Annotated in this window: 46 protein-coding genes (1 of these 46 running past the window's edge); 37 read left to right on the top strand and 9 right to left on the bottom strand. The window is 38.8% G+C overall.

Features of this window, described 5'->3' with window-relative positions:
- Window positions 1-111: the 3' portion of a helix-turn-helix domain-containing protein gene (locus B2107_RS12795; protein WP_293956048.1), read on the top strand. The gene continues 570 nt to the left of window position 1, outside the view; 111 of the gene's 681 nt are visible here — the last part of the coding sequence; its start codon lies beyond the left edge, outside the window; it ends in the stop codon at window positions 109-111.
- Between the two features lie 10 nt (window positions 112-121).
- On the opposite strand, the gene B2107_RS12790 is transcribed toward B2107_RS12795, so the two are convergent.
- The gene (locus tag B2107_RS12790) at window positions 122-736 is read right to left on the bottom strand and encodes a hypothetical protein (RefSeq protein WP_293956047.1); all 615 of its coding nucleotides are present in this window, start codon (window positions 734-736) and stop codon (window positions 122-124) included.
- 138 nt (window positions 737-874) lie between these two features.
- On the opposite strand from B2107_RS12790, the gene B2107_RS12785 reads away from it, so the two are divergent.
- The 23 genes from B2107_RS12785 (at window position 875) to B2107_RS12675 (ending at window position 27,906) form a co-directional block, all read left to right on the top strand.
- Entirely contained in the window at window positions 875-1,354 is a 480-nt protein-coding gene (locus B2107_RS12785; protein WP_293956046.1) for a hypothetical protein, read from the top strand.
- A gap of 362 nt (window positions 1,355-1,716) precedes the next feature.
- Entirely contained in the window at window positions 1,717-2,547 is an 831-nt protein-coding gene (locus B2107_RS12780; protein ID WP_293956045.1) for a helix-turn-helix domain-containing protein, read from the top strand.
- A 247-nt stretch (window positions 2,548-2,794) separates the two neighbouring features.
- Window positions 2,795-5,035 (top strand): LruC domain-containing protein, encoded by a 2,241-nt coding sequence (locus tag B2107_RS12775; protein WP_293956044.1) that lies wholly within the window; start codon window positions 2,795-2,797, stop codon window positions 5,033-5,035.
- A 137-nt stretch (window positions 5,036-5,172) separates the two neighbouring features.
- Entirely contained in the window at window positions 5,173-5,538 is a 366-nt protein-coding gene (locus B2107_RS12770) for a response regulator (protein WP_293956043.1), read from the top strand.
- The gene (locus tag B2107_RS12765; protein WP_293956041.1) at window positions 5,538-6,731 is read left to right on the top strand and encodes a sugar transferase; all 1,194 of its coding nucleotides are present in this window, start codon (window positions 5,538-5,540) and stop codon (window positions 6,729-6,731) included. The genes B2107_RS12770 and B2107_RS12765 overlap by 1 nt, the downstream gene beginning before the upstream one ends.
- A 129-nt stretch (window positions 6,732-6,860) precedes the next feature.
- Complete coding sequence (locus B2107_RS12760) at window positions 6,861-7,592, top strand: TolC family protein (RefSeq protein ID WP_293956039.1); 732 nt, start codon at window positions 6,861-6,863, stop codon at window positions 7,590-7,592.
- Between the two features lie 2 nt (window positions 7,593-7,594).
- Complete coding sequence (locus tag B2107_RS12755) at window positions 7,595-9,754, top strand: GumC family protein (protein ID WP_293956037.1); 2,160 nt, start codon at window positions 7,595-7,597, stop codon at window positions 9,752-9,754.
- A 225-nt stretch (window positions 9,755-9,979) separates the two neighbouring features.
- A complete protein-coding gene (locus B2107_RS12750; protein WP_293956035.1) occupies window positions 9,980-11,197 on the top strand; it encodes an O-antigen ligase family protein in 1,218 nt (405 codons plus the stop codon).
- Window positions 11,175-12,089: a glycosyltransferase family 2 protein gene (locus B2107_RS12745; RefSeq protein WP_293956034.1), complete on the top strand. Its 915-nt coding sequence runs from the start codon at window positions 11,175-11,177 to the stop codon at window positions 12,087-12,089. Before B2107_RS12750 ends, B2107_RS12745 begins: the two co-directional genes overlap by 23 nt.
- A gap of 9 nt (window positions 12,090-12,098) precedes the next feature.
- Window positions 12,099-13,286 (top strand): glycosyltransferase family 2 protein, encoded by a 1,188-nt coding sequence (locus B2107_RS12740; RefSeq protein WP_293956033.1) that lies wholly within the window; start codon window positions 12,099-12,101, stop codon window positions 13,284-13,286.
- Between the two features lie 56 nt (window positions 13,287-13,342).
- Window positions 13,343-13,939, top strand: a complete 597-nt coding sequence (locus tag B2107_RS12735) for an acyltransferase (protein WP_293956031.1) — start codon at window positions 13,343-13,345, stop codon at window positions 13,937-13,939.
- A complete protein-coding gene (locus B2107_RS12730) occupies window positions 13,932-14,873 on the top strand; it encodes a glycosyltransferase (RefSeq protein WP_293956029.1) in 942 nt (313 codons plus the stop codon). The genes B2107_RS12735 and B2107_RS12730 overlap by 8 nt, the downstream gene beginning before the upstream one ends.
- Window positions 14,873-16,315, top strand: a complete 1,443-nt coding sequence (locus B2107_RS12725) for a lipopolysaccharide biosynthesis protein (protein WP_293956028.1) — start codon at window positions 14,873-14,875, stop codon at window positions 16,313-16,315. The genes B2107_RS12730 and B2107_RS12725 overlap by 1 nt, the downstream gene beginning before the upstream one ends.
- Window positions 16,316-16,356: 41 nt before the next feature.
- Window positions 16,357-17,499, top strand: a complete 1,143-nt coding sequence (locus B2107_RS12720) for a hypothetical protein (RefSeq protein WP_293956027.1) — start codon at window positions 16,357-16,359, stop codon at window positions 17,497-17,499.
- Window positions 17,500-17,549: 50 nt separating this feature from the next.
- Window positions 17,550-18,389 (top strand): SP_1767 family glycosyltransferase, encoded by an 840-nt coding sequence (locus B2107_RS12715; protein WP_293956026.1) that lies wholly within the window; start codon window positions 17,550-17,552, stop codon window positions 18,387-18,389.
- A 4-nt stretch (window positions 18,390-18,393) separates the two neighbouring features.
- A complete protein-coding gene (locus B2107_RS12710) occupies window positions 18,394-19,539 on the top strand; it encodes a glycosyltransferase family 4 protein (RefSeq protein ID WP_293956025.1) in 1,146 nt (381 codons plus the stop codon).
- A 4-nt stretch (window positions 19,540-19,543) separates the two neighbouring features.
- Window positions 19,544-20,701, top strand: coding sequence for a glycosyltransferase family 4 protein (locus tag B2107_RS12705; protein WP_293956024.1), 1,158 nt, complete (start codon window positions 19,544-19,546; stop codon window positions 20,699-20,701).
- 7 nt (window positions 20,702-20,708) lie between these two features.
- Complete coding sequence (locus B2107_RS12700) at window positions 20,709-21,578, top strand: glycosyltransferase family 2 protein (protein ID WP_293956023.1); 870 nt, start codon at window positions 20,709-20,711, stop codon at window positions 21,576-21,578.
- An 18-nt stretch (window positions 21,579-21,596) separates the two neighbouring features.
- A complete protein-coding gene (locus B2107_RS12695) occupies window positions 21,597-22,784 on the top strand; it encodes a glycosyltransferase family 2 protein (protein ID WP_293956022.1) in 1,188 nt (395 codons plus the stop codon).
- Between the two features lie 13 nt (window positions 22,785-22,797).
- Window positions 22,798-24,615 (top strand): PAS domain-containing sensor histidine kinase, encoded by a 1,818-nt coding sequence (locus B2107_RS12690; RefSeq protein ID WP_293956021.1) that lies wholly within the window; start codon window positions 22,798-22,800, stop codon window positions 24,613-24,615.
- A 10-nt stretch (window positions 24,616-24,625) separates the two neighbouring features.
- On the top strand, window positions 24,626-25,684 hold the full coding sequence (locus B2107_RS12685) for an endonuclease/exonuclease/phosphatase family protein (protein ID WP_293956020.1): 1,059 nt from the start codon (window positions 24,626-24,628) through the stop codon (window positions 25,682-25,684).
- A 120-nt stretch (window positions 25,685-25,804) separates the two neighbouring features.
- A complete protein-coding gene (locus B2107_RS12680; RefSeq protein WP_293956019.1) occupies window positions 25,805-26,935 on the top strand; it encodes a hybrid sensor histidine kinase/response regulator in 1,131 nt (376 codons plus the stop codon).
- A gap of 26 nt (window positions 26,936-26,961) precedes the next feature.
- Window positions 26,962-27,906: a UDP-glucuronic acid decarboxylase family protein gene (locus tag B2107_RS12675; protein ID WP_293956018.1), complete on the top strand. Its 945-nt coding sequence runs from the start codon at window positions 26,962-26,964 to the stop codon at window positions 27,904-27,906.
- Between the two features lie 27 nt (window positions 27,907-27,933).
- Here the strand turns inward: B2107_RS12675 and B2107_RS12670 are convergent, their stop codons facing one another.
- On the bottom strand, window positions 27,934-28,728 hold the full coding sequence (locus B2107_RS12670) for a tyrosine-protein phosphatase (protein WP_293956017.1): 795 nt from the start codon (window positions 28,726-28,728) through the stop codon (window positions 27,934-27,936).
- Between the two features lie 489 nt (window positions 28,729-29,217).
- Between B2107_RS12670 and B2107_RS12665 the strand changes: the two genes are divergently transcribed.
- The 5 genes from B2107_RS12665 (at window position 29,218) to rfbA (ending at window position 34,806) form a co-directional block, all read left to right on the top strand.
- Window positions 29,218-31,218: a polysaccharide biosynthesis protein gene (locus tag B2107_RS12665; RefSeq protein WP_293956016.1), complete on the top strand. Its 2,001-nt coding sequence runs from the start codon at window positions 29,218-29,220 to the stop codon at window positions 31,216-31,218.
- Window positions 31,219-31,393: 175 nt separating this feature from the next.
- On the top strand, window positions 31,394-32,449 hold the full coding sequence (gene rfbB / locus B2107_RS12660) for a dTDP-glucose 4,6-dehydratase (protein ID WP_293956015.1): 1,056 nt from the start codon (window positions 31,394-31,396) through the stop codon (window positions 32,447-32,449).
- 2 nt (window positions 32,450-32,451) lie between these two features.
- The gene (gene rfbC / locus B2107_RS12655) at window positions 32,452-33,006 is read left to right on the top strand and encodes a dTDP-4-dehydrorhamnose 3,5-epimerase (protein ID WP_293956013.1); all 555 of its coding nucleotides are present in this window, start codon (window positions 32,452-32,454) and stop codon (window positions 33,004-33,006) included.
- 5 nt (window positions 33,007-33,011) lie between these two features.
- Window positions 33,012-33,872 (top strand): dTDP-4-dehydrorhamnose reductase, encoded by an 861-nt coding sequence (rfbD, locus tag B2107_RS12650; protein WP_293956011.1) that lies wholly within the window; start codon window positions 33,012-33,014, stop codon window positions 33,870-33,872.
- 67 nt (window positions 33,873-33,939) lie between these two features.
- Window positions 33,940-34,806: a glucose-1-phosphate thymidylyltransferase RfbA gene (gene rfbA, locus B2107_RS12645; protein WP_293956010.1), complete on the top strand. Its 867-nt coding sequence runs from the start codon at window positions 33,940-33,942 to the stop codon at window positions 34,804-34,806.
- A gap of 32 nt (window positions 34,807-34,838) precedes the next feature.
- Here rfbA and B2107_RS12640 read toward each other — a convergent pair whose 3' ends face one another.
- Window positions 34,839-36,773, bottom strand: coding sequence for a tetratricopeptide repeat-containing sensor histidine kinase (locus B2107_RS12640; protein WP_293956009.1), 1,935 nt, complete (start codon window positions 36,771-36,773; stop codon window positions 34,839-34,841).
- 236 nt (window positions 36,774-37,009) lie between these two features.
- Between B2107_RS12640 and B2107_RS12635 the strand changes: the two genes are divergently transcribed.
- Window positions 37,010-38,044, top strand: coding sequence for an acyltransferase family protein (locus B2107_RS12635; protein WP_293956008.1), 1,035 nt, complete (start codon window positions 37,010-37,012; stop codon window positions 38,042-38,044).
- A gap of 46 nt (window positions 38,045-38,090) precedes the next feature.
- Here B2107_RS12635 and B2107_RS12630 read toward each other — a convergent pair whose 3' ends face one another.
- Complete coding sequence (locus B2107_RS12630; protein WP_293956006.1) at window positions 38,091-39,440, bottom strand: amidohydrolase; 1,350 nt, start codon at window positions 39,438-39,440, stop codon at window positions 38,091-38,093.
- 115 nt (window positions 39,441-39,555) lie between these two features.
- Complete coding sequence (locus B2107_RS12625; RefSeq protein WP_293956005.1) at window positions 39,556-40,452, bottom strand: helix-turn-helix domain-containing protein; 897 nt, start codon at window positions 40,450-40,452, stop codon at window positions 39,556-39,558.
- 282 nt (window positions 40,453-40,734) lie between these two features.
- On the opposite strand from B2107_RS12625, the gene B2107_RS12620 reads away from it, so the two are divergent.
- Complete coding sequence (locus B2107_RS12620; protein ID WP_293956004.1) at window positions 40,735-43,797, top strand: beta-L-arabinofuranosidase domain-containing protein; 3,063 nt, start codon at window positions 40,735-40,737, stop codon at window positions 43,795-43,797.
- Between the two features lie 52 nt (window positions 43,798-43,849).
- On the opposite strand, the gene B2107_RS12615 is transcribed toward B2107_RS12620, so the two are convergent.
- The 3 genes from B2107_RS12615 to B2107_RS12605 form a co-directional block, all read right to left on the bottom strand.
- Window positions 43,850-44,863 (bottom strand): DUF4625 domain-containing protein, encoded by a 1,014-nt coding sequence (locus B2107_RS12615; protein WP_293956002.1) that lies wholly within the window; start codon window positions 44,861-44,863, stop codon window positions 43,850-43,852.
- Between the two features lie 44 nt (window positions 44,864-44,907).
- Window positions 44,908-45,384: a DUF4625 domain-containing protein gene (locus B2107_RS12610; RefSeq protein ID WP_293956000.1), complete on the bottom strand. Its 477-nt coding sequence runs from the start codon at window positions 45,382-45,384 to the stop codon at window positions 44,908-44,910.
- A gap of 215 nt (window positions 45,385-45,599) precedes the next feature.
- Window positions 45,600-47,768, bottom strand: a complete 2,169-nt coding sequence (locus tag B2107_RS12605; protein WP_293955998.1) for a TonB-dependent receptor — start codon at window positions 47,766-47,768, stop codon at window positions 45,600-45,602.
- A 227-nt stretch (window positions 47,769-47,995) separates the two neighbouring features.
- Here B2107_RS12605 and B2107_RS12600 point away from each other — a divergent pair, with 227 nt between their 5' ends.
- From B2107_RS12600 to lepB, 6 genes are all read left to right on the top strand, one after another.
- A complete protein-coding gene (locus B2107_RS12600; protein ID WP_293955997.1) occupies window positions 47,996-50,473 on the top strand; it encodes a tetratricopeptide repeat protein in 2,478 nt (825 codons plus the stop codon).
- Between the two features lie 7 nt (window positions 50,474-50,480).
- Window positions 50,481-52,271, top strand: a complete 1,791-nt coding sequence (locus tag B2107_RS12595; RefSeq protein WP_293955996.1) for an HSP90 family protein — start codon at window positions 50,481-50,483, stop codon at window positions 52,269-52,271.
- Between the two features lie 87 nt (window positions 52,272-52,358).
- Window positions 52,359-53,420, top strand: a complete 1,062-nt coding sequence (locus tag B2107_RS12590; RefSeq protein WP_293955995.1) for a hypothetical protein — start codon at window positions 52,359-52,361, stop codon at window positions 53,418-53,420.
- A 113-nt stretch (window positions 53,421-53,533) separates the two neighbouring features.
- Entirely contained in the window at window positions 53,534-54,007 is a 474-nt protein-coding gene (locus B2107_RS12585; protein WP_293955994.1) for an LIC11966 family surface protein, read from the top strand.
- 292 nt (window positions 54,008-54,299) lie between these two features.
- Entirely contained in the window at window positions 54,300-55,034 is a 735-nt protein-coding gene (locus B2107_RS12580) for a hypothetical protein (RefSeq protein WP_293955992.1), read from the top strand.
- 40 nt (window positions 55,035-55,074) lie between these two features.
- Window positions 55,075-56,652 carry a signal peptidase I gene (lepB, locus tag B2107_RS12575; protein WP_293955991.1) on the top strand — a complete coding sequence of 526 codons (1,578 nt, stop codon included), beginning with the start codon at window positions 55,075-55,077 and terminating at the stop codon, window positions 56,650-56,652.
- 791 nt (window positions 56,653-57,443) lie between these two features.
- On the opposite strand, the gene B2107_RS12570 is transcribed toward lepB, so the two are convergent.
- A partial coding sequence (locus B2107_RS12570) for a hypothetical protein (RefSeq protein ID WP_293955990.1) occupies window positions 57,444-57,671 on the bottom strand: 228 nt, incomplete at its 5' end.

Here is a 57,671-nt window from a genome sequence, read left to right as displayed (position 1 = left end):
CTGTCGATATCTCAGATTTCCTATGAAATGGGATTCTCGGATGAATCTAATTTTCGCAATTTTTTTAAACGACAGACAGGCAACAATCCGCTTTCCTTTCGTCTGATTTAATTAGGGGAGTCTATCCTTGCTTTTTCGACTCTTTTTTAAAGTAGAGGTAAGGGCGTCTACTGGCTGGCATTCTTTGAGCTAATTTCGGTAAAGCCCTTTTGTTGAGCAGCCCACTGCCTAAATGCTTTAAAAGTAAGGCGTATAATCTCTCGGGAGTGAAATTTATATGATACTCTTTTTTAAAATCACGGATCATCGTATCGATTGTTCTTGGGGTCTCAAAGTAATTGGATTGGAGGATAATATTGGCAATGAGTGCTCGCTGTCTCCTGTGATGCTCGCTCCGATTGATTCTTTCATCTATAGGTAATTTGGAGTTTTTTAATTCTCCATTTACAATAAGGCGTTTTTTCAAGTACATCAAATGGGGCAGGTTTTCTACTTCAATTTTTAACGATAAAGCTGTATCAAAAAAGTCTGAAAGCTTTATAGTAAAAGGTAAGCATATTTTTGATAGACTGTCTACAGATAGTGAACTGTTTTTACGGTAAGCACTCCGGATAGTTGATGTGGAAACATTAGCCAGACTGGCAAGGCTCTCGATGGTCAGCCCGGTTAAATTTATGATTTCCAGTATTCTTTTTGAAATTATCTCTGCTAATTGCTGATCTGATATTTTTCCCATACTTAATCTTTTCACTGCAATTTTATCTAAAGAGCGTTTTACAATACGATTTAGTCAATACCTTTGAATAGGTACACTAGGGTCTAATGCGGCGTTTTTTGAAAACTGATGATCAAAGCTAGTTGAATAAAATGAATAATGGGGTGTAAAAACTGTGGATTATCGTGTGCAAAATCTCTATTTTGCGCAATTCTATTTTCTGTAACTGGCATTAGACTTGATGCTGTTATTGCTCTTCGGGGGGGAGCTGTCGAGTTGGCTGAAGTCAACGGCAGTCTCGAGCAATACCGGCAGCAATGGCTCACACTATTAAATAAACCCTATTTGCCTTCATTGCTCCAAGGAATACATCCTCAGTTTAAACCTTCTTTTTTGGAAGATTTTCCAGCGAATGGAAAAACAACACTGAATGATGGCTTATCGGGAACAACGGATTATAGTTACAATTGGCTATTATTTGATAGTAAGGATGTAGAGATTACTTTTCCTTTTTCGAATGAAAGAATGGCTTCGCAAATTCAGCTTAATTTTCTATTGGATCCGGCACATTATCTATTTTTTGGAAGTTTGATTACTTTTTCTGTTCATATTACAATTTTTTATCTTTTCAAGTTATAATGTATATAGATCTATAATCTGGTTAACATAATTTGTTCAAAATGAGGGTGGATGGTGATAATGGTTTGCCTGATAGATTAGTTGGTTAGGAAACAATTTGCATGCACATCTGTAGTTCAAACTTATTTTAAATAATTTCTTGTTTGTTGTTGTCCCTGCACCTTTTATAGTTTTTTACATGTAGTTGGTGATTGCCTGCTTGGGAATATGTTTAAGGGTTCATGTTATATCAGGGTTATACTTGAAGTGCATTTCAAGGTTTGAAAATGCATTTTTTTGTGTTCGGGATTTATTTGCTAAATTGCTCCCTATTTCAGCATTACGAAATGGTTGTCAGGCCTTATATGCAGTAAATAATAATTATGGAATTTGGAGTTCAGCGGGTCATTGGTGTAGCGCAGGAGCCTTCGGAAGTAACGGATGCAACAGCAAAAGAAAATTATGTGGTTCTTTTTGTATCAAAGGGCGGTTGTAGTATACGGATCAATAATCAGATTAAAGAAATTGAAGAATACTGTCTGGTGTTGATTCCGAAGGGGATAAAAATTGAAGCTAACCCAGATGAGTCCCGACCTTTTCTAATTATTTATTTTTCGGAAAGTTTTTTTGCCCGTACGGCGGTTGATACTGCTTTTCTGCGAAACTTCAAATCTTTTAATACAAACGAATATAACTACCATGTGTTGCGTGTGCCTATGGAGTATGCAACCTACTATGAATTTGTGGGTATGCAGCTTAAACTATCTAAGCAGAATTATAATCAGGTGATATATCGCGATTTGGCTCACAATATTGTTAAACAAATTGTACTCTTAGCTGCGATATATGCTGAAGATAGACAGTCGGATGAACTGGTGGGGCAGAGTGCAGATATAAAGCTCGTAAGACGTTTCCAGGAGTTGGTAGAGCAGTATGTAAAAAAAGAAAAACGTGTAGCTTTCTATGCTCAAGAGCTAAATATCGCAACTAAAAAACTAACTAACTTAACGAAAGATGTGCTAAGGGCCACGCCAAAAGAGCTGATCACCGAAGAGTTGCTTCGAGTGAGTAAAAAGCTGATTACTGAATCATCACTCAGCATTAAGCAGATTGCTTGGGAGCTCGGTTATGCAGACGTTAATAACTTTAGTACATTTTTTTTAAAAGAAACGGCCTTGACGCCAACTGAGTACCGTAAACGTTGGCAAGGATAATATTCCTAAAATATCTTTATTTAACTATAACCTAGTTTTGTAGTTTTCTATGCGACAGTGTAGTTGAACCACTACAAGATTTGCAATTTATACTGGACTTGCGCATTTTGTCATTTACTCACTAAAATTAGTTATATCTTTGCTTCAAGCAGTTCGACATTAATAGTATTGTATAAAAGCCAAATATTAAAGTCCTGTCTCGGTCGACTGATAGAATTGTTTAACATTGATCTATTATTATTTAATTATGTGTAACATAAAAAGCTTTAATCTCTTCTTGGTGGGTCTTGCGGGGATTACGCTCTTCGGGGCAAGTTGTTCGAAAGTAAAGGATTTGTACAACGATACTACTGCAGGCTCCGATTCTTCATCCTTATTTCCTGCTGGCGTTAATGTCCCAACTGATTTTATGTGGAATTCGACACGCGCTGTCGATGTGCGCGTTGCAGTTGACGATAAATTCAGCGGTAAATACTTTTATCGGGTGGAGTTTTTTGATAATGATCCGACGTTGGGTAGTGGGGCGAATGTGTTGGCTGCGGGTCAGGCAAAATCCGGGCAGGATTTTGTTGGTAAGCTCATGATTCCAACACTCGCAAAATATATTTATTTAAGAGAGACTTCTCCACTTGGTGTTGCCGCAATCAGTATGATTGAAGTGGGGCAGCAAAATGCGATCAATGTGGGTGGCATCAGCGCGGGTTCGGCTAGTAAAGCGAGTGTTTTGCGCGGCGCTAAGACGAGTACGACGTTGGCAAGTGGCAGCTTAAGAGCGGCAGCGGTGGAAGCTACACCGGTTGTAGTTCCTTCCGATGCAATAGCGCTATCGGGCAATTCAACTATTTCTGTCGAGTCTAATAAATCGTATGTAGTTAAATCTGGTGTAACCTTTACAGGTAGAATCGATGCGAACAATGGTACTAGCAATGTAAAAATTTACGTGCAGGGGTCATGGAAAAATACAAGTTTTGAATTGAACCTTGGAAGCAATAACGGACTTTATATTACGCAGGCGGGTTCCATTGACCTCGTTAATGTAACGCAGAATACGGTGGGTGGCTTTGTCAACTATGGATCGGCTTCACTTTCCAAAATGGAGACAAAAAATAATACGCTGTATGTCAATTATGGTACGCTTACTGCGGATAAAGCAGATATCACTAATGGTAATTTTACCAACTATGGGGTGGCTACAATCCAAAATCTGAGCAGTACTACAAACGGTACGGTGGTGCGTAATGAGGGAACGCTTACTGTACAGAACGCTACCTTGACGAATGCAACGTTGGAGGCTGTTTGTCATACAGTAATCAATTCATTGACGACCAATGGTGCGACAATTTCGGTGGCTCAAGGCGCTCTATTAAGTTTAGATAAATTAGATGCCGGTGGTACGAAAATCAATTTAGCAGCAGCTTCTATTTTGGATGTGAAGACTTTGGCTAAATTTAACAGCCAGGCGAGCACCATGACTGGACCGACTTCGGGTCAGGCATTGGCCCGTCTCAAAAAGGTTGATGTAAGCAACCAGTGGATGGCCATTACGTATGGTGGTAACTTAGAGGTAGCTTGCTCAGATCATACAGCTAACGCACAATGGAGTACATATTATGTGGTCAATAGTCCAGCGAAATTGGTCCCTTACGATAAGTCGACCGTAGTGATTCAGGGGACTTCTTGTAACGCCGGTGGTAATAACGCTTCTGGTGGCAATCCGACAGACCAAACTGTTACTGAGGTTAATTTAGGTACTTATTCGTATGCATTTGAAGATAATTGGCCGTCGATTGGGGATTATGATATGAATGACTTTGTGGTGGATGTAGCAATTACGAAAGTGCAGAATGCAGCTAATAAAGTTACTAAGGTTAAATTGATAAATAAAATTAGATCTGTTGGGGCTAAAAATAGATTAGCTGCAGCTATTCAGTTGGATGGAGTATTAGCGACTAACGTAAAATCCGTAAAATATTCAAATACAAACTTGGTTGGACAGAACTTACCTTTAGGTTCAAATGGTGTCGAGTCTAATCAGAAGTACGCCGTGATTACAATTTGTGATGATGCGCACCGTGCCTTTGGTATTTCAGATACGCAATTTATTTCTACGGTAAATGGTAGTTATCAGCCTGTTGAATCCGAGGTTGTCATAGAGTTTACTACACCTTTGGATAATTTTACATATGCTGATTTGAACTCATTTATTGTCACAAATGGATATAAAGTGAATTCTCGAAGTGAAATTCATTTGGTTGGATACAAAGGTACAGATAAAATGAACAAAGCCTTGGTTGAGAATCAAACTTCAAAAGGACGACTTTCTGCTAATGATCCATTCAAATCATCTAAAGGGGAGCCTTGGGGATTATGTGTTCCAGTATCTTTCATTTATCCAAATGAGTATAAGAAAATAACTGGAGTTTATCCGAAATTTGAAGGATGGGCGTTGAGTGGCGGTTCTCAGAATCTCGATTGGTATTTGAAGTAGAAAGAGGTCGATGCTAGGGGAATAAAGGAAACCCATTCGATAAAGAGCCTCGCTTTTTGAGGTACTTTATCGAATGGATTTTGATATAGCATCCACAATTTGTCTGGTTACTTATAGTTAAAAAACGTAGCAAATTCATGAAAAAGAAGATTGTAATAATTGATGATAAGCCGGCAATAGGTCAGTTAATTACGCTATACCTAAATGCGGATTATGACTTTCGCTTCTTTAATAATGCACTAGATGCTTACAATTGGTTAAAGGCGGGAAATGGAGTAGACCTTATTCTATCCGATTACACAATGCCTGAAATGAATGGCTACGATTTATTGTTGATGATCAAGCAAAACGAGTTTTTGAAAGATATCCCTGTTATCTTCTTGTCCGGTGAGGATAACTCAAATACGCGGATCAATTTGCTCGAGGCGGGAGCTGATGATTTTATTTTGAAACCTTTTAATCCACTTGAGTTAAAGTTACGGATTAAAAAAGCTTTAAAATAATGCCTCAATATAGTGATTATATATATTTTGGTGATAATATCGAAACTTTTGATTATTTTCATAAACAACTCCAAGATATTTTGGGTGTTGATTTGAAGTTTTTTAGCTCGTTCGAGGCCATGGATATATATTTTCAGGAGCAAAAAGATCAAATTTTTTCCGTTGTGTTTTATGAGAAGGGCAAAAGCCTTGTCAAAGACTTAGGGCAATTAACGAAACTGCTCCTACACAATAAGGATACTTTGCTTGTTTTGGTTGGCAATGATCTTTCCCGTTTTGAGAAACAGTCTTATTTTGATGCTGGAATTACGAATACGATTAGCCCCTCCGCACAACCGGATGTCTTTCAATCTGTGAAAAAATACATCCATTTATTTTTTGAAGCTACCGCTCAGCGTGAAAAATTTGAAATTGTAACACCTTCTTTTCCTCAAATTGGTATTCCTTTTGGTAAGAGGATATTCGATATTGTTGTATCATCTGTCTTAATCGTATTCCTTTCTCCACTTCTTTTGTTCGTTTTTTTTGCAATCAAGTTAGAGAGCAAGGGATCAGCAGTTTATAAGTCCAAAAGGGTTGGTTCGGGTTATTTTATGTTTGATTTCTATAAATTCAGATCAATGTATCCGGATGCGGATAAGCGACTGAAAGAGTATATGGCTCTAAATCAATATGCGGATGCTACACAGCATGTTGATTCATTTCCCCTCACTATACAGAATGATGAAAATACCTTGGATTTTACGTTAGATGATCTTCGTGATGTTCTAATTGACGATGAAGTGATTGTTAAAGGGTTTGATACTGGAAGTAAGCAAAAAAAGGCTGCTTTCTTTAAGTTGGAAAAGGATCCAAGGGTAACTAAGGTCGGCCGTATTCTTCGCAAATATAGTCTAGATGAACTTCCGCAGTTATTTAATGTTCTCAAAGGAGATATGTCCATTGTTGGTAATAGGCCTTTGCCTTTGTATGAGGCGGAGATGTTGACAACAGATGATAGTGTTGAGCGTTTTATGGCTCCCGCCGGAATTACGGGATTATGGCAAGTGGAAAAGCGAGGAGATAACGGAAGCATGTCCGATCAGGAAAGGATTCAGCTTGATATAGATTATGCAAAGCATTATTCGATCTGGATGGATTTGAAAATTCTGTATAAAACATTTTCTGCATTTATCCAAAAAGCTGATGTTTAGTTTATCGATGATTTTACTTTAAATTGAACTGATGTTTTGGGGCGGTACAAGCCTTTTATTTAAGAACTAGGGAAGAATAATAAAATAGAAATATAATGGGGCCATGCCCTCATAAAGTTTTGTATGAATATGAAGAAAATTATCCCAATATTTTTGTTCTTTATCACTTGTGGTTTACTCAGCCATGCGCAAAATGTACTACAAACAGCCGGAAGTTTAGATTACACTAAACTTTTACTTCCCTCACTTGAAGAACTTTTTGAAAATGCTAAACGGAGCCCAAGTGTAGAAATGTTTGAATCTAAGATGATGGAGCAAGATAATCTATTGAAATCTGAGAAAAGAAGCTGGTTAAAATACTTTAAGGTGGGGGGATCATGGCAGTATGGAAATATAGGTGTTAATTCCATGTTTACAGATCAAAATACGCCTTTGTTTTATCAGTATTCTGGAGCTAAGCAGAATGCTCTTTTTGTAAGTAGTACTGTTTCAGTGCCTTTTGATGACGTTTTTGATCGGTCGAATCGTGTCAAAAGGCAAAAGATGCAGCGTCGTTCAACAGAATTAGAAATGGAAAAATGGTTTGACGAACAGAAGGTTCGCATCATTGATTCTTATGTTAAATTGACCAATGCAATGTCGATATTGAAAAAGAAGACAGAAAATTTAACATTAACGGAAGCACAGCTTAAAACTGTGGAGGCTGATTTTGCTAATGGGCATGCAGGAATTTCGGATTTAAACGCAGCAAAGAAAATGGAAGTGGAAGCATATGAGGCTTATAAGTTGACTGAAAGCACGATAACCGCTGAACTTTTGCATTTAGAAATTTTAAGTAGAACAAAAATTATCAGCAAGTAAAGATGGGTATAGTAATTTACATTATAAAGTCCTTGTATAGGTTTAAATGGTGGCTGATCGTATTGCCATTGCTGGTCATGGGAATTGTTATCTATTTCACGAGGAATATGAATAGACAATATGAATCCGATATGACCATTTATACAGGTATCATTTCCGCTAACGGGACTGAGCTTAGTCAAGATGGTAAGCAAGACTGGAATATCCTTAAAAATTCATTGTTAAATGTCATTAACACCATTGGTTCAAAAGAGACTATGCGCGTTGTGTCGTTAAAGCTGTTCGCCCGAACCATGATCAATGGCGACCCTGAACGAGACAATGTTTATATTTCAAGTGCTCATTTTCGTCAATTGTTGGATATTACACCTTCGGCAGTCAAAAAATTAATTGATAAAACGTCGGAAGAACGTACTGTCGAAAATTTAAAAAGGTACGAAAAAATGGATGCCAAAAACTTTGTTTATGGCTTATTTAATTGGAATCATCCGTATTTTAGTTATGGTGCACTTAGCAAAATTGATATTAAACAGATTGACAACAGCGATATTCTTCATGTTTACTATGAGAATAATGATGCTGGGATCACCTATCAAACATTAAATATATTGAGTGAAGTTTTCGCAGATGAATATAAAACCCTTCAATATAGCAATACCAATAATGTAATAAAATATTTTGAAGCGGAATTGGCAAGAATTGGAAAGGATTTATTCATGAAAGAAGATTCTCTTACCAAATTCAATGTTCAAAATCGCGTTATCCATTATGATAAGCAGACTGAAGCTGTTACAATTTTGGACAAGGACTATGAGATCCGGAAACAAGATGCGCTATCTGCACGTAACAGAGCGCAGGTGAGTATCGCTCAATTAGAATCAGGCATTGATGCAAATATTAAAAGTATTAAAAATAATGCGCAATTTTTGGCTAAAATGAATGATATATCGGACTTAAACTATTCTATTTCTCAAATTGAGTCCTATCGTCCTGATTCATTGAAAACTACAGTCACCAATTCGGCGTCAACACTTGAGGGACTTAAATCGAAATTGAGAAATCAAGAACGGGATTTCCGCAATTTTATCCAGGAATATTCTAGTCAAAAATATACGAAAAATGGCTATCCGAACGCAAACTATGTTGCACAATGGGTAGACGAATTATTAAAATTGGATCAGGCGCAGGCGGATATTAAAGTGGTGGATGATTTTAAAATTGAATTGGATAAAATGTATTCGCATTACTCTCCAATAGGTTCATTACTTAAACGTCAAGAACGGGGTATTAATTTTACTGAACAGAGTTATCTTTCGGTTTTGGGAGGATTGAACGCTGCTCGCCTTCGGCTTAAGAGTCTGGAAATGAGCGCTGCCACATTAAAAGTAATTAATCCTGCAACCTATCCACTTAATTCCAAACCTACCAAGCGTAAGATGCTGGTTATGGGAACCTATTTTGCTACTTTGGTGTTTTTATTGGGCTGTATCTTGGTTTTGGAATTGCTCGATCGAACTTTACGTGATAAGCAAAGGACTGATCGTGTCACAAAAGGGAATGTGATAGGTGCATTTCCGTATAAAAAAATGGGGCGCTATAGTGAACAAATTAAAAAGATGGCATCAAAATCATTAGCAAATCAGTTGTTCGGCTATTTTAAACGTGGAAATGCAGTCAATTTTATCAATGTATTGAAGCTAGATGAAGCGATTGATAGTGGGAATGTGATGCGCTACATCAAAGAGGAATGGGAAACGATTGGTCTTAAAGTGGGGATACTGGAAGAAGCCAAAGACTTTAATGCTAAATCACGAGAATTTTTGATTGAAAATACACTATTAGAACGCATCAAACAAGGGGGAAATGATTTTACGCTTGTAGGCCATACAAGTTCGTTTAATATTCCAGTACCTCCATTCTATCTTGCTCAGGCAGCAGTAAATCTATTGCTACTGGATGCAGAGTCTGCTTGGAAGGAAGAAGATGATGAACTCTTCAAGGAGCTTGCTTTACGCAGTGGAACAGTACCTGTATTAATCTGTCTAGTGAATGCAGATCGATTCGCTACAGAGACATTTACGGGGATGTTGCCGCCGTACAGCTTTTTAAGAAAATTGGAATATAGATTTTCTCAATTGGGAATTACCGCATCTAAAGCTTAGGCATTACGGTAGAAGGAAATGACAAAGGAAGTTTTATTTGATAAAATTGGCTTAAAATTGTTAGCTGTCCTTGGATGTGCGCTGATTACTTTTTTGGCCATATCAGGGGGGCTACTGCCTAGTGTTGGGATTGCGCTGGCTCCTTTTCTTCTATGTTTTCTAATAATTTGTATCCGGAATCCGTTTATCAGCTTTCTTTTCTTATTTGCTGTGTGCTTTTTTATTATGGGATTATTACGTTATGTACGTATTCCTGTACCACCCAGTATTATGGTAGATTTGGTGATTTTATTTAATTTTATAGTAATCGCATTAAATCATCTTTATCGAAATTATAATGCTAAGTTGAAAATACCGCTCTATCTCTTTATTTGTCTAGCTTGGGTAGGATATTGCATGGTTGAAGTATTTAATCCAGCGAGTATATTTGGTAATTGGCTGGCTTCGATCCGTAGCCTAGCGCTCTATCTTTGTTTATTTCAATTTTTAGTATATTATATATTTAAAGATAAATCTCAGCTTAGGTCATTTTTTATTTTTTGGGCGATTTTAGTGCTTTTAGCCGCACTAAAAGCTATTGGACAAAAGTTTATCGGCTTTGATACGGATGAGAGAATTTGGCTTTACACGCTGGGGGCTCACACCCACCTCATCTATAGTGGCATCCGCTATTTTTCTTTTTTTACCGATGCCGCTAATTTTGGTTGTCACATGGGGCTCGGTATGGTTGTTTTTTCCATTTTGTTTATCTATGAGAAAAGTAGAAGTATTCGGGTTTTATACAGTGTAGTTGCTGTCCTAGCGATGTATGGCATGTTGATATCGGGGACCCGATCTGCCATGGCCATACCAATTGCTGGCTATGCATTTTATATTCTGTTATTAAAACGGTGGCGTCTGGTCATTTGGGGATCTCTATTATTTACATTAGTCTTTGGCTTCCTATCTTTAACCAATATTGGAAACAGTAATGCTGATATTCGAAGGATGAGAACAGCTTTTCAATTTAAAGAGGATGCATCTTTCAATTTGCGGAAGGAGAACCAGGCTAAAATGAAAACGTTTATGCGTAATTATCCAATTGGTCTGGGTTTGGGGTCTGCCAAGAATGCTAGTGAGGGGGACCTTTTGGATGGGCTGCCAACAGATACTTCTTTTGTCTTTATTTGGGTAGAAACTGGAGTGATAGGATTGATCCTCTATGTGTTGATTTGGATTTCATGTCTAACGATTTGCTTTTATTTTGTTTGGTTTAAACTGAAGGATCCAATGCTCCGCGGGTTTTGTAGTGCGTCAGCAGCAGGAATTGCAGGCATGATGTTAGCGGGGTATGGAAACGAAGTTTTGCATCAATTCCCAACTGGGGAGACTATATATATATTGATGGCTATGGCAATGTTATGCCCATATTTGCAGCAGAATGAACAAAAAGTCGCATCCTAGAATTTCCTTTATTACTGTTAATTATAATGGTGTAAACGATACATTGAATCTGTTGCAAACGATCTTTGATAACGTCAGCAGCTTTTGTTTTGAAGTAATCGTCATTGATAATGCTTCAGATAGCAATGAATTTGAGTTAATCTTGCAGCGGTATCCATTTGTAAAGGGTAAGTATTTGTCTAAAAATCTGGGATTTGCGGGAGGAAATAATATTGGGCTTGAACTTGCGTGTGGTGATTATTTATATTTGATTAATAATGATACATTGTTACCTAGAAATGCCGACTTACAAATTCAAGCCATGATTTCATTTTGTGAATCAAACCCGAATGTAGGGGGGCTATCTCCTAAAATAATGTATCACAATCCTAGTAATTTGATACAGTTTGCAGGAAGTACACCATTGACACCTATCACTATCAGAAACAAACAAATTGGATACAAGGAAATAGATTATGGTCAATATGATAAAATTGCTCAAATTCCTTATTTTCATGGTGCCGCAATGTTTATTCCTCAGCGTGTAATCGAATATGTTGGCTGCATGCCTACGTGCTACTTTTTGTATTATGAAGAGCTTGATTGGTCCACCAGTATAACCAAATATTTTCCATTGTATTATTTCCCTAGTGCTCAGATTTTTCACTTGGAAAGTGCTTCCACTGGAATCGATAGTCCACTTAAAACCTATTATATTACACGAAATAGAATAATATTTGCCTATAGGCAAAGAAAATATATTTTGCGGGTGATAGCACTGAGTTATTTGATTTTAATTGCTTTTCCAATGCATTTGTCTTTACTTTTGTTTAAATTGAAGTTTAAACAATCTGGTGCGATGATTAAAGGAGTTTTGTCTGCCTGTCGCTGGATTGTTGCGGGACATCGTTAATTAATCTATATGTGTATACTTATAACAGTCTTTTGGTATATAGACTTTTTATTTTTCATAGCCTTTGCTTTGTGGGTAGGCTATGTCGTTTTATTTGCATTTGCATCGAGAATAAAACCGAAAATTAATTTTCCGCAAGCTGAACCATTAGCAAGATTTGCCATATTGTTTCCGGCCTATAAAGAGGATAATGTTATAAAGGAAAGTGTTATTAGTTTTAAGGCGCAGGATTATCCAATTGATAGGTTTGAAATTGTTGTCATTTCTGATGCTATGGAAGATGCGACAAATGACCACCTTCGGCGATTGGGTGTTTCGCTTATACATCCCACTGGAACAGAACGTTCGAAAGCCGCAGCATTAACGACAGCAATGTCTCAATTGGATGCGCAGTTATTTGATGTTGTTGTTGTAATGGATGCGGATAATATTGTTTTTCCTGACTTTCTCAGTAAGCTCAATAATGCTTTTACTTGTGGAGCAAAAGCAATTCAAACCCATCGGACAGCTAAAAATAATACAACAGCAACAGCAATTTTGGATGGTGTGAGCGAAGAAATTAACAATTCTATATTTCGCCTGGGGCATGCTCGCCTTGGTCTACCTGCAGCATTGATCGGATCGGGTATGGCATTCGACTTTAATTGGTTTAAGCAGCGAATAGTACAGATCAAATCGATGGGGGAGGATAAATTTTTAGAATATTTTTTGTTAATGGATAGAATAAACACTACCTATTTGGAAGATGTTGTCATTTTAGATGAAAAGATTCAGTATAGTGATGATTTTTCTAAACAGAGGCGGCGTTGGATCGCTTCACAAATTGATATTTTCTGCCATGCTATTAAGCAGACGCGTAGCGCAATTTTTACCGGTAATTGGCCTTTAATAGACAAGATTTTTCAATGGTCCATGCCACCTCGCATTATAATGCTTGGGATCATTCCTTTGTTTTTTTTGGGATCTTTATTTGCGTCTGATATTTCTTCCTTTAAATGGGGTTTTTTAATTATTTTGTATGTAATGGGTTTAGCTTTGGCAGTTCCAAAAAAGTTGTACACAACACAACTTCTGTGGGCAATATTTAGCTTGCCGCGTATATTTTTAGCGATGATGAGCAGTATAATCCATTTTCGTTCGGGACGATCGACTTTTATTCATACGGAGCATGGTGCTTTACCAAATAAACAGAAGTAGCATGAAATTTACGGTATTAAAGTAATGAAGCTGATATGGGGCTAAAAGAAAAAATAATGCATTCCCCTCGTTTAAAACGTTGGTTGCATACGGTATTAATGCATCCTGTTCGAACGCGTCCGAGATGGTATTTGAGACTATTTCAGTTTTTATATGTACATAAGGGACGAGGTGCTGTTATTTATAGTAGTGTGCGTAAAGACTTGGTACCGTTTAGGAAATGTCAAATCGGTTCTCGGACTGTTGTAGAATCTTACTCTTTAATCAATAATGCAGTAGGAGATCTTATTGTTGGAAGTAATTCACGAATTGGTTTTGGAAATACCATAATAGGCCCTGTAAGCATCGGTGATTATGTGCAAATAGGCCAACATGTGTTGATTTCGGGACTCAATCATAAATATGAAAATATTAATGTAACGATTGCAGAGCAGGGGATCGAAGTCTCTCCTGTGAAGATTGATCATAATGTATGGATAGGTGCAAATGCGGTGATTTTGGCAGGAGTTACAATTGGTGAACACTGTGTCGTGGGGGCAGGTTCGGTGGTGACAAAAGATGTCCCTCCATATTCTGTAGTTGTTGGAAACCCAGCTAAAGTTGTTAAAAAATGGGACGACCAACAAACAAAATGGGTAAGAAATCATGATTAATCAGCCTGAAATAACTATAATAATGCCCGTTTTTAATACCGAGGCATATGTTGATAGCGCTGTTGAGAGTGTATTGCGCCAGACCTTTGAAAGTTTTGAATTGCTATTGATCAACGATGGTTCTACAGATTGTAGTCTTTCACTTCTGGAAAAATGGGCTAAAAAAGATGCTAGGGTACGGGTATTTTCCCAGTCTAATCAGGGCTTGTCTGGAGCTAGAAATACTGGAATAGCGCATGCAAAAGGAAACTTTATTTATTTTATGGATAGTGATGACCTTATCAAGAGAGATACATTACAGATCTGTTATAAATGTTGTAAAGAAAATCACTTAGATTTTGTATTTTTTGACGCTGAAACATTCGCTGATGGGATCCAAGATACAACTCTGTCAACTAGATTCAATTATAGCAGAATATATATAGAGCCAAATGTGCTTTTATCGGGAATTGAAGCTTTTGAAAAACTTTTGGAGTACGATGAATTTTTTTCTTCTGTATGTCTTCTTTTTATAAACAGAACCTTTTTAACTAGAATAGGACTTCTGTTTGAAAAAGGCATCGTGCATGAGGATGAATTATTTACAACAATTTTGTTTATGGAAGCTCATAAAACCAGCTATATACCAGCTACTTTTTTTATGCGTCGTCTGAGGAATGGTTCTATTATGATGGTTGATTATTCCTTGAAAAATATAAACAGCTACTTCATTGTGGGGAATAGATTGTTGGATTATTCCAAAAAAAATGCGAAGATGCGTGATATTGTAACTATTTACCTTAGTGCTATGATAAATGCCGCAGTTTGGAAAGCTTACAAAATGCCACTGAAATATCGACTTACTGTTTTTGTGGTCTGTATAAGACGCTGGCGAAAGTATGTTAAGATAAAGACACTATGCGTATTATTATTTAAAAAATATACACGAAGTTAATGGAAAGTGCCAAGCAGCAGGTTATATCTGGAGTTTTTTTTACTGCGATAGCGAAATATGCAAACTTGATTATTTCTCTTGGTGTTACTGCAGTTCTTGCACGTCTTTTGTCGCCTGAGCAGTTTGGAGTAATCGCAATTGCTATGGTTATTATAGCTTTCCTGAATTTGATTGCAGATATCGGGCTGTTTCCTGCCGTCATTCAATATAAAAATTTGACAAAAGATGAACTTGGTAATCTCTTTTCTATATCTTGCTATTTGGGAGGTTTCTTAGCTCTAGTCCTTGTTTTGATTGCCCCTAAAATAGCGCAGTACTACGATCAGCCCATACTTCAAAATATCATTAGGCTATTAGCACTAGGCCTATTTTTTACAGCAAGCTCAGTAGTGCCCAATGCCTTGTTCTATCGCGAAAGGATGTTCAAATTTATTGCCATCAGAAGCTTTACTATTCAGATCATTTTGGGGGTGGTGTCAATAACTGCTGCTTTTTCGGGGGTAGGTATTTATGCACTTCTGATTAATCCTATTTTATATAGTATACTTCTTTTTATCGTTTCCTATCTACATTTTCCATTGCCTTTTAAATTAAGGGTGTCTTTGGACGAAGTAAGGCCCATTCTACGTTACTCTATATTTCAGTTTTTATTCAATATCGTAAACTATTTTAGTAAAAATTCGGACACATTGCTCATCGGAAGATATCTGGGTGTGCATATCTTAGGCTATTATGACAAAGCCTATCAATTGATGTCCTTGCCGTTGCAAAATATCACGCAGGTAATTACACCGGTGATACACCCGATCTTGAGTTTGAAAAAAGGAGATAAAATGCAACTTATTGTCGCGACTGAACAACTTGTATCTGTATTGGCCTTAATTGGATTTCCTCTCACGGCATTCCTTTACTTTGCCGCCGAAGATCTGATTTATGTATTTTTTGGAGCGCAATGGAAACAAGCAGTTCCGGTATTTCAGTTATTGAGCTTAACTGTGGGCATCCAGCTCATTTTATCTTCGTCAGGATCGATTTTTCAAACAACCGGAGATACGAAGTATATGTTTTTCTCAGGATTACTTTCAGCCTCGCTGAATATAGGTGGGATATTATTGGGTGTTTTCTATTTTAATGCCATTGTGGCGGTGGCTGCATGTCTTGTAATTACAAATTTTATTACATTCCTATTTACCTATTTAATCCTCTATAAAAAAGTTTTTAGTAGAGATATGCTTTCTTTTTTTTATCTTTTAGCAAAGCCAGTTTTAGCGGGTTTATTATTGACGTTTTTACTGTATATATGTAAGATCTTTTTTATAACTGATACAATATGGTATAAGCTGATTATTAAGATATGTGTGTCATCTGCTTTTTTTATTGCTTTTACCTGGTTTGGCGGATATAGATCTTATTTGGAGTTATACTTAAAAAGAGGACGTTAAGACTGATCATCAGACCGTTAATTGGCCCAACATCACAATCTATGGAATTAAAAGTTTTATTTCTCGTCTTTCATGGCTTTAGTGCCCACAATGGTATTAGTAAAAAGATTTTTGGGCAGGTTAGAGGACTCCAACAATGCGGAGCAAATGTCAAGTTATGCTATTATGAAGTGCTAAATAATGGGCATCGTGCATGGATTGTAGATAATGAAGTGATTGCGGATTTTGGAAAGGGGATTTTTGCAAAATTAAGAAAGAGATGGGACTTTGATGAATTAACCGCGTATGTGCGTAGAGAGCAGTTTGATTTAATATACATGCGTTCTTATCACAACTCGAGTCCGGCTATAATTGGTGCATTGAGAGAATTCAAAAGAGCTGGAGCGAAAGTAGTCGTGGAAGTTCCAACATATCCTTATGATCAAGAATATACTCGTTTTATCGATAAAATTGTACAAATGCCGGATCGGTTTTTTCGAAGATCCATGGCTTTGGTATTAGATGGTATTGTGACATTTACTGAAGAGAATGAAATTTTTGGTGCAAAGACAATCAAAATCTCTAATGGGATTGATCTAGATGAAATTCCGCTACGAATTAAAAAAGCTCGAAATGAGGAGGAGATTCATTTGCTGGGGGTGGCGGAAATTCATTTTTGGCATGGATTTGATCGTGTGATAAGGGGGTTAGGTGTATATTATAATCGAAATCCGAGATGCCGAGTCTATTTCGATATCGTTGGCAATATAAGTGGAGCAAGGGAACATAATGAAATATTTTCCGCTATCGAAGCGGCGGGAGTACAGCAGTATGTTTTCATGCATGGTGCTCTTTGGGGTGAGAACCTTGATGTTATGTTTGACCAGGCAGATTTTGCTATCGGTAGTTTGGCCAGACATCGTAGTGGGATAACGTACATAAGAACTTTAAAGACCCGGGAGTATGCAGCGAGAGGGATACCTTTTATGTATTCAGAGATAGATTCTGATTTTGAAAATAAGCCTTATATTTTAAAGGCTGCGCCGGATGAATCGCCTATTGATATTGATCAAATTGTATCCTATTGCTTGTCTAAAGATTGGGAACCATCACGCATTAGAGATGATGTTTATGAATTATCCTGGAGGAATCAAATGAAAAAAGTTTTAGAACATTTAAATTTGTACCGATGCTATCATTCCTAAATAAATTTAAGGATAAATTTCATTACAATATAATAATAGAATGGTACAATATGTTGGAGCTTCTAACACGGAGGAAACAGCGATTATTACCAGATGTTATGACAATTGATGAAACTATTCAACATATTATTTCCAAAAACAGTTCTGTTAGTCGATTTGGCGATGGTGAAATGCTCTTGATAGGTGGTGAGGGAATTCGTTTTCAGCATCCTGATACCGAATTGTCTAAACGATTGGCCGAAGTCATTACGAGTGATCTTACAAACCATATCGTATGTGTGTCAGATGCATTTGTCGGTTTGGAAAGATACAATAGGCGTGCGCGTCGATTTTGGCGTGCGCATTTTTATTTGTATGGTTATTTGTGGGATAAATATCTCAAGCAAGGTAAAAGGTATGGAAATACCTTTATCACGCGCCCGTATATTGATTTCCTAGACCAGAAAAAGTCAATTCAATGGTTTAATATGTTAAAGCAAATTTGGGAAAAGCGGGATATCATTTTCATAGAAGGAGAAAAAAGTCGCTTGGGAGTAGGTAATGATCTGTTTAATAATGTCAAAAGTGTCGGTCGGATCTTGTGCCGGTCAAAAAGTGCATTCGACCAATACGATTTAATTATCGAGGAGGCAAGCAAATTGGCTAAAAATAGTCTTATCTTGATTGCCTTGGGGCCAACAGCGACGGTATTGGCGTATGATTTATCCAAATTAGGTTATCAGGCGATAGATGTCGGACATATTGATATTGAATATGAATGGTTAAGGATGGGCGCTAAACATAAAATCAATATAACGTCTAAATATGTCAATGAAGTGATCGGCGGCGATCAGGTTGTGGTAAAGGACGAGGATCTATATCAACGTCAGATTTTAAAAAGGCTGTTTTGAGGGGATGAAAATTTTGTATTATTTACCTTCACTGTATACATCTGGAGGATTGGAACGTATTATCATTTTTAAAGCAAATTATTTTGCTGATCATCTACCGAATGTGGAAGTGGTTTTAATGACATCTGAACAACTAAATAAACCCACCTTTTTTCCGTTGTCTGAAAAAGTGAAGCATGTTGACATTGATGTGCGTATTGATTACCCTTTTGACCAGTCGCCTTTATTGAAAGTGCTTCGTTTTCCTTTTCTTTATCGTCGATTTAAAAATAGGTTTCTACAAATTCTGCGACAAGAAAAGCCAGATATCGTAATTTCTACGATTAGGCGAGAAATTAACTTTTTACCATTGTTAAATGATGGAAGTGTTAAAGTGGCAGAATTGCATGTCACTAAAGAGTTTTATCATCCAAATTTTCCTAAGGGCCTAAATGGTTTTTTGCGAAAGAGAAAAGATACTATAAGGCTTGAAAAGCTAAAATTGATGGACGCGGTCGTTTTTCTTACAGCGCAAGAAAAAAGTTTTTGGCCTGAATTATCAAACGTACACGTGATTCCTAATCCGATAGTTTTGCGACCTAGAGAACAGTCTTCTTGCCAAGCAAAGCAAGTTATTGCAGTGGGGAGGTATGTTCCTCAAAAAGGATTTGATCTACTAATAGAAGCATGGCGCATTGTAAATGTCCGCCATCCAGATTGGGTTTTAAAAATCTATGGTGATGGTAGTCCAGTTGAACTTCAAAATGAAATTAATCGTCTAGGCTTAGAAGAAAGCTGTAGATTAAGACCTAGCACGACCGCTATTGAAAAGAAATATTGCGATAGCTCTATTTTTGTGCTATCTTCACGTTATGAGGGGTTTGGTATGGTATTGATTGAGGCTATGGCATGTGGATTACCTGCTGTTGCATTTGATTGCCCCTCAGGCCCAAGTGAAATAGTTCGTGATGGTGAAGATGGATATTTAGTTGAAAATGGAAATATAGAGGAATTAGCCAAACGAATTTGTGACTTGATAAAAGACGATCTACTTAGAAAGGAAATGGGGAAAAGAGCACAGCTAAATAGTGCTCGGTTTCAGGTTGAAAATATAGCAGATCGATGGAAAGACCTATTTGATTCTTTTGGTAAACACACTAAAAGTGATTAACTATATGAAAAGGAGACTTAAGCTAGCTTACATTATTCCAGGTTTGTTTTATCCGAGTGGAATGGAAAGAGTGCTTACAGCAAAGGTAAATTATTTCGTCAGAGAGTTTGATTATGAGATTCACATTTTTGTTACCGACGGAAAAGGATCAGCGCCTTATTATGCCTTAGATGAAAAAATACAATTGCATCACCTCGATATAAACTTTGACGGCATTTTTTCGTTACCGTTATTGAGAAGGTCATGGAGCTATTGGAAAAAACAGCGCTTATTTAAGCGAAGACTCGAAGAAGAGTTGTGTATTATAAAGCCTGATATTACGGTGTCACTATTGAGGCGAGACATCAATTTCATTCATGAATTAAAGGATGGTAGTTTGAAGGTTGGCGAATTACACTTTAATAGGTTGGTATATCGTCAGTTTACAGATACGAGATTTCCAGGCTTTATAAGGAGAGGAATATCTAAATTATGGCAGGCGCAGCTCATTAAAAATTTGAGAAAACTTTCAGCTTTTGTTGTGCTAACGCATGAAGACGCGGGCTATTGGCACGAACTTAACAATGTTTCTGTAATCTCAAATCCCTTATCTTTCTATCCTGATGAAGCGGCATTGCTTAATAACAAACAGGTGATTGCTGTTGGAAGAATGACTTATCAAAAAGGATTCGATTTGCTGATTGAGTCTTGGCAATTAGTCTCTAGAAAGCATCAGGATTGGATATTAAAAATTTATGGTGGTGGAGATCAGGATATATATATGTCGATGATAAGGAAGTTGGGCCTGTCGCATAGTTGTTTTTTGGAAAATGGAACCTCTTCAATTGCTGAAAAATACAATGATAGTTCGATCTTTGTATTATCGTCAAGGTATGAGGGATTCCCATTGGTTTTGGGGGAGACAATGGCTTATGGCGTTCCACCAGTATCTTTTATGTGTCCTTGTGGCCCGAAGGATATTATCATTGACGGGGAAAATGGATTACTGGTAGAGAATGGTAATGTTAAACTGTTGGCTGAAGGAATATGTTTACTCATTGAGGATGATGTGAAGAGAAAAGAAATGGGAAGAAATGCAAGAAGGGATGTTAAAAAATTTGATTTGGAAAATATAGCAAAACAATGGAAAGAACTTTTTGAATCTATACAACCGGTAGAATGATAATGATATGAAGAACAAGTGGTATGCGAAATATTTATCTGTTTATCAGGTTACTCCAGATCAAGTCTCTCAGTCTACCATCGATACTATAGCGAACCAGCTTAAAAAATTTGAAGTGATAGAACCTTTGGTCACGATCTCAGTAATTGCATATAATGAGGATAAGAATTTATGGGCCTGTTTGTGGTCGCTAAGTGATCTAAAATCCCGTTATCCTATCGAAATTATTGGAGTGAATAATAATTCGATTGATAAAACGGAAGAAATTTTTAAAAAATCGGGTATCAGATATTTTAATGAGCAGAAAAATGGATGTGGTTTTGCTAGGCTATGCGGGTTGAACCATGCGAGGGGGAAATATCATCTTAATATCGACGCAGATACACTTTATCCAAGCGATTATGTAGATGTGATGGTGAGTGCATTAAAAGAAAAGGGTGTGGTGGCTGCAAGTGCTTCCTGGGGCTATATTCCAGATAAGGATCACAGTCGATTTTCGCTATGGCTATATACGTGGGCGCGAGACATTTTTTTATTTGTCCAGTCTATAAAGAGACCCGAACTTAGTGTTAGGGGATTAGTGTTTGCTTATCATACTGAATTAGCCCAAAAAGTTGGGATACGTACTGATATTATAAGAGGAGAGGATGGATCTTTAGCATTAGGTTTGAAGAAGTTTGGCAAGATAGCTTTTGTTCGCGATAAAAAAGCAAAAGCAATGACAGGTTATGGTACTCTCTCTGCGGATGGAACCTTATTCAATAGTTTTAAAGTTCGTTTGAAGAGAGCATTCAAGAATTTCTTATTGATTTTCTCCAAATCGGATAGTTACAAAGATGAGGATTCAAATTTAATTAAAAGTGATAAGAGGAAATAGGTAATCTATTTAATACAAATGAGTTTGAATATTTTCTTTTGGAGCGCCCTGTTGTTGGTGCTATATACCTATATCGGTTATGCTATCGTAATTTTTATACTAGCCAGGTTATTTCCATACCCCATTCACAGAAAGCAGGGGGGGCAAAACAGTGAGGGAAAGCAGTTTCCTCCATTGACGTTATTTATTACCGCTTATAATGAGGCGGAAATTATCCCTGAAAAAATGTCAAATTGCCTTGAACTTGATTACCCAGTAGACAGGTTACATATCCTATGGGTTATAGATGGGAGTACAGACCAAAGTCGTGAGCTATTGAAACAGTATCCGATGGTTGAGATTATCGGGTCACCCCTTAGGAGAGGCAAAACCGCTGCCGTTAACCATGGTATGGAATATGTTAAAACTCCAATTGTTGTGTTTAGCGATGCAAATTGTTTGCTAAATGTAGAGGCTTTGAAAATTATTGCCGACCAATTTAGTGATCCAACAATAGGTTGTGTCTCTGGCGAGAAAAGAGTGGCTTTTAGCAGTGATGATACTGTTTCATCAAAAGGGGAGGGAGCTTATTGGAAATATGAATCGCTGCTGAAAAAGTTAGACTTTGAGTTCTATTCTGCTGTAGGAGCTGCAGGAGAATTATTTGCAGTGCGAACAGAATTATTCACTTCGATGGAAGAAGATACCTTGTTGGATGATTTTATGCTATCAATGCGTATTGCACAACAAGGCCATCGGATTGCCTACACATCCAATGCCTATGCTGTCGAGTACGGGTCGCTAAACATGGAAGAAGAAGGTAAGCGGAAAAGACGTATTGCTGCAGGTGGATGGCAGTCTATAGGAAGGTTACTTCCGTTATTAAATGTGTTTAAGTTTGGGAAGCTGAGTTTTCAGTATATTTCACATCGTGTGCTGCGGTGGTCTGTCACACCTTTTGCCCTTTTTGCTCTCTTTCCCTTGTCGGCCATTCTTGGATATCGAAATTCATCATCATTCAATGTGTTTTACGTCATTTTTGCGCTTCAGTGTCTCTGTTATCTTTGTGCGGCTTTGGGATATGCGCGGCGAAATAATCCCAATAGTTCGAAATTATTTTATATCCCGTACTACTTTTTGTTTATGAACATCAATGTGATGCGTGGAATTTACTATTTATTTAGCAGGCGCTTTGTTGGCGGGTGGGAGAAATCTCAAAGAAAATAAACCTATGAATGTTATGGAGAAAAAAATATTACATGATTTAAAGTTCTTGGAGAAGATACTGAATATAACTTGCGATACATTATTGTTAATCAATCGTGATAACATTTGCGTGGATGCAATAATGAAAACAAATAATCCAATTCTAAATCCTGACGTCGATGTGATTGGCAAGAATATTTTGTCCCTTTTGCCCCAACCGACATCGAGGCTCATTGAACAGGAATTTGCATTTTGTCGTCAGACAGGGGAAACCTCCAATCTAAATTACGATCTTCCAACAGATGAACAGATGTATTATTTCAAATTTCTGATTCACAAATTTGATGACGAACATTTAATTTGCCAGTATCGGGATATTACTCAAAGAAGTAATATGAAATACCGTCTTAAATCGGCTCTTACCGCACAGCTTGAAGTGGGAAAGGTCGCCATGATTGGCCATTGGACCTATGATCTGCAGCGTCAAGAATTAATACACAATGGTTATTCTAATTTACACAAAAGAAATCTGGAAGCACCTGAGAAGATCACTTTGGCACAGTTACTGAATTATGTCCATCCAGATGACAGAAAAGGAATGGAGACATTTCTACATAATGATTCCATAGAGAATAGTACATTTGAATACCGTATAAAGCAATCTGGTGTTCCCATCACCTATGTGCGGGCGACAAAATATGCCAAACGCCTTGAAAACAATGTATGTATAATAGAAGGTTTTTCGCAAAATGTAAGTGATTTCATTAAAAATAGAAATGAACTTGAAATGGTGCTTGCGGTAGTTGATAATGCACCGTATAGTATTTTTGCATGTCATAAAAATGGTAATATGGCTTTTGCAAATAAAGCATGCCGGAAGCAAAATGGTCTGAATGAACAGGAAGATATAACTGACTTAAAGATCTTTGAATGTCTGCGTGAGTTCACCACACAAGAAGCTTGGGATTTATCGGTGCAAAAAATCATTTCTGCTTCGGGTTATTATCAATACCGCTGTGATACGCTGTATCCAGAATTGGATATTATCGGTTCTGAATGCAGTTCGCTGATGATCAAAAATGGCAATGGTGAGGATATTGTCTGGACCATCAAGCGCGATATCTCTGATCAGCTACGTTATGAAGAGCAACTCTTGCGCTCAAAGGAAGCAGCAGAGGAATCCGAACGATTAAAGTCTGCCTTTATCTCCAATATGAATCATGAAATCCGTACTCCGCTTAGTGCCATTATGGGTTTTGGAAGTATTATTGCAGATACGCCAGATCCTGAATTGCGAAAGGAATATGGTGAGCTCCTCAACGCTAATAGTAGCCAGTTGCTGCGGTTGATAACCGACGTGCTTGAAATGTCACAAATGGATGCAGGTAGCGTTAGGCTAAAGAATTCGGATGTGTCTCTTAAGGGAATATTAAATGAATTATCAATGAGTTTCCTGCCCAATGATGAGCAGCCAGCGATAATTTTTGACATTCCAGAAAGGGAGGTTGTGGCGAGACTGGATCGTGGTCGGGTCATTCAGGTTCTGGTCAATCTTATTAATAACAGCTTAAAATTTACACCGCCAGAAGGTGCTGTGCATGTTGGTTACACTCTAAACGATGATCATATAGTGTTTTATGTAAAGGATAATGGTATAGGCATAGCCAAGGAAAATCATGCATTGATCTTCAATCGGTTTTATAAGATTAACTCATTGGATAAGGGTACAGGGTTAGGTTTGGCGATTTGTAAGGGTATCGTTGAGCAGATGAATGGGCAATTAAGTGTCGAGTCGGAGCTTGGAGAGGGAGCAACTTTTAGCATAAGATTTCCCCTAATTGAACAGGTTTAAATAATATTTTATGGCGCAAGAGTTTGAATTTAGACCGTTTAGTATAACCGGCGCGTTAGTTAGATTTGTAGTTGTTATCGTAGCGCTGCTTACCTCATTGTCTTTTTTAGCGTTGTTTATCTCGCCACAGACCACTGTTTTTTTTCAATGGCTTGGTGTGTTATTGCCAGCGCTTGTCTTTAGTAATTTGCTTTTCCTTATTATTGGCCTTTACAGGCGCAGTTGGTATAGTATTTGTCCGTTAATAGCAATATTGGCTAACTTTCATTATTTCGCAAAGATAATTCAAGTAAACTCGACTGAACAGAATGAAACGGCAGACATACGCTTAGCGTCGTATAATGTCCGTGAATTCAAAATGATTTATAATTTATCTTCCATGGAACAGATTGCTTCCTATATTGAATCACAGCAAGTAAATACGTTATGTTTACAAGAGGTGCCGGCCGACTGTTCGGTGTCGAAATTGAAGGAGGTATTTGGCCAGTTTCCATATTTAATAATGACAGAAAGCAATTCAGGAAATAATCAGCTTGCTATCTTAAGCAAGTTTCCTTTGGACTCAGTTCAGACTGTATCATTTGAGGAACGTCCGAATTGTGCGATTTTCGTCGATCTTTCCTTTAAAGGTGAAAAGATCCGAATTGGAACTTGCCATTTGCAAACGACAAATTGGAACCAGGTGAAAGGAAATCTATTAGCTGCCGAAAATGTAGTGGTTAAATGGTGGAGTGCAATTAAAACAATGTCGGGAAATTTCAGGTTGAGAGGTGCCCAGGCAGATTGTTTAAGAAATATAATCGATAAATCACCTTTTCCTACACTTATTTGTGGAGACTTCAATAACAGTCCTAACTCATATAGTTATCATAAAATTAAAGGAAATCTAAAGGATGCGTTTTGCGAAGCGGGTAATGGATATGGCTATACCTATGCCTATTTAATGAAGCTCTTCCGGATTGATTTTGTTTTCTTTTCCGGCAATGAATTCCGGGCTATAAATTATAGTACAGGCAATGTTGACTATAGTGACCATCTTCCTGTATTAGTTGATTTAAAGATAAATTGATATTGTATAATATTTTTGCTACACAAATTATTGCAGCAATTAATAACGTAATATTGGTTTATGAATGGTAAAGAATGATTGGATCCTTCTATATAATATCTAATTAAGTTATAATGATCTATGGAAATTGATTTTTCAACGTATAATATTCTCATCGTAGAGGATTCTGAGTTAAATCTTTTTGTATTAAAAGAAATCTTAGAGCGCGAACATTTCACCGTATTCTCTGCTTCAGGTGCTAAAGGAGCATTCGAAAATTTGGGAAATCATCGGATTGACCTTATTTTAATGGATGTTGTCATGGGCGAAAAAAATGGATTTGATCTGACAGCGGAGTTGAAATCCATGGAACAGTATAAACATATTCCGGTATTGTTTATTACGAACTTAAAGTCTGCTGATGATGTTGTGCGTGGATTTGATAGTGGTGGTGTTGACTACGTTTCGAAGCCTTTTAACAAAAAGGAATTACTTCAACGTATCAAACATCAGATCAAGCTTATTGAATCGGGCAATACGATTGCCAAACAGACAGCACAGCTTCAGGAAGCAATATTAAACCGGGATAGAATGTATGCTATTCTGGCACATGATCTCCGAAGTCCAATATCTTCATTAAAAATGATCTTAAATATTTTGACCATGAGCCCCGAAAGCAGTAATACTGGGTATGCCGATATGGTCAATACTGGGAATGATATCGCTGAGCAACTTTTTAGCGTTTTGGACAATTTGCTCAAATGGACTAAAAATAGCTTGGGTGTACTAAGTTACATGCCCCAGGAAATTGAGTTTGATGAAATGGTTAAAGGTGTAGTTGAGACGCTACAACCGACAGCCAAGTTGAAAAATATCGACATACAGTTAACTTTAGAGTCTAGTTTGCAGATCTTTTTTGATGTAGACATTATGAAAAGTATGTTGAGGAATCTTTTGATCAATGCGGTGAAGTTTAGCCACGAAAATTCCCTGATCAGGCTCAATTTATATCGCGATAAAGATGATGCTGTTGTCGAATTTATCGATACAGGAGTGGGAATGAGCTTGGATGCACAGCGTCAGTTACAAGACCAAATTATGGAAGAGGGTAAGATTACGCCAATGCGGGAAAAAGGTAAGGGTTTGGGACTGTGGGTTGTTTACCATTTTATCCAACAAAACGGTGGGGCCTTCTTTTTCGAATCGGAAGAACATATCGGCTCACGTTTCGGCTTTCGTGTTCCATTGCTGGATAACCCGTCTAACCATTAAAAATTCACAGTATAAATTACTAATTTATGTATAACCTAAAAAAAAGAGTATTAGTATCGGGAGGAGCTGGATTTATAGGTTCACATCTGTGCGAACGTTTGCTTAAGGACGGGAACGAGGTCATCTGTATGGATAACTTCTTTACTGGGGATAAATCTAACATCGTTCACCTATTGCAAAACCCTTATTTCGAGCTTGTGCGGCATGACGTGACAGAACCTTTTTTAGCTGAGGTGGACGAAATATATAATCTTGCCTGTCCCGCCAGTCCAGTTCACTATCAGTATAATCCGATAAAAACGATTAAAACATCCGTTATGGGGGCAATCAATATGCTTGGACTTGCAAAACGGGTAAATGCGCGTATTTTACAGGCCTCTACAAGTGAAATTTATGGCGACCCACACATCCATCCACAGCCTGAGAGCTATTGGGGAAATGTGAATCCTATTGGTATTCGTTCCTGCTATGACGAAGGAAAGCGATGTGCCGAAACATTGTTTATGGATTATCATCGGCAACACCATATTGCGATAAAGATCGTTCGGATTTTTAATACCTATGGTCCACGTATGCATCCACAGGACGGGAGAGTAGTATCTAATTTTATTATGCAAGCCTTACAAAATAAAGATATTACCATTTATGGAGAAGGCAGTCAGACCCGAAGTTTCCAGTACGTAGATGACTTGGTAGAAGGAATGATAAGAATGATGGCTGCAGAACCCTCTTTTATCGGACCAGTAAATATCGGTAACCCCAATGAATTTACTATATTCCAATTAGCGGAACAGGTGATCTTACAGACTGGCTCAAAATCGCAGATTAAGTTTTTGCCATTACCTCAAGACGATCCACAACAAAGGAAGCCTGATATTGAAGTAGCCAAAAATTGCCTGGACTGGAATCCCAAGATTCAACTTGAAGAGGGATTGTCGAGGACAATAGACTATTTTAAAACATGTTTATAAAAAATTTATAGTGATTGTATTTCCCGTTTATACAGCGATCACTTGACCTTTATGCTGATCGATATGATCAAGGAGTGATTCATTTAAGATAGGTGAAGTTCTTAACATCTCACGAATCGGGTATTTCTCAACTATATTTTTTAAAGCGTCAAGATGGCGTTGGTGATGAAGGTCGGTTCCGACAAAATCATACATACCGGATTTCAATAGGGTCATCGCGATAGCTTTGACATCAACCCCATAGTATCGGCTTAAGGAAAGTAGATTTAACTGGAGTAAGCAGCCTGCATCTTTGATCTGCTTATAAATGTTAAAATTGCTATGGTAATAATTATAACGTTCAGGATGAGCTAGAATAGGTTTGTAACCTAATTTTTGTATATTTAATATGGTATGAAACAAAGCTTTCGATTCGGATAAATAAGACATTTCAATCAATACATAACCGCCTGGCATTACGCATAGTTCATTTTCACGGATCAATAAAGAAAGATTTTCATCAATCATATGTTCAGCCGCGCCAAATATATCCACATCATTGCCGGATTTCTTTAATCCCGCTACCAGTGAATCTTTCGCATGTTCAATACTAAATTTGGTGTTCTGATGTACGCCGGCCATGATATGTGGAGTACAGATAAACTTTTTAAGGCCTAAGCGCTGCAGTTCCTGAATATAATGTAGGGATTGTTGCACAGAGTTACTTCCATCGTCAATACCTGGTAACAGATGGTTGTGCATGTCTACTTGTAAAAATTCCAACTGCGCTAAAGAGCGGATTGATGAAGTCTTTTTCCCAAACAAATTACTAAAAAATCCCATGATGCAAATCTTATTATTGTTGTGCAAATAGTGTAGTAAAAGGACTGGTGTTTCAAGCTATATAAGTGAAGGGTAAGTTACAAATTCCTTTCCATGACTACGCGGTACCTATTACAAACAATATGCCAATAATTACATCGATATGCATAAGGCCGAATGATATGCTTTAAACCTCCGGCAAATGACATTAGAGAATTATTTTTTATCAGTCTACATATGTTAAATATGATGCGCTGTGCTATTAATTATACTCTATTCATGCCATTATTTTTTGAATGTAACAGTTTCGGTATAATAGTTGCTTAGTCCACGATGATAAATCAATCGATAGGGTTCTTTTTAATGATATTTTATCGTAGGAGTAATTTGAGTGCGAAAATTTAACTATCTTGCATTTCCTTTATAAAATATTATAACAAAGCCATATCAGATTGTGTCCGTTTGTCGCAGACACGGTCAGTAACATTTAATAAAATAAGAGAAAAAGCTATGATGGGTTCTCTAGGAGATTTAAGAAGGCGCCTGAGAAAGGACAATCCAAGATGGGTCATTTTAATGATCGACATGTGGTTTGTGTTTGCAAGCTATGTGTTTTCTAATTATGTGGTCAACAACTTCAAGGGAGTATTTGATATCGAATTGATGTTAAAAAAAGTTGTTGTTATATTGCCCATTTACCTCTTGATGTTCTTATGCTACGATACCTTTCGAGGAATTGTTCGACAAACTGGCATTCGAGACACTATTAAAATATTTAAAACGGTGGGATCTGCCTATATTCTGCTAATGGTTTTCACGTTTATTATCAAAACTATCTTTAATAAAGGAACTTTGGCAGGAGATTATCTCAGATTGTCGTATGGCGTATTGACGATGCAGGCTACAATTTTGCTGGTCATTATGGTAGGGGCGCGTGTAATCTATCGGACTATTTATGAATATCTTTTTCTGCCAGGTAGGAAAGGGGAGAATGTATTGATATTTGGTGCTTCGAGACCAGGGCTAGTATCATTTTCTTTATTAAAGGAAGACCAGCGGACGAAGTATCAGGTGGTCGCCTTTGTTGAAGATAAAATATCACGGATAGGTAAGCGCTTGGCAGGTTTAAAAATTAAAGATATTACCGAAATTACGAAAGAATATGTGGAGAAATGCCATATAACTCAAGTAATCATTGCGGTTGAAAATAACGATCCCGAACGGCTTGAATATGTCTCAGATTGGTTTCAAAATCTTGGGCTTGAACTGAAAATAATGCCACCGGCCCGGATATTACTTAACTCCGGCGCCAAACGTGAAATTCGACCTTTAAAGATAGAAGATTTATTGGGACGTAAACCGATTAAGTTGGATCATCCAGAAATTGAAGACGAAATGCGCGGTAAAGTTATCTTAGTAACAGGTGCCGCTGGATCTATTGGTTCGGAATTAGCTCGGCAGATTGCAAGACGGCATTATAAGAAATTGATCCTTCTTGATCAAGCAGAGTCCGCAATTTATGATGTACAGCAATCCATTAAGGCTACTTTTGCTGAGCATTTACATTGTGTCGTTGGGGATGTGCGGAATTTTGCATTTATGCAACGGATATTTGACGAATATAAACCTGATTTGGTTTTCCATGCAGCGGCTTATAAGCATGTTCCATTGATGGAAGCTAACCCTTACGAGTCCATCCAGACTAATGTATTGGGAAGTAAAATAGTTGCGGATCTCTGTATGCATTATGGTACAAAAAAGATGGTCATGGTATCCACAGATAAAGCCGTAAACCCTACCAACGTTATGGGAGCCACCAAACGTATGGCTGAGATTTATGTAAGTAGTTGCAGCGGAAAATCTGATACGAGCTTTATTATCACTCGGTTTGGCAATGTACTTGGTTCAAATGGCTCGGTTATACCGCTATTTGAAAAGCAGATGGCCGATGGCGGTCCATTGACGTTAACTCATCCAGACATCACACGTTTTTTTATGACTATTCCTGAAGCTTGTCAACTTGTGCAAGAAGCGGGTGTAATGGGAAAAGGAGGTGAGATTTTTGTATTCGATATGGGCAAGTCTGTTAAAATAATCGATTTGGCCAAAAGAATGATCAAACTAAAGGGGTACCGTTACCCTGAGGATATTGATATCAAAATTGTTGGATTGCGCCCAGGAGAAAAAATTTATGAAGAACTTTTGGCAAACAATGAAAATACTGTGAAAACACATCATCCAAAAATCATGATTGCAAAAGTAAATCATGATGAGCTTTCACTTAAAGCGGATCGTATTAATGCCATCTGTCAACAGATTTTGGATGCCGATACACTACTGCCTGATTTTATGGGGCTTGTCGCTGCGATGAAGGAAGTCGTGCCAGAGTTTAAATCTCAGAATTCGGAATATGAAGTGTTGGACACGGTCGTAAAGAAGAAAGAAATTGAATTAGTTCATGAGAAACCCATAGAGGTACCCGTATATTCTTTGGTAAAGAATGTGTTGTAAATTTTATTTTAAGTCCAGTCCGACATTTAAGCAAACCGAATATAGCAANNTTGCTATATTCGGTTTGCTTATGGATTAAAGCTTGTCAATTTACAAAAATCATCCTAATTTTAACGAACTATTTAGCGAAGTTATCACTTGTAGGCGAATGGTCTAAACTATCGAGAGTTATTATATGAATAAAACAGTTTTAATTACCGGGGGAGCCGGATTTATAGGTTCACATGTTGTGCGTGAGTTTGTGCTGAAGTATCCAGAATATCAAATTATCAATCTGGATGCATTGACCTATGCCGGCAATCTCGAGAATTTAAAAGATATCGAGCACTTACCAAATTATACTTTTCTTAAAGCAGATATTACAGATCAGCAGCTCATTGTGGATGTTTTTCAAAAATATCAGCCAAATGGAGTTATCCATCTGGCAGCCGAGTCTCATGTTGACCGTTCGATTGTTGATCCTACAGCTTTCGTGATGACCAACGTGATTGGAACTGTCAATTTATTGAATGCAGCCAATGCAATTTGGAAGGATAATTTTGAAGGGAAGCGTTTTCATCACGTATCTACCGATGAGGTATTTGGTGCGCTTGGCGATACGGGATTTTTTACTGAAGAGACAAAATATGATCCTCATTCACCTTATTCCGCTTCTAAGGCAAGTTCGGATCATTTTGTCCGGGCTTATCATGATACCTACGGCTTACCTATTGTTTTAACAAACTGTTCAAACAATTATGGACCTAATCATTTTCCTGAGAAATTGATTCCGCTTTGCATTCATAATATTTTAAATAATAAGCCTCTCCCGGTTTATGGCGATGGAAAATATACCCGCGATTGGTTATATGTAATTGATCACGCAAAAGCTATAGATCTCGTTTTTCATGAGGGTAAAAATGGTGACTCATATAACGTCGGTGGATTCAATGAGTGGCAAAATATAGATCTGATCAAAGAGCTATGTAAACAAATGGACGAGAAACTGGGACGTGAACAAGACTCTTCGATGCAATTAATTACTTTTGTTAAAGACCGTCCCGGACACGATTTGCGTTATGCAATTGATGCAACCAAGATCAATAAGGAATTGGGATGGTATCCTTCGGTAACGTTTGAAGAAGGCTTGTCGCGGACGATAGATTGGTTCTTGTCTAATCAGGAATGGCTGGAGCATGTGACATCGGGCGATTATAAGAAATATTACGACAATCAATACAAAGACGCATAAGGATGACGTATACCGAGACAAAACTGAAAGGATGTTTTATACTTGAACCCACAGTTTACGAAGACGAAAGAGGTTATTTTTTTGAGTCATTTAATGAAACAAAGCTAACTGCGATACTTGGTTATAAACCTCATTTTGTTCAAGACAATCAATCCAAATCACAGTTTGGTGTTGTGAGGGGGCTACATTTGCAGGCCGGCGATCATGCTCAGGCTAAGTTAGTTCGAGTCGTTGAAGGGAGAGTGCTGGATGTTGCTGTCGATGTTCGTCCGGGATCAAGTACCTTCGGACAACATATTGCTGTAGAGCTTTCAGCTGAAAATAGAAAACAGCTATTTGTTCCGAGAGGTTTCTTACATGGCTTCTCTGTATTATCAGAACATGCAGTTTTTTTCTATAAATGTGATAATAACTATCACAAAGAATCGGAAGAAGGAGTAAATCCTGTAGATTTTGAATTGGCTATAAACTGGCAAATACCTCATGAAGAAATGACTCTCTCACAGAAGGACAAGGAAGCACAATCCTTTAAAAAATTGCGCCTGAAATTAATTTAGATGATATGCGAATTGTTATAACAGGAGCTTCAGGTCAACTTGGTTCGGAACTAAAAGATCTTTTGCTGTATAATACAGTATATGAGTGTTATTTCTTAGATCGAAAGCAATTGCCATTGGATCAAATTCAGATCATACAGCAAATTTTGGGTATGTATCAGCCCGATTTGATTATTCATGCGGGAGCATACACAGCGGTGGATAAAGCTGAGACGGATCAAGTTACGACCAATTTGGTCAATCATTTGGCTTGTGAAGAGATTGCTCAATACTGCCGTCTTCATAATACCAAACTTATAGCTATTTCAACAGATTATGTTTTCGATGGGTCTTCTGCTTCTCCTTTAACTGAGCATGCGACCACTAATCCCATCAACGTATATGGACAAACTAAGCTTGCGGGGGAACGTGCCATTCGGAAATGGCATCCTCAGGCAATCATTATACGGACTTCCTGGGTGTATTCTTCCTACGGTAAAAACTTTGTAAAAACCATGTGTCGCCTAATGACCGAACGAGATGAAGTTAACGTAATCAGCGATCAAATAGGAAGTCCCACTTATGCAAAAGATCTAGCCTTGGTAATTTTGAAAGTTTTGGATTCCGTCGAATGGAAAGCTGGTATTTACCACTATAGTAACGAAGGCGAAATTTCGTGGTATGACTTTGCTGTAGCAATACGTGACTTTCGTTCGTTCGACTGTGAAGTCAGGTCAATTCCAACAAGTGCATATCCGACCCCTGCTCGTAGACCGATGTATTCATTGCTTGATAAATCAAAAATAAGAAGTACGTTTGGAATACAAGTTCCAAACTGGAAAGTAAGTTTGGGCACCATGCTTACTGAAGAATTTAAAGATAAATAGATTGACGATAACAAGAGGCTTTGTCGACGTTAGTATCGTAAAGTCTTCTTCACTAAATAACGTGAAAATGAAAGGAATTATATTGGCTGGCGGTTCAGGCACGCGATTGCACCCACTGACACTTGCTGTAAGTAAACAATTGATGCCCGTATATGATAAACCTATGATATATTATCCGTTGTCTACCTTGATGCTGGCCGGAATACGTGAAATTTTGATTATATCCACTCCACAGGATCTACCTAATTTTGAAAAGTTATTAGGTGATGGTTCACAATTGGGGTGCCGTTTTGTATATAAAGAGCAACCTAGCCCAGACGGGCTTGCGCAGGCATTTTTGCTGGGAGAGGAATTTATTGGTGATGATAAAGTAGCCCTGATTTTAGGGGACAATATATTTTACAGCTCTGGACTTTCAAAGCTATTGCAATCTTCTTCAGACCCTGATGGCGGAGTGGTCTTCGCCTATCCGGTGCAGGATCCGGAACGGTATGGAGTCGTTGAATTTGATGAAAAAAATAATGTGATTTCTATTGAAGAGAAGCCACAATCGCCTAAATCGAATTATGCTGTTCCGGGAATTTATTTTTATGATAACGAAGTGGTTAGTATCGCAAAAAATATTGCACCTTCCCCCCGTGGAGAACTGGAGATAACAGATATCAATAAAGAGTATCTTCGCCGCGGTAAATTAAAAGTCGGAATTTTTGATCGTGGTACAGCTTGGTTGGATACCGGAACGATCCAGTCTCTCATGCAGGCAGGGCAATTTGTACAAGTAATAGAGGAGCGGCAAGGAATGAAAATAGGGGCAATAGAAGAAGTTGCCTACAGAATGGGTTACATTGATAAACAGCAGCTACTGAAAATTTCTGCGCCACTCTGTAAGTCAGGCTATGGAGAGTATTTGAAAAGAATTGTTAAAGGCTCTTAACTATCCCTAGATAACATTCTGCNNGCAGAATGTTATCTAGGGATATGAAGGGTAAATGTACTTCCAAAACCTTCGCTGCTCTCCACTGTAATCGAGTAGCCCATTCGGTTTGCAAACTCATGGCAAAGCATTAAACCGATACCAGCACCCTTTTCTTCAAATGTGCCTTCTAAACTAGTTTGTTGTTTCTGCATACTTTTAAGTGCGGTAATTTTTCGCTCGTCCATTCCTACGCCCTGATCTGTAATTGATATAAGAATTTCACTATCAGTTTCACGCTGATTAATAATAATGGATTTGCCACTAAAGCTAAATTTGATAGCGTTGTTAAAGATATTCCGAATGATAAATTCAAATCGTTTAAGATCACTACGAATGGTCAATTGCGGAGAAATACGAACATCTATAAATAAATTTTTTAGATTAATCCGATCAATGAATAATTCCTCACATTCTTTTACAATTTGTAACGGTACAATTTCCTGCATGTCAAGCTTTTCGTTCGCCATTTGTTGTGAAGACCAAACGAGTAAACTGTCGAGCATTTTAGATGCTGTAGTGACTTGATTACCAATAGTAATTAACATGTTTTTGATTTCGTGAGCTGGAAGATCGACAATTTTTGATACAGAAAGTAGCGCTTGAAAAGTTGATAAAGGACTTCGAAGATCATGGGATACGACGGAAAATATAGTGGATCGAAATCGGTCTGCCTGCACCAGTTCTTCATGTTGATGTTTGATCTCAGCAGCTTGATGATCGACCTTTTGTTTCTCTTTCCGTAATAGCCGATTCTTTTTGACCAATAGCAGGACCATCAACAAAATGATCAAAAGAACAAAAAAGGTGGCTAGCCACATCAATTTTATCCAATGTGCTTCACGTTCGATGGAAACGTTTTTTAATAATAGATTTTTATTTTCAAGTTCTTTCTTTTCGCTGTCATATTTCTCCCGAAGTTCTTCCCTAATTCTGACGCGTAAGACTTCAGCATCTTCATGGAACTTTCGATCCGAACTATCTTGATCGCTGAGAATTAAATGTTCATCTTGCTCTTTAACAGCTTTCGCTATTTTATCAAAATCACCTTGAAGTTCTTCAGTTAAATTGCTAAGCCCACTTTTAGCAATGATGTTTTTAATGAGAGCAACTTCTTTTGTAGCCAAATCAAAGCGTTTTTCTTTGACGTAAATATTTGCACGATTGATCCTGGCATAACTTTCACCTACGGGATCTTTTTTCTTTGAAATAATGTCGATGGCAAGATCGGTATAGTATGTACTCCATTCGAGTTTGTCTGCTTTTAGGTAAAGATAGCTCAATAAAATGTAGGTATTGAACAGGTCAACATCAGGTGCGTTTGCTTTACAGAATTCGACTGTTTTAACTAAATAATCGATCGCATTGGATACATCTTTCTTTTGCTCACCATTTAGCGCTTTCTGCGCATAAATGTTGCCTATATTGGTCGATATGTTTGCACGGTTTCGAGTATCATGAATTTCTTTGGACAGATCTAATGCGCGTTGGTAATATTTTAAGGCTTGTTCTGGATCATAACTCTTATTAAATACATTGCCAATATTCAAGAAAGAAAGCATCATCCCCTTTTTATCATTTCGCTCTTCTCGTCTTTTGAGAACCTTAAAGTGGGTTTTAATACTTTCGTCAAAGTTGTTTAATTTCAGGTAAATAACCCCTTGGAGGTTGAGCAAGTCAATTGCCAATGCGTCAAATTTCTTTGTTTCCGCCAGATCTAGTCCCTTAGATACAATCTCCTGCGCGTCTTGAGGAGTACTCTTATAAATTTCTGATGCGACTTTGTAATAGACTAATATGCGAGCAGAATCACCACTAACTGTTTCGAGCTGTTTGTTTACTTTATCTAAGCCTGCACTTTGCGAAAATACATAGTGCGAAGATGTCAAAAAGAAAGTGGTAAAGAAAAGTAAGTAAATCCGGTTCATTTAGATTTTTTTTCAAATATAATTAAGATTCTGATAATGTAGACATCGTAGGAAAATTTGGTTTTCGATGGATAATAATGTTGTGATGTATATTTAGAAAAGTATGAAATATGAGCTTCTGTGTTATAAGATACAGTTTATACAGTTTTTTTAGAAAATTTCGGCTAATATCTTAAATATAGGCCGCCTTAATGAGGTCTGACAATCTGCCAGAAACCGCGTATATTTGCAGCCAAATGTTGGAGTCCAAAAGAATTTATCAAATCGATCTGTTTCGATTTATTGCAGCATCAGCAGTAGTGTTTTATCATTATATGTATCGTGGGGCTGCTGCTGGAAATATGTCTCTTTTACGTTTTGATGGTGTTGGCGACTATTTCAAATATGGCTATCTGGGCGTCGACCTATTTTTTATCATCAGCGGTTTTGTAATCGCTTTCTCTATCAAGCATCTATCGTTACGTAAATTCTGCTATTCTCGATTTAAGCGCTTGTATCCGATGTATTGGATTTGCTTGCTGCTGACCTTTGTGATTACCTATTTTTTTGGCGCACCGCGTTATCATGTAACTTTTAGTCAGCTACTGGCCAATCTGACGATGACGCAGAAATTATGGGGACAAGGTGATGTAGATGGTGCCTATTGGTCACTCTATGTCGAGTTGAAATTTTACGTAATTATAGTCTTATTCCTGATTCTAAATCAATTTAAAAGAGTAGGATTAGATTACCTGGTTTATTTTTGGCTGCTATTGTCAAGTCTACGCTTTTTTTTCGGGCCGTCCGAAATATATGATGGACTCCACGAGTTTTTTATACTCGATTGGAGTGCCTACTTTATTGCGGGAATTATATGCTGCCAAATGTTTTTGCATGGCGTAAAAGTCAAGCATGTGATCACCTTACTTTGGTGCTTGTACATTTCGATCGACGGCGCTATTGGTCGGATTCACTGGCTGGAGCGTACTTTTCATAGTGATTTTTCTGCTGATATCATTGGGATCGCCATTGTTGTGTTTTACTTACTTATGTTACTGGTTTCCTCTAAAAAACTTCAGTTTATTAATTCGTCCAAGTTTGTTAAAATTGGCATATTGACCTATCCCTTGTATTTAATCCATCAGCACATAGGTTTTATCATTTTTAATCACCTCTATCCGTATTTCAATAAATACGTGCTCCTTTCAGCTGTTGTAATCCTGATGTTAGCACTTGCTTATTTCTTAAGTAACCGTATTGAACCGTGGATCGTTAAACGTTTTAAGAATTAAATAAGCAGCCGAGCGTAGAAGCTATAAAGGAAATATTGTCCGCTGACTAGAAGACAATATTTCCTTTATAGATCAGCAATTTCACTGGCGATATCCTTGAAACTGCTTCTGCGGAACAGCTGGCTTCGAGCAAGGCAATATCTGCACTATCTCCGACTTTGGGCCATTGCATATTGCCTTTATCGTCCAAAGGAGTGGGGCCAGCAGTGGCCAGCTTGAGCATGCGAGATAAGCCAAATTCAGTTGTTTGGCCATACACCTGGGCTGCAAGATTGGCCTTTTGTAACACACTGCCCGTACCAAATGTATTCCAATGGTCTACAATACTGTCATTTCCCGTCATCACCTCAACGTTGTTTTCCAGTAACGTTGGGATTGGCATAATTAATCCGCCGAATGGAATTGTAGAAATGATGCCAATTTGTGCGTCGCCGAGTTTTGCTGCGATTTCTTGTTGTTTGGATTTTTCTAACCGACTCAATACAAAACAATGGCTGAGGTAGGTCTTACCTTTGAGAACTGGGTTCTCGTTCACTTTGTTAATTAAGTATTCTACAGTTTTTAAGCCTGATTCACCCGATTCGTGCAAATGAATATCAATGCCCTTGTTATGATCTAATGCCAGTTGAACCGTAAAATCCATTGTTTTTTCAATAGCTCCATCAATGGAAAATGGGTCTATTCCACCGATAAAATCAATATTGGTTTTGGCGGCTTCCTTAAGGTATGGCACCGAGTCAGTATAGTATACACCGTGCTGCGGAAAAGCAACCAGTTCAGCCCCGAATCCATCTTTCTTGTTTTCCAGTGCCAATTGTAGCTTACTTAAAGCGTCTAGTTTGGATGTCGGTTCAATATTAACATGACTGCGTGCGAAAGTAGTACCGTTACGTTGTAATAGTTCGATCAGTTTTTCTGCTTTATAGGTTGCTTTTTTTAATAGTTCAGGTAGAATTTTCTGTTCGAGGGAAATCATACCTTTTACACCCCCGGCCCTTTGTCTTACTGCCTGCCACTTGTCACCATAATAGGTTTTGTCCAAATGGATGTGCATATCGCGGAAAGAGGGTAGCATCAAAAGGCCTTTTGCATCGATAGCATCGGAAGCATTACTATTGGAGCTTATAGCCTTGATCTTGCCGTCTGCAATCTGAATAGAAAATAGGCCTGTCGTTGTTGAAATCACATGGCCATCAGTATCGTACTCAAAGCCCGTTTCTAGCAACACATTTTTTAATGTATAGTTTTTTTCAATCGTGGAGTTGCTCAATAGATTTTGGTTCACCATTTTATGGCGGTTTTGTGCAATTAAAATTGCTGGTATAAGTGTCGAACCTGCAAGTGCGAACGTAGAGTTTCTAATAAATTCCTTGCGGGTAAAGGCCATTGATTTCATAAGCGCATAGTTGTCTAAAAAAAAGTATTTGGTATCTGTAGGTTACAAATTTATAGGACTCTGTGCTATTTTTGCTGGGAGATACCTGCCTTTTCTTGTGTAATTTATCTATTTTTCATTTTCCTCTTAACAAACTTGATGTCTCCCCCGCTTGAAGATTGTCTCTAAAGTCACTGGGACTGGTACCTATCTGCAGTTTAAAGAAATTCGAAAAATAAGCCTGATCTGCGAATCCCAACTCAAAGGCAATTTCTTTGATGGACCGTTCGGAGCTTTGTAAAAGCCTTTTCGCTTCAATGTTTATTCGTTGGTGGATAAGTTGTGTAGCTGATATTTTCAAATGCTTTTTACATAGGATATTCAGATAATTAGCTGAAATATTAAGTTTTTCGGCATAAAATGCTACCATTTTCTGTTCCCTGAAGAATTCGTCAATCAGCATGTTAAACTTAGCAAGTCGCGGAACAGATTGATAAACCTTGAATTCGGTGAACGCAGACTCTGCCTCTCGACTTACAATCGCAGCAATGACGCCCGCTCGGGCACTAATTAAAGGAATAAGTGAGTTTTCTCTTTTCAATTCTTGTTTGACGGATTCAAATTCATAAAGTAATTGTGCAAAGGAATCTGCAGTGAGATCAATGACAGGATGGTTTTGATAATTGGTAAAAGAAAAGCGAAAAAAAGGTGCAAAATGTTCAAAGAGAGGGCGCTCAATCATGAGTTGGTAAGCTACAGTATCGGCATAGATATGCCATTTGTGCATTTGGCCTGGAAAGAGAATATGTACCTGATGATCTTTTATCCTATAGTCGATAGAATCGATGGTATGTACGCCAGAAGCTTTATGAAAAAGATTAATGATGAAAAAATCATGCTTATGCGGTGTTTCGATAAGCCGTTCGCCATGGAGTTCGTTAAATAGGAGCTCTTCTCGTCCCGCTGTCTGTTCTTTTCGGAAACCATCCAGACCAATAACTGGCACCCAAATTTTTAAATTTCGCTTTTCCATAGAATCTTATCAAATCTAAAATACAAAATACCTTCGAGTATTTGGGCATACGTGGTATTATAGGGCTTTCTTCCAATTGGGGATATCGTTATTAGCAGGATTGTTAGTTAAAATCGGGAGAATATCGGCTAAAATAAACCTATATATAATGAGCTTTTCTGATTAATTTTATAAATGTCAGGGTGACATCAATCAAGAGTGTCCGTCGTGTAGCTAAGCACACTCAATTGAGGCGGGCAATACTTAAACCGATGATTATGAATACACGAAATAGATAATATTATGAAAAGATATAAATTACATGTGGCAATACTTCTTACGATTTTTATCAAAACGATAGATGTCGCGGTAGCGCAAGGTGGAGATCAGATATTGGATGGAATTGGTGAGACAGGAATGGTGGCCCGTTATGTCTTTGATGGGGATCTAAAAGATTGGTCAAGGAATGGTCTGCATGGTAAATTTCAAGGCGAGAAGGCACTATTTGTCGCTGATAAGCAATTTAACAAGGTATTGTCTCTAGCCGGAGGAAAGGATGATTTTGTCGTATTACCGTCGAACGTACTCTCGGATTTGGAGTCTATTAGTATAACAGGCTGGTTGTACTTGAGGGCAGCGCAGCCTGAACAATATCTTTTTGACTTCGGACAAGATCTTGCGAGGCATTTTGCGGTAACACCAACAGGAACAGCGCTAAAAGCTGGATATTTAGGTATTATCTCTCAAAAGAAGACTGAAGTAAAAAGTGTAGCCTCTCCTGCGGTTCCGTTGAACAGATGGGTGCATCTGGCCATTGTGGTCGATATTACTACAGGCTCTTTACAAACGTATTTGGACGGAAGGCCCGTTGGAGAGGTCAAAAATATTCCGCAGGAACTGAGTACAGTTTTTGGACAGCCGGGAAGCAAAAGGAAAGTACAGATTGGAAAGCCCCTATTTGGCAGCAATTCGAGCTTAAATGCTTTGCTACACGATTTCAGGATCTATCGGGTGCCCCTTAGTCGAACTCAGATTGCCACGATATATGGCAATGCATTGAAAGGTGTACACGAAGATACTAGCACCAAAGGCAAGCCCGAGGATGATTTACCTAGATTTCCGATGAATAAAGCAGAGCTGTATAATGCCTATTTAACTGGAGTCGCAGATGTCAGCGTGGAAACGGAGGTTGGGGAATTGCCGCGATTGCCTAATTATGTCGTTGGTACTTATAAAGATGGTATGGTAGGGCCGAAAGTACGGGTGCTATGGCCTTCTCCAACTGATAATAGCACAGTTTTGCAGCAGACAGCCTACACGATAACTGGACGCATTCCAGGAACGGATCTTAAACCAAAAGCAATTGTTAGTGTCAAGGGAAAGATAAAGTCTAACATCCCCCACCTAAAATTGGAACCTTTCCATTTGGATCAGGTGACTCTCAATGTAGACGAAGGGCATCATCACACAAAGTTTATTGAAAACCGTGATAAGTTTATGGATACATTGGCTAAATCAGATCCCAATTCTTTCCTTTATATGTTTCGTCATGCTTTTGGACAAAAGCAACCAAAGGGTGCAAAACCTCTGGATGTATGGGATAGCCAGGACATCAAATTACGGGGTCATGCAACGGGACATTACCTAACAGCAATTGCGCAAGCTTATGCCAGTACAGGGTATGACAAAGCCCTTCAATCAAAATTTTCAGGTAAAATGGATACGATGATCAATGAACTTTACGCTTTGTCAAAATTGTCTGGGGTGCCGAAGCAATCGGGGCAGGCATATGTCGCTGATCCGGCGGCAGTGCCTGTTGGTCCTGGTAAATCAGCATATGATTCTGATTTGAGTGATGAAGGAATTCGTACAGATTACTGGAATTGGGGGCTGGGATTTATCAGTGCCTATCCTCCCGACCAGTTTATAATGCTTGAACATGGAGCAAAATATGGCGGTCAGAAGAACCAAGTTTGGGCACCTTATTACACCCTGCATAAGATCTTGGCCGGTCTGATGGATGTATATGAAGTAAGCGGAAATAAAAAAGCATTAGAAATTGCACAAGGCATGGGTAATTGGGTGTATACCCGTTTAAACAATATACCAACCGAAACATTAATCAACATGTGGAATACCTATATTGCAGGTGAGTTTGGCGGGATGAACGAAGTGATGGCAAGGTTGTATCGTATTACGGGTGAACAGAATTATTTAAAAACCGCCCGTCTATTTGATAACATCGATATGTTTTACGGTAATGCAGCACATACACATGGTCTGGCAAAAAATGTGGATACTTTTAGAGGATTGCACGCCAATCAGCATATCCCACAAATTGTGGGGAGTATGGAGCTATACCGTGTAACAAATGATCCGCAATACTATAAGGTAGCCGACAATTTTTGGTATAAAGTCGCCAGCGATTATATGTATAGCATTGGTGGTGTGGCGGGGGCTAGGAATCCGGCCAATGCCGAGTGTTTTATCAGTCAGCCGGCAACATTATATGAGAATGGGTTTTCTGCGGGGGGACAAAATGAAACCTGTGCAACCTATAATATGCTGAAATTGACGAGTGATTTGTTTATGTTCGATCAGCGTGCAGAGCTGATGGATTACTATGAACGTGGATTATATAATCACATTTTAGCTTCGGTTGCGGAGAATAGTCCCGCAAATACCTATCATGTTCCTTTGCGTCCTGGCTCAATCAAACAATTTGGAAATGCAGATATGCAGGGGTTCACCTGTTGTAATGGGACGGCTATAGAGAGCAGTACCAAATTGCAGAATACGATTTATTTTAAAAGTAAAGATGATCAATCATTGTATGTTAATTTGTATATCCCTTCTACCTTGCAATGGAAGGAGCGGGGGATTAAGATAGAACAACAGACAAATTTTCCAAAAGCAGATCATACATCGTTGACCATACGGGGTAATGGCAAATTCGATCTTCGTGTTCGGGTACCAAGTTGGGCGACGAAGGGATTTTTCGTTACTGTGAATGGGGTTGACCAAAAAATTGCCGCCGATCCTGGAACCTATCTTAGCATACAGCGCAACTGGAAAGATGGTGATGTGGTCAACTTAAAAATGCCCTTCGATTTCCATCTCGATCCGGTTATGGACCAGCCGAACATCGCAAGCCTATTTTATGGCCCCGTTCTCTTAGCCGCTCAGGAACGTACTGCAAGAAAAGATTGGCGTAAAGTAACTTTCGACGTAAAGGATATTGGTAAATCTATAAAAGGAAACCCAGAAACATTGGAATTTTATATAGACGATGTGCTTTATAAACCGTTTTACGATACCTATGGGCGTCATTCGGTTTACTTGGATGTGAGTCTAAAGGAACAGTAAAAAAGTACACCTTGCCATTTTCTTAAGCTGACAAGGTGTATTTTTCTTGACACTAATCTTCCTCTGCATGCAGTTCGAAAGACAGCTTAACGAGGTCTTGACCTGCAAACTTGGTTTCATAATTTGACAAGTTCCAGTCAGTACGGGTAACTTTTGCCTTTGTGCTGGCATCGTTAAATTTGCGAAGTAAAAAGACTACATTTTTTTCGCCTTCATTATCTTTTCCTGCTGTAAAGTACGTGATAATTCCTGTTGTCTCCGTTGCTCCATTGACTGTAGAGCCATCGCCGTAGGCAGTTTCTTTCGTTTGAAAGATTGCTCCGCTTCCTGTACTGCTATTCGGATTTAAAATAAAAGAACCACCTATAAGGAACGCCTTATAGTAGTCTGCTGTTGCTTTATTGATAATGTATTGCCCCTGGATTTCTTTTGAAGAAGCATCAAATTGTTTTAATTCAATTTTATAGATACCTGTTGGATGAAGGTGAGCATGTCCTCCTGCCAATGCTGTTCCCTTGTCATCAAAGCTGATAGCAATTGGTTCTACCTTTTCTTTGTCGGCAAGATCATGGAAATGGTCTCCATGGGGTGTTCCAGCTACTTCTGTGAAGATAAGTTTAAAGTTCGGTTTTACATCGGCGGCCGTAATCGTTAATGCTGATTCTGCTGTAGTCGCATTTCCGGCTTTGTCGGTTACTGTAAAGTGAAAATGATAGGCTCCTGCGGGTGCATCCGCCGGAACATCGATGTGTTCATGAAATGTCGCATTTTTTACACCAATGTATTTTCCATCCGTATAGGCTTTTGTAAACTTATACTGACCGCCACCTTCTTGATGAACCTCAATTTCGATTTTAGCAATCAGTGCTTCGGCAACAATATCACCTTCAAGATGAAGATCTGATCCCGCTTGGACAGTTTTGTTATTGCCACTGCCGATTTCAAGTGTGCCTATCTGGGGTTTTGCAAGTGCTGGGATTTCATCGTTGTCTTTCTTACAGGACGATAGGAAGCCTAAAAGAATTGTACTTAACAGGAAGAAGAAGCGAATGTTTCTAGTTTTCATGTAAAATGGATTTAATTAAATTGAGTTGATAAATATGTATGGTATTACTCGAGTATACGGATGCTGATTCCCTTCTGGCTGCTCCATCCCGCCAAGTCAGTCACCTGAATCATAAAATGATAATTACCCGGATCGATATCTGCTGGCACATCGATTTTTAATTCGGCATCATATTGCTGTGGCTGCCCCAGAATATTAACTGTCTTGACCAAAGTGAAGGGCTTGATGGGCGTTTTGATCGCCTCAACCGTACATTCGCCGATTTCAGTGCTATGCGAATGATGGTCAAAATTATGGTGTACGTCAATGCTATAGCTCCCGAGCGCGACGTTATCAGATAGCTTACTGCGGAAAGTAAAACTTGTGCCCCGTTTAATTGTGCTGCATTGTTTTGGGAAAGCCGTTTCCGAATCGATGGCGATGGTCGGTTTTTCGGTATCAATGCTTTCCTTATCTTTTTTACAGGCAACGGCCATCGTAAGTAACACCGCGATAAGTGTATATTTTTGGACTGTTTTCATAGGAGATAGTTTCAATTTTAAATTTTTATTCATTCGTATATCTTTTATTGGTATGCATGTCTGTGTGGCGCTCGGTTATTCATGTGTCTTCGTTAAAAATTGTGTAAGAGTTCCCTGTACGCTTCGATTTACGTAATTCATTGCGATCAAAGGTTTATTTAAAGATGCTATCTTTCGTTAATGTTATTTTTATTCTTTATTCACGGTGGCTCATGTTATGATCGGGACTGTTTTCCAAAGGGAACTCCAATGGATAGGATAAAATTCCTTCCCTGTTCAGGCAAAGAGATCAGCCGATAAAAGCTGGTATGATCCATATATTTCTTGTCAAAGAGATTTTGAACCTGTAAGCGTAATTGAAGGACAGATCCCGAAAACCGAAGTTGTGTTCCTGCCCGGAAGTTGAAGACCTGATAAGCTGCTGTGGACTCTTCTGGTGGAACAACGTGATACTGCGCTGCTGTCCATTTGCAATCGACGGAAAGGTAGGTCTCTTTAAAATGTTTGCTATTTTTTGCTGTCCAGCTGATGTCCATCAACGCTGAAGGTGCCGGAGAGAAAGGAAGTGTATATCCTTTCTTTGCACCCGATAGTTGTTCCGATCGAACATATTCACCCAATAATTCTACTTTCCATCGTTTCAAAGGCTGGTAGCTAAGTTTCAATTCTGCTCCATAACGGCGAACACGGCTTTCCATATATTCAAAGATTTGATTGCCGGCACCATAATATTGATCGTAGCTTGACGTGGGATTGAGATAGATATAATTGGAAAAGTAATTAAAGAATGGCGTAAAGGCGACAAAGACTTTTCTGGGACTCCAGGTCAACGATAAATCCAGTTGATAGGACTGTTCGGGAGACAATGATTGATTGCCTCTTTCATAACTGAAGTAGTGATAGTTTACACCATTGGCGCCAAGTTCCTGTGCAATGGGGGCCCTGAAACTTTTTCCTACATTAATTTTTGTTTCTAGATCTCCGAATTGATGTGCCGCTCCTATAGACCAAACCAGGCTATTGAAACGACGACTGAGCGCCGAAGCCCGAACTATTCTGCCCGACTGATTATCTTCCAGCTGTGATTCGAACCAATCCCGATAAGGTGATGTCTGAATATGGCTGTAATCGTAACGCAATGCCCCATATAGCATGGTTTCGTCCGCGAGTTTGTATTGATCATAGACGAATAGGCCCATTGCCTTTTGGCGAAAACTGGGGATAAGGAAGCTCCAACCATCAATACGGTTATCCTGATACTCTCCATTTGCGCCAATGGTAAGTCGATGTGTGGCCAAATCAAATTGGTCTTTGACAGTGATACTATAGACCTGTTTCTCATATAACCTTTCCAAATTGATGGGAATAGTCATATCTTTTGGATAAACAGGTGGCATATAACCATGCGCGGTGTAATTGTTATATTCTTGCCGGTAATTTTTCTGATAGCCCAGGTCTATCCAAAGCTTATGCTTATCCAGATCGATAAAGTTGCGGTTAATAAGTTTCAGGTGATTGACCGTCTGGCTTGGGAAACCAATGTCACGACTGGATTTGTCATAAAGTACTGTATCTACGCCCCTTGGTTCCAAGCCGTGCGCATTGGCAAAGAAGCCAAACTTTGTATGATAATTACTCAGGTAGAAAATCGAAGAAAAACGATCTGATAGATATCCGCCGCGTAGTTGAAAATGTGTCTCTCGTCCCGCAGTGTTACGAACATGCCGATCTTTCAGGCGTACCGCATAATTGTAAACATAGACTGTATCTGTGGGGACACGGTAATCGCCATATTCCAGATGCGTGAATCCGCCTCCAAATACCCAATTCCCTTTTCGGCCCTGTGTTTGTAGCGATCCGCCAAAAGTCGCGTTGTTTGACTTTGTCAATAGGTTAAACTGCACGTTAAAACCTGTCTCCTGTAGTTCCGCTGGCGGTGATAGCCGAATGACACCACCAATGGCATCTGAGCCATACAAAAATGAGCTGGCCCCCTTTAGTACCTCGGCACTCCCTACACTGAATTGATCGATTTCCAATCCATGATCCAGTCCCCATTGTTGGCCTTCATGTTTAATGCCATTTTCTACCGTGGCCACACGATTAAATCCGAGCCCTCTAATCTGCGGTTTAGACTGATTGGCACCTATGCCTATGGCACTGATGCCGGGAAGTCTGCTTAATGTCTGCATTAAACTTCCCGCCTGGTATTTTTGTATAGAGTCGGCAGTCAATAGCTGGATCGATAATGCTCCTTCTGCTGCCCGGTGATAACGTCGCCCTCCAACTTTTACTTCTTCAAGCTCGATACTCTTCTCCTGTCCATAACATGGGAAAAATAGCTGTTGTGCTGCGATAAGTGAAAAAATGATATACCTATTCATCTATGTGGATTCGATTCGTAAAGAGTAATCTGTGCAATCAATATGTATTACAATTAATATGTATTGCAATTAAGTTGCAACAAATATAGGAAAAAAATTTTAAAAGCAATATAGTTGCATTATAATAAACAGAATTGACTGTATGATACAGTGGCAAAGTTTTTGTTGCTTTTTGGCGCCTAAAGAGTATAAAAAGCATGTTTTACAAGTAGTACATACGATGATATATGAAGTTAAGTGAAGAGTATTCTATTAAAGTTGCTGCATTGCAATCGGCTGAACATCAATTGACAGTTGACCTTTCGAAACGAATTACGCCCGATATATGGCTTGATGTCCTGATTTATTTTGAGCACAACTTGGAGCAGTCCAGTGTGGCTGCACTTTACGATGCATTGTTTGAAAAAGGAACTGATTTTGCTGCAAATGTCTATTTGAACGATGAGGATTATACTTTTTTTATCGATAAAATCAGAGCAATATTGGAACGCTATGCCACTATAAATCCGCAAGCATGGGTCGAGTTGGGGCTACAACATGTTTTATGTCGCCGGCATGCTGTAGAAAAGGAAAAAGCCTCGTTGTATTTAAATAGAGGTATGGAGGCTGGGGTTAAATGGGCGAGACCTCTTTATTTATATTATAATTATTTAGGTGTGTTGGCTGATATTGACCGGGAAACCGCCAAAGCTGAACTTGAAACGCTTGCTTTGGGAGGCGATCTTTATGCAACCGCGTATATTGCCCATATCGATGTATGGACCGATAAATTTGAAGAAGTCTTTGATCGAATTCAGGTGCTTAGACACGCTCAGGAGAAAAAACTATTACGCCATTATTATGAAGTTCTGCAATTTTACTACGCTCGTAAAGACAATAAAGCCAAACGCCTGGAGATCCTGGAAGAGGGTATCGCCTTGACCGATTCCCGATACTGCAGGTTTGTTCTGAATGATATAAAACGCGCAGATGCAACTTCTTCCGTTGAACTGGAACGTCTTATACCAGAATATCACGAATTATTTGAATATGGAATGATGGACGCTGCAGTGCAGATAGCGCTCATCAAACTTCAGGGATTAAGTAACGATAATCAGGTAAAGGAGGATTTCGAGCAGCCACTATGGTATTTGCAGAAAGCATACGACTACAATAATATTTATGCAGGCTATCGTCTTGCCTGTCTTTACCTCTATAATGACACACTTCAGGATATTGAAAGGGGCCTGTCTTTATTGCAGCTACTCGACCAGCGAGATGATTATGTCGAAGCGCAGGTTGAACTTGCGGAAATACTGCTAGAAGGAAGATTCCTGCCGAGAGATGAAAAATCCGCCTTTCAGAAATTTAGTGCACTGGCACAAAAAAATATTGCCTATGCGAAGTTGCGCATGGGCAATATGATAGAATCTGGCTATGATGGAATAGATCCTGATTACAAGGTAGCTTTTGCCTATTATCAGGATGCCGCAAAAGATAAACTCCCGCAGGCTTTATATCAGGTCGGCAGGTACCTGAAATATGGCATTCATGGCGAAGAACCTGATTTGGCAGCTGCAATCCCTTACTTCGAAGAAGCGGCCGCTTCTAATAATGTTACTGCACTGACGGAAATGGGATTAGCGTCCGAATTGAAGGCCGAACCAGACTACAAATTGGCTTTTGATTATTTTTCACGTGCAGCTGATCTGGGTTACCCTTATGCTTATTATCTGAAGGGAATTTATTTAGAAAATGACTATCACCAGACAGGCGCTCCTCAGCCAGCAGCTGCTTTTGCCGCCTTTGAAACAGGTGCTAGCATGCAGGATTTAAATAGTATATATGAACTAGCTCGATGTTACCGTGGTGGCATAGGTACGGAAATAAATCTAGATCGGATGATCGATTTATACCAACAGGCTGCCGAGCGAAACCATGTGCAGGCGTTGACTGATCTTGCCCTTTGTTATGAATATGGTTATGGGCTGAGCAAAGATGCTTTTAAAGCACAAGAATATATTAAAAAGGCGGCTGATTTAGGTTTTCCGTATGCAATCTACGTCATGGGAAGATACTATTTGACCGGCCTTGTGAAACAGGATGTGCCCCTTGGTCTTCAATTGCTGGAAGAGGCTGCACAAAAAAATGTAGGTGAAGCTTTGTTATTGCTAGGTGACTATTTTTTCTTCGACTACGATCAGCGTGAAGAATATGATACAGGCTTTGATTACTATACGCGTGCTGAGAAGCTTGGATATTTGACAGATGGATTGGGTATGTGTTATGAGTTTGGTATCGGAATAGAAGCACAGCCAGCAAAAGCATTTGAGTATTATAAACAGGCCGCAGAGCGAGGAAATCAGGAAGCGATCTATCGACTGGGCCGCTGTTTGTATTTCGGAATAGGTACGGAGATCGATAAAACAGCTGCTTATAGCCAATTTATTGAAGTAGCACAACAAGGAAATATTTATGCCTGTTATTTTGTTGGGTTGCAACTGCTGGACGGAGAAGGTGTACCGACAGACCTTCATGACGGTATTGAATGGCTGATGAAGGCTGCCGATGCTGACCATGCTGATGCACAATATAAACTGGCCAACTGCTACCTCATGGGAGATGGCGTGGAAGAAAATGAAACGCTTGCCTTGGAGTGGTTTGAACGGGCGGCAGATAATGGACATGAAGAAGCTATTCGATTGACAAAGAAAACGAGAAAGTAACAAAAACATGCAGGAAGAAAAATCATATTCCTTTCAGGTAAACTTGAAAGGAATGATCGCGCTGCTCTCAGAGCACCTTTATAGCGATCCCAACACATTTATTCGGGAACTGCTTCAAAATGGGGTGGATGCAATTACAGCATTAAAACACTTGGATGAACATCATCAAGGAAAAATCAAGATAGAATTACCAAACGTTGAGCAACCTAAATTTATGTTCCAAGATAATGGAATAGGTCTCAAGGAGTCCGATATCCACCAATTTTTGTCGGTTATTGGCGAGAGTTCGAAAGGTAAGGACATCAAGGATGCACAGGATTTTATTGGAAAGTTTGGCATTGGACTGCTCTCTTGTTTTGTCGTCAGTGATGAGATTATTGTGGAAACAAAATCGGCGCTTGAACAGCAGCCCTTACGCTGGACGGCTAGAGCTGAAGGCGACTATAAGATTGAGCGCCTGAGTGATGATGATATTCCTGTGGGAACGAAGGTAATTTTAAGCCCCAAAAAACAATACAATTATATTTTTGAAGCGGACTATTTCGAGAAGAAAATTAAGTTTTATGGAGATGCACTGCGAGAATCCATTTCAATCGTGGTAGGAGGTGTTGAAAAGATCATCCATAAGGATGAACCTAAATGGCTTGCTTCAACGGTTTCGAAAACAGATTTGTTAGCGATAGGGAAAGAGCTGTTTCATGTCAATTTTTTGGACGCAATTCCATTTGAAACGACTGCAGGAAAGGCAAAGGGTGTATTGTATGTTTTACCTTTTCGTACGCAATTTAGCAGCAAGCAACGTCACCGTATCTATTTGAAGCGCATGTTTCTCGCCGAAGAAGATCAATCGATTTTACCAAACTGGGCATTCTTTGTCCGTATGCTTGTTAATACGGAGGAACTTAGTGCCACCGCATCGCGGGAGTCTCTGATGAAAAATGATTTGCTGCGGCAGGCGAGAAAGGAAATTGCTGCCGTTTTGAAGACGTACCTGCAGCAAGTGAAGAAGATTGATTACGATATTTATATACGTATTATCCAAACGCATTATCTTCATTTGAAAGCATTCGCCCTTGAAGATCCCGATTTTTTAGCAATCTTTTTGGCGGATATTCCGTTCGAAACCAACCGTGGACAACGAAGCTTTCAAAATATAATTGATTATCAGCAACAACTCTATTATTGCGCCGACTTTGAAGATTTTAAACAGATTGACCGAATGGCTGATACGCAGGGGATAATGCTTATTAACGCTTCTTATACGTTTGATACCGAGCTACTCCGTAAGATCAAACAAAAATATCCCGAGTATACTATTACAGAAATGTCGCCCAATCAGCTACTAGAGACCTTTCAGCCGATTCATGAAGACGAGCATCATCAATATTTTTCTTTTCAGAAAGATGCACAACGCATTTTGGACGACTACAACTGCATTTTGGAAATTAGACGGTTTAAACCAGTTGATACGCCGGCCATTTTTACAAAAATGGACCAAAATAACGTGGAAAATACGATTAGCCAATTGAAGGAAAATGCAAACCCCTTTGCGAAGGTACTCAAGACATCCAGGCCAAATAAGATCCAGAATACATTATGTTTAAATGCCGATAATGCATTGATCACTACGCTAATGGATATAAAGGATGCGTATATGCTCCGTTCAGTGATGGAAGTCCTGTATGTGCAAGCGTTGATTTTAGGCAAGTATCCGGTACAGGAACGTGAAATGAAAGTCTTGAACGAGGCCCTGAAGAACCTCATTGTCATGGGACTGGATAATTTCGTGAATCTTTAAGCCGTTTTTTTACGTTTCTCATCCGGCCATTAGAAAAGTTGTTTATAACGGAACTATAATTCATTAAAAGAACACAATAAAATAGAAATGTATACACTTAAAATTCAGAAACTTCGCAATCAAGTTGCGCGAGTAGATAATACATTGGAGAAAGTCAACCTATTAACGCAGGCTATTCGGATTGCCGATGAAAATCAAGATATTGAATGGGGATATGAGCTCCGTTTAGATTTAATTAGCGAAGAGATCGATCTTGCTTTTTCGACCGAATCTTTACCTGCTTTTGCTTGGATACTGCAGGCGTATGATGAAAATCCGGAACGCTTTAACGAAGAGGATTTCTTATGGCAGTATAAATGGATGATGGCCGAACTATATGACAATCCCGCGGTCAGCCGTGAACAGATAGAAGCTGCTCTAGGCGACTTTGAACAACGGTTGATCCGTAATGGTTATGGTAAGCGCGCCATATACAACGAGGAACTCAGTGATGCCCTGGCGCAAAAGGATCTGGCTGCTGTTGAAGTGGCATTGACGAATGTGAATGCTTTGCAAAGAGATGATATGAGTGACTGTGAAGCATGTGAAATGGATGCAGAAGTATCAGCAACATTATTGCAGTATGGCTATGCCCCAGCAGTAGAAAAAGCTTTGCCACTCATTGAAGGACAGTTCACCTGTTCACATGTTCCTCTGCGTACTGCCGTAAACCTTGCATATGAAGGTTACAAGCACGGAGATGCTGAACAAGCAGACAGAATGGCAAAACTCGCAGAAACGGAGGTGTTTAAGAAAGAGAAAGATTCCGCAATATTAATATCAGCTATTAAACTAGCAACATATTTCTCGTATACCGACCTCGGGAAATCCAAGGAATGGATCGAACGATTTTTACCCTGGGCCGATGGACCCGAAAATAGGTCCATGTTTCAGTTAGCGTGCTACGTTTGTGAAGCCATGAAAAATTTTAGAGCTGACGAACATTTTATGCTTGAGCTAGGGCAGCAGCATAATCTTTTCCAAGGTAAAACTAGCTACACAGCTAGCGAACTGGCCGGGCACTATAGGAAATTAGCGCATCAACTTGCGGAGCGGTTTGATCAACGTAATGGCAATAACAACTTTCGCAATCAACTAAAAGCCTTATAGGTCTCAATATCTTCAGAAATCCCTGATTTCCGTGATGGGATTGCGCTATGTTTGAAGTTATCTTTGTGTAAATGAGACTCAAATACTAAAACTTAAACTAAAAATAAATCAATATGATTAAACAGATGATTACTGGCGTATTGACCGTGGCGGTTCTGACTATGTCGAGTTGTGGGTCAGGAGAAAAAGATCCTGTAGCATACAATAATTCGATCATTACCGTGATCAACGGAAGTGAAAAACATGTGACGGACATGAATGCAGCAATGAATAGCTCCGATTACACCAAAGCTGAACACGTGCGCACAGCATGGGAGAAGTCTTTAAATGATGATATCAAGAAAGTAGAAGACCTTGGTGATTTTAAAGGTGATGCAACATTCCAAAAAGCAGTGCTCAATGGGTTAAACGGCTACAAGAAGATCGTAACGGAAGATTATCCTAAATTGATTGAGCTTCGCAAGAACAAAACATCCGATGCAGCGACAGAATCAACCTTACTTGATAATATCAATAAAGCATTTGAAAATATGGGTAATGGAGTCAATAAAGCTTCAGCAGAATTTGAAAGTAAATATACCAGTTAAAAGCATTCAATTAACAAAAACAAAAGCCACATCACAGAGAAATGATGTGGCTTCATTTTTTGCCGTGCAGCTATTGTTGCTTGATAAACACGGGATCCTAAAATCTTTGCGGAGTATTGTAGGACAGCACCTGACAAAACAAAATGCTAACAAATGTTAAAACTCCTTAGGCTGAACTTGAATTTCATATTTTTATGTAGTTTTACGTGAAGCTTAGCGGAGAGTAACAAGTATAAGTGAATACAACCAAAGAGTTTATGCGATCAAAAACTATTGACAAAAACAGATTTCAATGAAAGCCATATCAATTTTAACTGCTGTGATTTTGTCTACCTGCACCAGTATATTCATGACAGCTCATGCACAGGAAGTCGCAAAGAAATTAGATTACGTAGTGCTTATTACAGCAGATACCCTTTATGGAAAAATCTCCTCCATCAAGGATCACAAACTCAAATTTGAAAATCAACAGAAAGAGAAACTAACTTTTACCCCAGATCAGGTATTTCGTGCTTACTGGGAATCAAAAAGAAAAGTCTATGCACCCTCTTATGTCGAAAATGGTTTGGAACCTGTTCAGGGAACTTCTCCACAAGTATTTCAAATAGGTCGATATTATACAGAGGAGCCAACTTTTGCTGAAGTGTTGGTTGATGGAGAAATAATGGTTTATTATGTGTCTAATTTGAATCTCGGTGGTGGCGGCGGAATGATGTTTGGTACAGGCGGTGGAGGTACAATGTTATCCATTGGAGTCAGTAAGTCTAAATATGCCTATGCATTAAAAAAGTCAACCGGTGAGGTGATTGAAATAAATAGCAATACGAATGGACTTTTTAGCAACAGCAAAAAGAAGCGGGCAATTGCTTTGGGACGTTTGATCAATGACGAACCGGAGCTATTTGCTGAGTTTGAAAATGAGAAGAAGTATGATTATGATCTTTTTATAAAGTACGTTATGCGCTACAATGAGCTTCAACTTTCAAAAACCTCTTCCGAGGAGAGAAAGAAACTTATTATTTATTGATATTTTTTTTTAATTACTGATTCTGCAATTAAACGAATTTATGATACTTACAATCTTTATTGTACTGACTATAGTTGCCGCTTACGGCTTTTGGTTGCTATTTGAAAAAGCAGGCCGTAAAGGCTGGGAGGGAGTTGTGCCCGTCTATAGTCAGTGGATCCAATCACGTATCCTGGGCAAGAAGACCTGGCAGCTGATCCTTTTGCTGGTTCCGATCGTCAATATTTTTGTCTTCTATAATCTCTACCTCGATTTTATTCATTGTTTTGGTAAAAGAAGATTCTGGGAAAACTGCGCCGCAGTGCTGGTCCCTTTTATCGTTCTACCTCTTTGGGGCAAGGATAAAAATGTGCAATTTCTAAATGGGCTATACACCAAAAATCTGAAAACAGTGCATGCCGAAGGTCGCGGGGCGACAAAGGAAGCTGAGTTGGAAATTGCGCATGAATCGTATATAGACTATAATAAGAAATATCCCTATAAAAAATCAATGGTGCGTGAATGGGCCGATGCCATTGTTTTTGCCACTGTTGCTGCCACGCTGATTCGTGGTTTTTTATTGGAGGCATTTATGATTCCTTCAGGTTCTATGCAGCAGTCGCTCCTGATTGGAGATTATCTCTTTGTCAGCAAATTGAATTATGGACCCCGTATTCCAAATACACCCATAGCTTTCCCTTTTGCACATCATACCATGCCACTTACAGGAGGAAAAGCATTCTCTGAGCTTATTAAAATTCCTTATAGGCGATTGCCCGGATTTCAAGAAATAAAAAGGAATGATGTGATCGTATTTAATGCCCCTGCCGGCGATACAGTCGCTGTGGAAAATCAAGATATACCCTATTACGATTTGGTACGTAGTATGGGGCGTGAGGCAGTATATCAACAATTTACGATTCAAACTCGTCCCGTTGACAAAAGAGAACATTTAATTAAGCGATGTGTGGGAATGCCCGGAGACAAAATCAGTATGAAAGAAGGTGTCTTGTTTGTGAATGACAAGCCAGGCTTTGTAGCGCCAGAAAGTCAAATGGATTATACGGTTATCACTGATGAGACAGGTCTCGACGAACAGCGCTTGAAAGATATGGGAATAGAAGTTTCTGCCATTCAGCCCGGTGTGTATCTCATCTTTTTAACAAATGACCAAGCGGCTATGGTAAAATCTTGGTCGAATGTCAAATCCATGCAAATGAACTTACGCAAACCTGGAAAAGTCGAAGCAAATACCTTTCCGAACGACCCTCAGTATAAGTGGAATTACGATAATTTTGGCCCGTTTGTAATTCCAAAAAAGGGAATGGCGATTTCCTTGAATGCTCAGACGTTGCCGCTCTATGAGCGAGCCATACGAGTGTATGAAAATAATCGGCTTGAAAAGAAAACGGATGGGCTTTATATCAATGGAAATCGAACAGATTCCTACACCTTTAAAATGGATTATTATTGGATGATGGGAGATAATAGGCACAATTCGCTCGATGCTAGAGACTGGGGATTTGTTCCTGAAGACCATATTGTCGGAAAAGCACTATTTACCTGGATGAGCTGGAATGCAGATGGTAATGGGCTTTCAAAAATACGTTGGAATAGAATTTTTAAAGGTATTCATTAACAAAGAAGGAATACTCAAAGCAAAAGGGGAAATGAAATACTACAATCATTTCCTCTTTTATTTTTTACTGGTGTTTGTAAAGCAACGAAAAACTAATCTTTTGCTGAAGGTATTGATGCCCTTCAGCTGCTTCCTACCCCTATTTAATCCCACCGATATCTCTTTGTATAGGCAACTGATAGTCGACTGAGCAGAGGCAGGCTCCATTGTTCGAGTCAAGGTTAAAGCCAGCAGTCTAAAGGCCAATAACCGGGACGAGAATTGCTTCGACCATCAATTTTCCTTTAGCCATTGACGAATGTTTTGTGCAATCGTTTGTTTCGATTACGCAATCGATATGTTCCGCTTGATGAAAAAGCCTGCTGAGGTAAGATAAATTGGATAAGAAAGATGTGCGATCTTGAATTTCCCAAAAGAGTGAGTAACTTTTAGGGAATTTTTTTGTTTCAAGCAGCCCGGCTCGTTTTCGACCTGGATTAGCCCTTGCATCGATTGTAAATATTTGTATAATAGACTGTAATATTACCTGGAAGGTAACGGTAGCTATCTTGAGCGCATCCCGATTGTATGCCTGAATCGGATTCGGTGTGGAGCTAATACGTAGATAATACAGTTATCACCTTCTTTTCCCTTAGTTTGGTTTTTGTTTACCTATAGCTTAGCCTTAAGTTAGGTTTAGTTTAGCCATAACCTATACTAAACCTAAACTAACCCTAACTAAAACCTAACTAAACCCTAAACTAACCTATAACATGATAGCGTCTTCGATGCCTTCGATCGGCCGTCCTATACTACGCATTCGGCAGGCCGTTTAGTCCGGCGGTGCCGGCCGCCCCGTTTTCCCACCCGGAGCACCTTTTATCTGCGATCTGCCCCTTAAATTCCGCTCCGGGAGACTGCTTCCCAAAAATAATCTCCCATCCTTCCAGCGAGTTATGTCCAAAATGAAATAAATAAAAACAAAAGGCTTGGAAATTTGTCCCCAAACTTCCTATCTTTGCACCACTCCGCAAGGGAGG

The sequence above is a fragment of the Sphingobacterium sp. UBA7855 genome, from assembly GCA_002500745.1.
Classification (GTDB): domain Bacteria; phylum Bacteroidota; class Bacteroidia; order Sphingobacteriales; family Sphingobacteriaceae; genus Sphingobacterium.
The sequence above is the reverse complement of the archived record's forward strand: the minus strand, read 5'-3'. Positions and strand labels throughout refer to the sequence as shown.

Excerpts from the sequence above, each read along its gene's own strand:
- B2107_RS12790 (WP_293956047.1), bottom strand. The coding sequence starts at position 736 with ATGGGAAAAATATCAGATCAGCAATTAGCAGAGATAATTTCAAAAAGA.
- B2107_RS12785 (WP_293956046.1), top strand. The coding sequence starts at position 875 with ATGGGGTGTAAAAACTGTGGATTATCGTGTGCAAAATCTCTATTTTGC.
- B2107_RS12780 (WP_293956045.1), top strand. The coding sequence starts at position 1,717 with ATGGAATTTGGAGTTCAGCGGGTCATTGGTGTAGCGCAGGAGCCTTCG.
- B2107_RS12775 (WP_293956044.1), top strand. The coding sequence starts at position 2,795 with ATGTGTAACATAAAAAGCTTTAATCTCTTCTTGGTGGGTCTTGCGGGG.
- B2107_RS12770 (WP_293956043.1), top strand. The coding sequence starts at position 5,173 with ATGAAAAAGAAGATTGTAATAATTGATGATAAGCCGGCAATAGGTCAG.
- B2107_RS12765 (WP_293956041.1), top strand. The coding sequence starts at position 5,538 with ATGCCTCAATATAGTGATTATATATATTTTGGTGATAATATCGAAACT.
- B2107_RS12760 (WP_293956039.1), top strand. The coding sequence starts at position 6,861 with ATGAAGAAAATTATCCCAATATTTTTGTTCTTTATCACTTGTGGTTTA.
- B2107_RS12755 (WP_293956037.1), top strand. The coding sequence starts at position 7,595 with ATGGGTATAGTAATTTACATTATAAAGTCCTTGTATAGGTTTAAATGG.
- B2107_RS12750 (WP_293956035.1), top strand. The coding sequence starts at position 9,980 with ATGGGATTATTACGTTATGTACGTATTCCTGTACCACCCAGTATTATG.
- B2107_RS12745 (WP_293956034.1), top strand. The coding sequence starts at position 11,175 with ATGAACAAAAAGTCGCATCCTAGAATTTCCTTTATTACTGTTAATTAT.
- B2107_RS12740 (WP_293956033.1), top strand. The coding sequence starts at position 12,099 with ATGTGTATACTTATAACAGTCTTTTGGTATATAGACTTTTTATTTTTC.
- B2107_RS12735 (WP_293956031.1), top strand. The coding sequence starts at position 13,343 with ATGCATTCCCCTCGTTTAAAACGTTGGTTGCATACGGTATTAATGCAT.
- B2107_RS12730 (WP_293956029.1), top strand. The coding sequence starts at position 13,932 with ATGATTAATCAGCCTGAAATAACTATAATAATGCCCGTTTTTAATACC.
- B2107_RS12725 (WP_293956028.1), top strand. The coding sequence starts at position 14,873 with ATGGAAAGTGCCAAGCAGCAGGTTATATCTGGAGTTTTTTTTACTGCG.
- B2107_RS12720 (WP_293956027.1), top strand. The coding sequence starts at position 16,357 with ATGGAATTAAAAGTTTTATTTCTCGTCTTTCATGGCTTTAGTGCCCAC.
- B2107_RS12715 (WP_293956026.1), top strand. The coding sequence starts at position 17,550 with ATGTTGGAGCTTCTAACACGGAGGAAACAGCGATTATTACCAGATGTT.
- B2107_RS12710 (WP_293956025.1), top strand. The coding sequence starts at position 18,394 with ATGAAAATTTTGTATTATTTACCTTCACTGTATACATCTGGAGGATTG.
- B2107_RS12705 (WP_293956024.1), top strand. The coding sequence starts at position 19,544 with ATGAAAAGGAGACTTAAGCTAGCTTACATTATTCCAGGTTTGTTTTAT.
- B2107_RS12700 (WP_293956023.1), top strand. The coding sequence starts at position 20,709 with ATGAAGAACAAGTGGTATGCGAAATATTTATCTGTTTATCAGGTTACT.
- B2107_RS12695 (WP_293956022.1), top strand. The coding sequence starts at position 21,597 with ATGAGTTTGAATATTTTCTTTTGGAGCGCCCTGTTGTTGGTGCTATAT.
- B2107_RS12690 (WP_293956021.1), top strand. The coding sequence starts at position 22,798 with ATGGAGAAAAAAATATTACATGATTTAAAGTTCTTGGAGAAGATACTG.
- B2107_RS12685 (WP_293956020.1), top strand. The coding sequence starts at position 24,626 with ATGGCGCAAGAGTTTGAATTTAGACCGTTTAGTATAACCGGCGCGTTA.
- B2107_RS12680 (WP_293956019.1), top strand. The coding sequence starts at position 25,805 with ATGGAAATTGATTTTTCAACGTATAATATTCTCATCGTAGAGGATTCT.
- B2107_RS12675 (WP_293956018.1), top strand. The coding sequence starts at position 26,962 with ATGTATAACCTAAAAAAAAGAGTATTAGTATCGGGAGGAGCTGGATTT.
- B2107_RS12670 (WP_293956017.1), bottom strand. The coding sequence starts at position 28,728 with ATGGGATTTTTTAGTAATTTGTTTGGGAAAAAGACTTCATCAATCCGC.
- B2107_RS12665 (WP_293956016.1), top strand. The coding sequence starts at position 29,218 with ATGATGGGTTCTCTAGGAGATTTAAGAAGGCGCCTGAGAAAGGACAAT.
- rfbB (WP_293956015.1), top strand. The coding sequence starts at position 31,394 with ATGAATAAAACAGTTTTAATTACCGGGGGAGCCGGATTTATAGGTTCA.
- rfbC (WP_293956013.1), top strand. The coding sequence starts at position 32,452 with ATGACGTATACCGAGACAAAACTGAAAGGATGTTTTATACTTGAACCC.
- rfbD (WP_293956011.1), top strand. The coding sequence starts at position 33,012 with ATGCGAATTGTTATAACAGGAGCTTCAGGTCAACTTGGTTCGGAACTA.
- rfbA (WP_293956010.1), top strand. The coding sequence starts at position 33,940 with ATGAAAGGAATTATATTGGCTGGCGGTTCAGGCACGCGATTGCACCCA.
- B2107_RS12640 (WP_293956009.1), bottom strand. The coding sequence starts at position 36,773 with ATGAACCGGATTTACTTACTTTTCTTTACCACTTTCTTTTTGACATCT.
- B2107_RS12635 (WP_293956008.1), top strand. The coding sequence starts at position 37,010 with ATGTTGGAGTCCAAAAGAATTTATCAAATCGATCTGTTTCGATTTATT.
- B2107_RS12630 (WP_293956006.1), bottom strand. The coding sequence starts at position 39,440 with ATGAAATCAATGGCCTTTACCCGCAAGGAATTTATTAGAAACTCTACG.
- B2107_RS12625 (WP_293956005.1), bottom strand. The coding sequence starts at position 40,452 with ATGGAAAAGCGAAATTTAAAAATTTGGGTGCCAGTTATTGGTCTGGAT.
- B2107_RS12620 (WP_293956004.1), top strand. The coding sequence starts at position 40,735 with ATGAAAAGATATAAATTACATGTGGCAATACTTCTTACGATTTTTATC.
- B2107_RS12615 (WP_293956002.1), bottom strand. The coding sequence starts at position 44,863 with ATGAAAACTAGAAACATTCGCTTCTTCTTCCTGTTAAGTACAATTCTT.
- B2107_RS12610 (WP_293956000.1), bottom strand. The coding sequence starts at position 45,384 with ATGAAAACAGTCCAAAAATATACACTTATCGCGGTGTTACTTACGATG.
- B2107_RS12605 (WP_293955998.1), bottom strand. The coding sequence starts at position 47,768 with ATGAATAGGTATATCATTTTTTCACTTATCGCAGCACAACAGCTATTT.
- B2107_RS12600 (WP_293955997.1), top strand. The coding sequence starts at position 47,996 with ATGAAGTTAAGTGAAGAGTATTCTATTAAAGTTGCTGCATTGCAATCG.
- B2107_RS12595 (WP_293955996.1), top strand. The coding sequence starts at position 50,481 with ATGCAGGAAGAAAAATCATATTCCTTTCAGGTAAACTTGAAAGGAATG.
- B2107_RS12590 (WP_293955995.1), top strand. The coding sequence starts at position 52,359 with ATGTATACACTTAAAATTCAGAAACTTCGCAATCAAGTTGCGCGAGTA.
- B2107_RS12585 (WP_293955994.1), top strand. The coding sequence starts at position 53,534 with ATGATTAAACAGATGATTACTGGCGTATTGACCGTGGCGGTTCTGACT.
- B2107_RS12580 (WP_293955992.1), top strand. The coding sequence starts at position 54,300 with ATGAAAGCCATATCAATTTTAACTGCTGTGATTTTGTCTACCTGCACC.
- lepB (WP_293955991.1), top strand. The coding sequence starts at position 55,075 with ATGATACTTACAATCTTTATTGTACTGACTATAGTTGCCGCTTACGGC.